51 protein-coding genes and 1 pseudogene (2 of these 52 only partly in view) are annotated in these 56,861 nt (G+C 71.0%); 20 read left to right on the top strand and 32 right to left on the bottom strand.

Annotated features, from left to right (window positions below; translation table 11 throughout):
- From typA to QC385_RS27850, 3 genes are all read right to left on the bottom strand, one after another.
- Window positions 1-1,042: the 5' portion of a translational GTPase TypA gene (gene typA / locus QC385_RS27840; RefSeq protein ID WP_279544127.1), read on the bottom strand. The gene continues 866 nt to the left of window position 1, outside the view; the window shows 1,042 of its 1,908 coding nt (coding positions 1-1,042); it begins with the start codon at window positions 1,040-1,042; the stop codon falls past the left edge of the window.
- A gap of 170 nt (window positions 1,043-1,212) precedes the next feature.
- Window positions 1,213-1,881, bottom strand: coding sequence for a hypothetical protein (locus tag QC385_RS27845; protein WP_279544128.1), 669 nt, complete (start codon window positions 1,879-1,881; stop codon window positions 1,213-1,215).
- A 114-nt stretch (window positions 1,882-1,995) separates the two neighbouring features.
- The gene (locus QC385_RS27850; protein WP_279544129.1) at window positions 1,996-4,179 is read right to left on the bottom strand and encodes an ABC transporter family substrate-binding protein; all 2,184 of its coding nucleotides are present in this window, start codon (window positions 4,177-4,179) and stop codon (window positions 1,996-1,998) included.
- A 288-nt stretch (window positions 4,180-4,467) separates the two neighbouring features.
- On the opposite strand from QC385_RS27850, the gene QC385_RS27855 reads away from it, so the two are divergent.
- Genes QC385_RS27855 through QC385_RS27870 form a run of 4 tightly spaced genes read left to right on the top strand, consistent with a single transcriptional unit; the run spans window position 4,468 to window position 8,376 of the window.
- Window positions 4,468-4,758: a hypothetical protein gene (locus QC385_RS27855; RefSeq protein WP_279544130.1), complete on the top strand. Its 291-nt coding sequence runs from the start codon at window positions 4,468-4,470 to the stop codon at window positions 4,756-4,758.
- A 54-nt stretch (window positions 4,759-4,812) separates the two neighbouring features.
- Window positions 4,813-5,649 (top strand): hypothetical protein, encoded by an 837-nt coding sequence (locus QC385_RS27860; protein WP_279544131.1) that lies wholly within the window; start codon window positions 4,813-4,815, stop codon window positions 5,647-5,649.
- Window positions 5,650-5,665: 16 nt separating this feature from the next.
- Complete coding sequence (locus QC385_RS27865; protein WP_279544132.1) at window positions 5,666-7,603, top strand: fumarate reductase/succinate dehydrogenase flavoprotein subunit; 1,938 nt, start codon at window positions 5,666-5,668, stop codon at window positions 7,601-7,603.
- Entirely contained in the window at window positions 7,600-8,376 is a 777-nt protein-coding gene (locus QC385_RS27870; protein ID WP_279544133.1) for a succinate dehydrogenase/fumarate reductase iron-sulfur subunit, read from the top strand. The genes QC385_RS27865 and QC385_RS27870 overlap by 4 nt, the downstream gene beginning before the upstream one ends.
- On the opposite strand, the gene QC385_RS27875 is transcribed toward QC385_RS27870, so the two are convergent.
- The 8 genes from QC385_RS27875 to QC385_RS27910 all read right to left on the bottom strand — a co-directional run bounded on the left by QC385_RS27875 (window position 8,351) and on the right by QC385_RS27910 (window position 17,118).
- The gene (locus QC385_RS27875; RefSeq protein ID WP_279544134.1) at window positions 8,351-9,346 is read right to left on the bottom strand and encodes a phosphotransferase family protein; all 996 of its coding nucleotides are present in this window, start codon (window positions 9,344-9,346) and stop codon (window positions 8,351-8,353) included. The two genes, QC385_RS27870 and QC385_RS27875, sit on opposite strands and share 26 nt — an antisense overlap.
- Window positions 9,343-10,500 (bottom strand): glycosyl hydrolase family 18 protein, encoded by a 1,158-nt coding sequence (locus QC385_RS27880; protein WP_279544135.1) that lies wholly within the window; start codon window positions 10,498-10,500, stop codon window positions 9,343-9,345. Before QC385_RS27880 ends, QC385_RS27875 begins: the two co-directional genes overlap by 4 nt.
- A 68-nt stretch (window positions 10,501-10,568) precedes the next feature.
- Window positions 10,569-13,205, bottom strand: a complete 2,637-nt coding sequence (locus QC385_RS27885; RefSeq protein WP_279544136.1) for a SpoIIE family protein phosphatase — start codon at window positions 13,203-13,205, stop codon at window positions 10,569-10,571.
- Window positions 13,206-13,457: 252 nt separating this feature from the next.
- Complete coding sequence (locus tag QC385_RS27890) at window positions 13,458-13,901, bottom strand: ATP-binding protein (RefSeq protein ID WP_279544137.1); 444 nt, start codon at window positions 13,899-13,901, stop codon at window positions 13,458-13,460.
- 124 nt (window positions 13,902-14,025) lie between these two features.
- Window positions 14,026-14,466 (bottom strand): (deoxy)nucleoside triphosphate pyrophosphohydrolase, encoded by a 441-nt coding sequence (locus QC385_RS27895; RefSeq protein ID WP_279544138.1) that lies wholly within the window; start codon window positions 14,464-14,466, stop codon window positions 14,026-14,028.
- 59 nt (window positions 14,467-14,525) lie between these two features.
- Window positions 14,526-14,720 carry an SPOR domain-containing protein gene (locus QC385_RS27900; RefSeq protein ID WP_059417982.1) on the bottom strand — a complete coding sequence of 65 codons (195 nt, stop codon included), beginning with the start codon at window positions 14,718-14,720 and terminating at the stop codon, window positions 14,526-14,528.
- 340 nt (window positions 14,721-15,060) lie between these two features.
- Complete coding sequence (locus tag QC385_RS27905) at window positions 15,061-15,813, bottom strand: GntR family transcriptional regulator (protein ID WP_279544139.1); 753 nt, start codon at window positions 15,811-15,813, stop codon at window positions 15,061-15,063.
- 147 nt (window positions 15,814-15,960) lie between these two features.
- Window positions 15,961-17,118, bottom strand: a complete 1,158-nt coding sequence (locus QC385_RS27910) for a DUF4190 domain-containing protein (RefSeq protein ID WP_279544140.1) — start codon at window positions 17,116-17,118, stop codon at window positions 15,961-15,963.
- A 99-nt stretch (window positions 17,119-17,217) separates the two neighbouring features.
- On the opposite strand from QC385_RS27910, the gene QC385_RS27915 reads away from it, so the two are divergent.
- On the top strand, window positions 17,218-18,429 hold the full coding sequence (locus QC385_RS27915; protein WP_279544141.1) for a serpin family protein: 1,212 nt from the start codon (window positions 17,218-17,220) through the stop codon (window positions 18,427-18,429).
- A 20-nt stretch (window positions 18,430-18,449) separates the two neighbouring features.
- Here the strand turns inward: QC385_RS27915 and QC385_RS27920 are convergent, their stop codons facing one another.
- From QC385_RS27920 to QC385_RS27990, 15 genes and pseudogenes are all read right to left on the bottom strand, one after another.
- Complete coding sequence (locus tag QC385_RS27920) at window positions 18,450-20,030, bottom strand: S8 family peptidase (RefSeq protein ID WP_279544142.1); 1,581 nt, start codon at window positions 20,028-20,030, stop codon at window positions 18,450-18,452.
- 468 nt (window positions 20,031-20,498) lie between these two features.
- Window positions 20,499-21,185, bottom strand: a pseudogene (mtnC, locus tag QC385_RS27925) (acireductone synthase); the annotation flags it as partial.
- Window positions 21,176-21,775 carry a 1,2-dihydroxy-3-keto-5-methylthiopentene dioxygenase gene (locus QC385_RS27930; RefSeq protein WP_279544143.1) on the bottom strand — a complete coding sequence of 200 codons (600 nt, stop codon included), beginning with the start codon at window positions 21,773-21,775 and terminating at the stop codon, window positions 21,176-21,178. The pseudogene mtnC and the gene QC385_RS27930, both read right to left, overlap by 10 nt.
- The gene (locus QC385_RS27935; protein ID WP_279544144.1) at window positions 21,772-22,977 is read right to left on the bottom strand and encodes a pyridoxal phosphate-dependent aminotransferase; all 1,206 of its coding nucleotides are present in this window, start codon (window positions 22,975-22,977) and stop codon (window positions 21,772-21,774) included. The genes QC385_RS27930 and QC385_RS27935 overlap by 4 nt, the downstream gene beginning before the upstream one ends.
- The gene (locus tag QC385_RS27940) at window positions 22,974-23,786 is read right to left on the bottom strand and encodes an S-methyl-5'-thioadenosine phosphorylase (protein ID WP_279544145.1); all 813 of its coding nucleotides are present in this window, start codon (window positions 23,784-23,786) and stop codon (window positions 22,974-22,976) included. Before QC385_RS27940 ends, QC385_RS27935 begins: the two co-directional genes overlap by 4 nt.
- A complete protein-coding gene (mtnB, locus tag QC385_RS27945; protein WP_279544146.1) occupies window positions 23,783-24,460 on the bottom strand; it encodes a methylthioribulose 1-phosphate dehydratase in 678 nt (225 codons plus the stop codon). Before mtnB ends, QC385_RS27940 begins: the two co-directional genes overlap by 4 nt.
- Window positions 24,457-26,013 (bottom strand): S-methyl-5-thioribose-1-phosphate isomerase, encoded by a 1,557-nt coding sequence (mtnA, locus tag QC385_RS27950; RefSeq protein WP_279544147.1) that lies wholly within the window; start codon window positions 26,011-26,013, stop codon window positions 24,457-24,459. The genes mtnB and mtnA overlap by 4 nt, the downstream gene beginning before the upstream one ends.
- Complete coding sequence (gene metK / locus QC385_RS27955; protein ID WP_279544148.1) at window positions 26,010-27,176, bottom strand: methionine adenosyltransferase; 1,167 nt, start codon at window positions 27,174-27,176, stop codon at window positions 26,010-26,012. The genes mtnA and metK overlap by 4 nt, the downstream gene beginning before the upstream one ends.
- 55 nt (window positions 27,177-27,231) lie before the next feature.
- Window positions 27,232-28,530, bottom strand: coding sequence for an ATP-grasp domain-containing protein (locus tag QC385_RS27960; protein ID WP_279544149.1), 1,299 nt, complete (start codon window positions 28,528-28,530; stop codon window positions 27,232-27,234).
- A complete protein-coding gene (locus QC385_RS27965) occupies window positions 28,521-29,789 on the bottom strand; it encodes an ATP-grasp domain-containing protein (RefSeq protein WP_279544150.1) in 1,269 nt (422 codons plus the stop codon). The genes QC385_RS27960 and QC385_RS27965 overlap by 10 nt, the downstream gene beginning before the upstream one ends.
- Before the next feature lie 5 nt (window positions 29,790-29,794).
- Window positions 29,795-30,658 carry a proline dehydrogenase family protein gene (locus QC385_RS27970; protein ID WP_279544151.1) on the bottom strand — a complete coding sequence of 288 codons (864 nt, stop codon included), beginning with the start codon at window positions 30,656-30,658 and terminating at the stop codon, window positions 29,795-29,797.
- 16 nt (window positions 30,659-30,674) lie between these two features.
- Window positions 30,675-32,138 carry a radical SAM protein gene (locus QC385_RS27975; protein WP_279544152.1) on the bottom strand — a complete coding sequence of 488 codons (1,464 nt, stop codon included), beginning with the start codon at window positions 32,136-32,138 and terminating at the stop codon, window positions 30,675-30,677.
- Window positions 32,139-32,157: 19 nt separating this feature from the next.
- Entirely contained in the window at window positions 32,158-32,559 is a 402-nt protein-coding gene (gene speD, locus QC385_RS27980; RefSeq protein ID WP_279544153.1) for an adenosylmethionine decarboxylase, read from the bottom strand.
- Complete coding sequence (locus tag QC385_RS27985; protein ID WP_279544154.1) at window positions 32,552-33,766, bottom strand: ATP-grasp domain-containing protein; 1,215 nt, start codon at window positions 33,764-33,766, stop codon at window positions 32,552-32,554. Before QC385_RS27985 ends, speD begins: the two co-directional genes overlap by 8 nt.
- 1 nt (window position 33,767) lies before the next feature.
- Complete coding sequence (locus QC385_RS27990; protein ID WP_279544155.1) at window positions 33,768-35,057, bottom strand: MFS transporter; 1,290 nt, start codon at window positions 35,055-35,057, stop codon at window positions 33,768-33,770.
- A 360-nt stretch (window positions 35,058-35,417) separates the two neighbouring features.
- Between QC385_RS27990 and QC385_RS27995 the strand changes: the two genes are divergently transcribed.
- From QC385_RS27995 to QC385_RS28020, 6 genes are all read left to right on the top strand, one after another.
- Window positions 35,418-38,381 carry an AfsR/SARP family transcriptional regulator gene (locus QC385_RS27995; protein ID WP_279544156.1) on the top strand — a complete coding sequence of 988 codons (2,964 nt, stop codon included), beginning with the start codon at window positions 35,418-35,420 and terminating at the stop codon, window positions 38,379-38,381.
- 79 nt (window positions 38,382-38,460) lie between these two features.
- Window positions 38,461-38,667, top strand: a complete 207-nt coding sequence (locus tag QC385_RS28000) for a hypothetical protein (protein ID WP_279544157.1) — start codon at window positions 38,461-38,463, stop codon at window positions 38,665-38,667.
- A gap of 360 nt (window positions 38,668-39,027) precedes the next feature.
- Window positions 39,028-39,195 (top strand): hypothetical protein, encoded by a 168-nt coding sequence (locus tag QC385_RS28005; RefSeq protein ID WP_279544159.1) that lies wholly within the window; start codon window positions 39,028-39,030, stop codon window positions 39,193-39,195.
- A gap of 10 nt (window positions 39,196-39,205) precedes the next feature.
- Complete coding sequence (locus QC385_RS28010; protein ID WP_279544160.1) at window positions 39,206-40,534, top strand: class II 3-deoxy-7-phosphoheptulonate synthase; 1,329 nt, start codon at window positions 39,206-39,208, stop codon at window positions 40,532-40,534.
- 12 nt (window positions 40,535-40,546) lie between these two features.
- Window positions 40,547-41,251, top strand: coding sequence for a response regulator transcription factor (locus QC385_RS28015; protein ID WP_279544161.1), 705 nt, complete (start codon window positions 40,547-40,549; stop codon window positions 41,249-41,251).
- Window positions 41,252-41,506: 255 nt separating this feature from the next.
- Window positions 41,507-41,707, top strand: coding sequence for a hypothetical protein (locus QC385_RS28020; protein WP_279544162.1), 201 nt, complete (start codon window positions 41,507-41,509; stop codon window positions 41,705-41,707).
- A gap of 131 nt (window positions 41,708-41,838) precedes the next feature.
- Here QC385_RS28020 and ychF read toward each other — a convergent pair whose 3' ends face one another.
- Window positions 41,839-42,927 (bottom strand): redox-regulated ATPase YchF, encoded by a 1,089-nt coding sequence (ychF, locus tag QC385_RS28025; protein WP_279544163.1) that lies wholly within the window; start codon window positions 42,925-42,927, stop codon window positions 41,839-41,841.
- A 170-nt stretch (window positions 42,928-43,097) separates the two neighbouring features.
- On the opposite strand from ychF, the gene QC385_RS28030 reads away from it, so the two are divergent.
- Window positions 43,098-43,685 carry a DUF6542 domain-containing protein gene (locus tag QC385_RS28030; protein WP_279544164.1) on the top strand — a complete coding sequence of 196 codons (588 nt, stop codon included), beginning with the start codon at window positions 43,098-43,100 and terminating at the stop codon, window positions 43,683-43,685.
- Window positions 43,686-43,796: 111 nt separating this feature from the next.
- Here QC385_RS28030 and ppgK read toward each other — a convergent pair whose 3' ends face one another.
- Window positions 43,797-44,543 (bottom strand): polyphosphate--glucose phosphotransferase, encoded by a 747-nt coding sequence (ppgK, locus tag QC385_RS28035; protein ID WP_279544165.1) that lies wholly within the window; start codon window positions 44,541-44,543, stop codon window positions 43,797-43,799.
- Between the two features lie 69 nt (window positions 44,544-44,612).
- Window positions 44,613-45,638 (bottom strand): 4-hydroxy-3-methylbut-2-enyl diphosphate reductase, encoded by a 1,026-nt coding sequence (locus QC385_RS28040; protein ID WP_279544166.1) that lies wholly within the window; start codon window positions 45,636-45,638, stop codon window positions 44,613-44,615.
- Between the two features lie 156 nt (window positions 45,639-45,794).
- Here QC385_RS28040 and xseA point away from each other — a divergent pair, with 156 nt between their 5' ends.
- The 3 genes from xseA to QC385_RS28055 all read left to right on the top strand — a co-directional run bounded on the left by xseA (window position 45,795) and on the right by QC385_RS28055 (window position 47,989).
- Window positions 45,795-47,003 carry an exodeoxyribonuclease VII large subunit gene (gene xseA / locus QC385_RS28045; RefSeq protein ID WP_279544167.1) on the top strand — a complete coding sequence of 403 codons (1,209 nt, stop codon included), beginning with the start codon at window positions 45,795-45,797 and terminating at the stop codon, window positions 47,001-47,003.
- 9 nt (window positions 47,004-47,012) lie between these two features.
- Window positions 47,013-47,258 carry an exodeoxyribonuclease VII small subunit gene (locus tag QC385_RS28050; RefSeq protein WP_279544168.1) on the top strand — a complete coding sequence of 82 codons (246 nt, stop codon included), beginning with the start codon at window positions 47,013-47,015 and terminating at the stop codon, window positions 47,256-47,258.
- Between the two features lie 140 nt (window positions 47,259-47,398).
- Complete coding sequence (locus QC385_RS28055) at window positions 47,399-47,989, top strand: malonic semialdehyde reductase (protein WP_020275875.1); 591 nt, start codon at window positions 47,399-47,401, stop codon at window positions 47,987-47,989.
- A gap of 94 nt (window positions 47,990-48,083) precedes the next feature.
- On the opposite strand, the gene QC385_RS28060 is transcribed toward QC385_RS28055, so the two are convergent.
- Window positions 48,084-48,608 carry a DUF4245 domain-containing protein gene (locus QC385_RS28060; RefSeq protein ID WP_279544169.1) on the bottom strand — a complete coding sequence of 175 codons (525 nt, stop codon included), beginning with the start codon at window positions 48,606-48,608 and terminating at the stop codon, window positions 48,084-48,086.
- A 127-nt stretch (window positions 48,609-48,735) separates the two neighbouring features.
- On the opposite strand from QC385_RS28060, the gene glpX reads away from it, so the two are divergent.
- Window positions 48,736-49,770, top strand: a complete 1,035-nt coding sequence (gene glpX, locus QC385_RS28065; RefSeq protein ID WP_279544170.1) for a class II fructose-bisphosphatase — start codon at window positions 48,736-48,738, stop codon at window positions 49,768-49,770.
- A 91-nt stretch (window positions 49,771-49,861) separates the two neighbouring features.
- On the opposite strand, the gene QC385_RS28070 is transcribed toward glpX, so the two are convergent.
- Window positions 49,862-50,236, bottom strand: coding sequence for a WhiB family transcriptional regulator (locus tag QC385_RS28070; protein ID WP_078945338.1), 375 nt, complete (start codon window positions 50,234-50,236; stop codon window positions 49,862-49,864).
- 174 nt (window positions 50,237-50,410) lie between these two features.
- The gene (locus tag QC385_RS28075; RefSeq protein WP_279544171.1) at window positions 50,411-51,097 is read right to left on the bottom strand and encodes a DUF1707 SHOCT-like domain-containing protein; all 687 of its coding nucleotides are present in this window, start codon (window positions 51,095-51,097) and stop codon (window positions 50,411-50,413) included.
- Between the two features lie 177 nt (window positions 51,098-51,274).
- Here QC385_RS28075 and QC385_RS28080 point away from each other — a divergent pair, with 177 nt between their 5' ends.
- The 4 genes from QC385_RS28080 to QC385_RS28095 form a co-directional block, all read left to right on the top strand.
- Window positions 51,275-52,945, top strand: coding sequence for a fumarate hydratase (locus tag QC385_RS28080; protein ID WP_279544172.1), 1,671 nt, complete (start codon window positions 51,275-51,277; stop codon window positions 52,943-52,945).
- Between the two features lie 625 nt (window positions 52,946-53,570).
- Window positions 53,571-54,959, top strand: coding sequence for a class II fumarate hydratase (locus tag QC385_RS28085; protein WP_279544173.1), 1,389 nt, complete (start codon window positions 53,571-53,573; stop codon window positions 54,957-54,959).
- 82 nt (window positions 54,960-55,041) lie between these two features.
- The gene (gene fomD / locus QC385_RS28090; RefSeq protein ID WP_279544174.1) at window positions 55,042-55,734 is read left to right on the top strand and encodes a cytidylyl-2-hydroxypropylphosphonate hydrolase; all 693 of its coding nucleotides are present in this window, start codon (window positions 55,042-55,044) and stop codon (window positions 55,732-55,734) included.
- A gap of 310 nt (window positions 55,735-56,044) precedes the next feature.
- Window positions 56,045-56,861: the start of a SpoIIE family protein phosphatase gene (locus tag QC385_RS28095; RefSeq protein WP_279544175.1), read on the top strand. The gene runs 1,328 nt beyond the window's last position; the window shows 817 of its 2,145 coding nt (coding positions 1-817); the start codon lies at window positions 56,045-56,047; its stop codon lies off the right edge, out of view.

Genomic DNA, 56,861 nt, shown 5'->3' on the forward strand with positions numbered 1-56,861 from the left:
CCTTGTTGTCGGCGCCCTTGCCGGTGGCGCCACGGCCGACCAGCGGGGAGGTGTTGGTGCCGATGACCATGGAGATCGCGGGCTGGTCGACCGTGATCAGCGGCAGCGCGACCGGGTTCTCCGGGTCGGCCAGGGTCTCGCCGATCATGATGTCCGGGATACCGGCGACCGCGCAGATGTCACCAGGGCCGGCCATCTCGGCCGGCTTGCGGGTCAGCGCCTCGGTCATCATCAGCTCGGTGATGCGGACGCTGCTGACGGAGCCGTCGCGCTTGATCCACGCGACCGTCTGGCCCTTGCGCAGCTCGCCCTGCTCGACGCGGAGCAGCGCGATACGGCCGAGGAAGTTGTCGGCGTCCAGGTTGGTGACGTGGGCCTGGAGCGGGGCGGCCTCGTCGTAGGTCGGGGCCGGGATGTGCTCCAGGATCGTGGAGAAGAACGGCTCCAGGCTGGTGGAGTCGGCCGGGACCGTGCCGTTGTCCGGCTTGGTCAGCGAGGCGATGCCGTCGCGGCCGCAGGCGTAGACGATCGGGAACTCGATCTGCTCCTCGTCGGCGTCCAGGTCGAGGAAGAGGTCGTAGGTCTCGTTGACGACCTCGTCGATCCGGGAGTCCGGGCGGTCCGTCTTGTTGATGCAAAGGATCACGGGCAGCCGCTGCTGGAGCGCCTTGCGCAGCACGAAGCGGGTCTGCGGGAGCGGGCCCTCGGAGGCGTCCACGAGCAGGACGACACCGTCCACCATCGACAGACCGCGCTCCACCTCGCCGCCGAAGTCGGCGTGGCCGGGGGTGTCGATGATGTTGATGGTGATGACGTCCCCCCCGTCCTTCGGGTGGTACTTCACCGCCGTGTTCTTGGCCAGGATCGTGATGCCCTTCTCACGCTCCAGGTCGTTCGAGTCCATCATGCGGTCGTCGACGCCTTCGAGCTGGTGCGCGGCGAAGGCGCCGGCCTGCTTCAGCATGCCGTCGACGATGGTGGTCTTGCCGTGGTCGACGTGGGCGACGATGGCGACGTTGCGGATGTCGTGGCGCGTGGCCATAAGAAGGCGTACTCCCGGAGTGTGAGGAATGCCCTGCGCGTGCATCGGTGGTGCGCGGGCCCTGCCGGGCTCAACATGCCACGGCCTCACCCCATGGTACGGGTCCGCTGCCGCTGGGGTTAGCCAGCCTGGGTCGGCGCAGGTCAGGCCCTATCTCGAAGTCTTTGGCGTCAGTGCCCGGGCCTTCCGGGGGCCGCCGTTCCGCAGGAGTGCCGGGCCGCCTCGCGGGCCAAGGTCGAGTCGGCCTTCTCCTCGCAGTCCATCAGGCCGCCGATGTCGACCGTCCAGTTCCGGGCGTGCCCGGAGACGGTCCTGCCGTCCGGGCACGTGTAGCGGAAGTCCGCCGACACTTCCCTCACCCCGGCGTACTGGACGAACTCGCCCGCCGCTCGGGGCGTGACGCGGTCGTCGTCGAGTTCCGGGGCCGGGAGCCGGACGTCGGTGAACGCCCAGGTGTCCCCGCCGGCCTCCGCCAGGGTGCGCGCGTCGGAGTCGATCTCGCCGGTCTTCTTTCCGAACGAGAAGAGGATCTCGGCGGCGGACGGGGCCGGTCCGTCGGCGCGTACCGAGGGGCGTGGGGTGTACACCCGCCGCATCGGGTTTTGCAGTGGGCCGCCGCCCGCGCCGAGTCGCTCCGGCTCGGAGACCCCGGTCAGCCGGTCTCGCGTGGTGACGTGGGACCAGGTGAAGGTGCCCTTCGAGCAGGCCTTCGCTCCGGCCCTGCCGGTCTCACGCGCCGCGGCGTCACCTTCCGTCTGCCCAGTACATGCGGTCAGTCCGGTCACCAACGCCCCGACGACCAACCCGGCCACGCAGACCCGCCGTGCCGCGCCACGCATCCGCAGGCCCCCCGTCCCCCGTGCACGGCCGCCCGGCGTCCGCACCATGATCACTGCTGATCCCATGGTGCGGACGCCGGGCGGGGACGGCAAGGCGTTTGAGCGTTCCCAGAGCTACGGGGCTGCCGATCCCTTCGCCGACGGGCCCGACGCCGGCTTCGCGCCCTTCTTCAGGAAGCCCATGTCCTCGTAGACCGGGGTGCCGAAGCCGAAGGCGCCGGTGTTCACGAGGTTCTTGCGGGCCGCGATGAGCTGGGGGCGCTGGAAGAGGGGGATGGAGCCGGCCGCGGCCCAGATGCGGGAGTCGGCCTTGCGGATCAGGGAGCGGGACTCGCCCTCGTCGAGGGTGGACACGGCCTCGTCGAAGAGCTGGTCGACCTGGTCGGTGCCGACGCGGGTGTAGTTCTGCTCGACGTTCAGGGAGCCGTCGGCGGCCGGGACGGGCTTGGCGTAGACGGGACGGGCGTCGGTGGCGGGGAAGGCGGTGGCGGGCCAGGAGTAGAGGGCGAGGTCGTACTGGCCGGACGCGATGTGGTCCTTGAAGTAGGACTCGTCGGAGACCTTGGAGATGTTCGTGCCGATGCCGACGCGCTCCAGCATGCGGGAGATGCGGTCGGCGACCGTGCGCAGCGTCTGGGAGCCGGGCCCGGAGGGGAGCACGAAGCGGAGCGTGAGGGCCTTGCCGTTCTTGGCGAGCGGGGCGGCCTCGCGGTTCGCCGGGGCGGCGGTGCCCTTGGGGGCGTACGCGCCGGGGGCGCCGCCCTGGGCCGGCTGCTTGTGCTGCTTGCCGTCCTGGGCGAGTTGGTCGGCGGGGTCCTGCCGGCCGTGCGCCTTGTTGTCCTCGTTTTCCTCGCCGAGGACGTAGGTGCCGTCGTCGTCCGGCTCCTCCTTCGAAGCGCCGGCCTTCTCGCCCTCGGCTCCGGCCGCCTTCTCCCCCTCCTTCTTCTTCTGCTCCTTGACGGGGCCGCCGCGCACCCACCCGGCGTCCGCGAGCAGGGCCTGGGCCTCCTTGGTGTCCTGGCCGCCGAGGGCGCCGCTGTTGTCGGCGTAGTGGGCCTGGCCGGAGAGGGCCAGATGGCTGCCGACCGGGGTGGCGGGCAGGCCGAGGGGCTTGAGAACGGCCTCGGCGAGTTCCTTGCGGTCCAGGGCGCGGGCGACGGCCCTGCGGACGCGTTCGTCGGCGAGCGGGCCCTCGGCGCCGTTCAGGGCGAGCTGGGTGTAGGCGGGTTCCAGGGACTTGCGCACCTCGAAGCCGCGCAGGGCCTGTTGCTGCCGGGCGTGCTTGGCGGCCGCCTTGCGCAGCCTCTTGCGGGCGACGGTCTCCTCGTCGGTGCCGTTGGCGACGGCCCCGGAGCGCAGGGCGTCCGCGGCGGAACGGTCGGCGCCGGGGCCCATCAGGGGGCTGCTGGAGCCGCGGGGCCGGGCGGCGACGGTGATGCGACGGGCCGCGGAGGGGTCGATCTCGGCCACGTCGAGGGTGCCTGCGGCCAGCTCGGCGGCCCGCTTGTCACGCGGCACGGTGCGCAGCACGATCTCGGAGAGCTTGGCCGGCTCGCCCCACCAGCGCGGGTTGCGGGCGAGGGTGATCTCGTCGTCCTCGCGGTCGACCTTCTTCACCGTGAAGGGACCCGCGGTGACCTTGAGCTTCTTGCGTGCCCCGTCGTTGAAGGAGTCCGGGGTGCCCATGACCTCCTTCGGGTACAGCGGCGAGAACAGCGACCGCCAGTCGGCGTAGGGGCGGCCGAAGGTGACCCTGACCTCCAGGGCGTTGTCCCCGCGCTCGATCTTCTGGATGCGGTCGTAACCGGCGTTGCGGGCGGTCCAGTAGGCGGTGTCCTTGCCGGACAGGGCGCGCCACTGGGCGGCGAAGTCGGCGGCGCCGATCTCCCGGCCGTCGCTCCAGACGGCCTGCTGGTTCAGCTTGTACAGGACGACCTGCTTGGGCTCCGTCTCGACGACCTTGGCGGACTCCAGGTAGGCGGGGTTGCGCTCGGGGCGGCCGCCGGCGTTCATCCGGAACATCGACGGCAGGACGGCCTGGGCGACGCGGGTGGTCGTGGCGTCGGCGTCCGACTGGAAGGTGTTCAGGGTGTCGGGCACCGAGTCGACGGCCCAGCGCAGGGTGCCGCCGTCGGCGATCTTGTCGCGGCCCGCGGGCTGGATGTCCGGCGCGGCGAGCGGCTTGCCCGCGGGGTCCTCGGAGCCGCATCCGGCGAGCGCGGGCACCGCGAGGACACCCGCGGTGAGGAAGGCGACCGAGCGCGTGACCGCGCGCGGGCCGACGCCGTGCTGGGACATCTGTGCTACCTCCGGGAAGCCGCGGGCGTTATGATCACTTTTGGCGGTATTTGGAGTTCATCTGATGTATGCCGCCACTGAAGAGGAAAGGGTTCGGCAACACAGAGCGACACGGCGGTCACGGGCGGGAAGTCACCCGTGCGGCGCAGCGCATCGCAGGATGCACCCGCACGCCTCGGCCAATCGATGCACATCCCTTCACAGCACAAGGTGTGACGCGCAACACTCGCAGGCGCATGAACGTTGCCGCCTTGGGCCTCGAAGGACCCGTGGAAGTGAGGGCAAGTCATGTCCGTTCACGACGAACTGACGTCAGTCCAGCGCAGTCTCGACGAGCTGTTCCGCTCGCTGGGACGCCTGGAGAAGCAGCTCGGCACCGGCGGCCTGGAGATGCGCCGCGTCCGTGCCGACGCCAACCACCTGCGTGAGAGCGTCGCCCTGCTGCGCGACGCCGCCGCCACGCCGGCCGCTACGAAGCGCCCCGACCTCGTCACCATCTCGGACGCGCCGTACGACCCCGCGCTGTGGGTCGACTCGGACGACGAGGGGCTCGGCGCCCGGGACCGGCGCGCTCCCTGACCGGGAGGGCGTCGAACGACCGGCACCTCCCCCGAACCGACCGGAGTCGTCACAGTGGCCACTGGTACGGAACCTCCCGCCACAGAACCCCAACCCCGAAGCGGCGGCGTACGGGCGGGTACGCGCGCCGCGATCGACGCCCCGCACCTGCGCACCGACCGCTGGTGGCTGGCCCCGGCCGGCACGGTCGCCGGTCTGCTGGCCTTCATCGTCTACTCGACCTGGCGGGCCTTCGCGAACACCGACTACTACGCGGCGCCGTACGTCTCGCCCTTCTACTCCCCCTGCCTGGCGGAGAACTGCGAGCCGATGAAGGCCGGCCCGAACTGGGAGATCTTCGGCGGCTGGTGGGGGATCTCCCCCGCGATCATCATCCTGATCTTCCCGCTCGGCTTCCGCCTGACCTGCTACTACTACCGCAAGGCCTACTACCGGGGCTTCTGGGCGTCCCCGCCGGCCTGCGCGGTGGCCGAGCCGCACCGGAAGTACTCGGGTGAGACCCGCTTCCCGCTGGTGCTCCAGAACATCCACCGGTACTTCTTCTACGCCGCGCTCCTCGTCGCCGGGATCCTCAGCTACGACACCGTGCTCGCCTTCCGCGACGAGAACTACGAGTGGGGCCACATGGGCCTCGGCACCCTCGTGTTCCTGGTCAACATCGTGCTGATCTGGGCGTACACGCTGTCCTGCCACTCCTGCCGGCACATCGTCGGCGGCAAGCTCAAGCACTTCTCCAAGCATCCCGTGCGCTACCGGATGTGGCAGTGGGTCGGGAAGCTCAACGCCCGGCACATGCTGCTCGCCTGGGCGTCGCTGGTGAGCGTGGCGCTCGCCGACTTCTACGTCTACCTGGTCGCGTCCGGTGCCTTCGACGATCCGCGGTTCTTCTGATGAGGGGTGCGTTCTGATGTCCGTGGTCGACCGGCAGGAGTGGGACGTCGTCGTGGTGGGGGCGGGCGGCGCCGGGCTGCGCGCCGCCATCGAGGCACGCGAGCGGGGCGCCCGTACGGCCGTGATCTGCAAGTCGCTGTTCGGCAAGGCGCACACCGTGATGGCCGAGGGCGGTATCGCGGCGGCGATGGCCAACGCCAACGAGAACGACAACTGGCGGGTCCACTTCCGCGACACCATGCGCGGCGGCAAGTTCCTCAACCAGTGGCGGATGGCCGAGCTGCACGCGCAGGAGGCGCCGCAGCGGGTGTGGGAGCTGGAGACCTGGGGGGCGCTGTTCGACCGCACCAAGGACGGCCGGATCTCCCAGCGCAACTTCGGCGGCCACGAGTACCCGCGCCTGGCGCACGTCGGCGACCGCACGGGCCTGGAGCTGATCCGCACCCTCCAGCAGAAGATCGTCGCGCTCCAGCAGGAGGACTTCAAGGAGACCGGCGACTACGAGTCCCGGCTGAAGGTGTTCCAGGAGTGCACGGTCACCCGCGTCCTGAAAGAGGACGGGCGCGTGTCCGGGGTCTTCGGCTACGAGCGCGAGTCCGGCCGCTTCTTCGTCCTGGAGGCACCGGCCGTCGTCATCGCCACAGGCGGCATCGGCAAGTCCTTCAAGGTGACGTCGAACTCGTGGGAGTACACGGGCGACGGCCACGCGCTGGCGCTCCTCGCGGGCGCTCCCCTGCTGAACATGGAGTTCGTGCAGTTCCACCCGACGGGCATGGTCTGGCCGCCGTCGGTCAAGGGCATCCTCGTCACCGAGTCGGTGCGCGGCGACGGCGGGGTGCTGCGCAACTCCGACGGCAAGCGGTTCATGTTCGACTACATCCCCGACGTCTTCAAGGACAAGTACGCCGAGACCGAGGACGAGGCCGACCGCTGGTACGACGACCCGGACCACAACCGGCGCCCGCCCGAGCTGCTCCCCCGTGACGAGGTCGCGCGGGCGATCAACACCGAGGTGAAGGAGGGGCGCGGCTCGCCGCACGGGGGCGTGTTCCTCGACGTGTCGACCCGGATGCCCGCCGAGGTGATCAAACGCCGGCTGCCGTCGATGTACCACCAGTTCAAGGAGCTGGCCGACGTCGACATCACGGCCGAGGCCATGGAGGTCGGGCCTACCTGTCACTACGTGATGGGCGGTGTCGCGGTCGAGTCCGAAACGGCGGCGGCGCGCGGGGTGCCCGGGCTGTACGCGGCCGGTGAGGTGGCCGGCGGCATGCACGGCTCCAACCGGCTCGGCGGCAACTCGCTGTCCGACCTGCTGGTGTTCGGGCGCCGGGCGGGCTGGCACGCCGCCGAGTACGCGGCGGGGCCGGCCGGGGCGCGGCCCGTGGTGGACGACGGCCAGATCGACTCCGCCGCCGCCGAGGCGCTGCGGCCCTTCTCCGCCGAGTCGGAGATCGAGGAGCCGAAAGGCGGCCCGCCGGAGAACCCGTACACCTTGCACCAGGAACTCCAGCAGACGATGAACGACCTGGTCGGCATCATCCGCCGGGAGTCGGAGATGAAGCAGGCCCTGGAGAAGCTGGCGGAGCTGCGGGTCCGGGCGCGCCGGGCCGGTGTCGAGGGGCACCGGCAGTTCAATCCGGGCTGGCACCTCGCCCTGGACCTCAGGAACATGCTGCTGGTCAGCGAGTGCGTGGCCCGGGCCGCGCTGGAGCGCACCGAGTCGCGCGGCGGGCACACCCGCGAGGACCATCCGGGGATGGACCGCAAGTGGCGCCGGATCAACCTGCTGTGCGCGCTGACCGACCCGACGGGCGGGCTGGCGGCGGATCCGGTCCGCGGCCAGATCGCCCTCACCCGCGAGACCACCGAACCCGTCCGTGCCGACCTGCTCGCCCTCTTCGACAAGGAGGAGCTGGTCAAGTACCTCGCCGAAGAGGAGCTGTACGAATGAGCAGCTACACGGCCCACTTCAAGGTGTGGCGCGGTGACGTGGGAGGCGGCGGCCTGGAGGACTTCGAGGTCGAGGTCAACGACGGCGAGGTGGTGCTCGACATCATCCACCGCCTCCAGGCCACCCAAACCCCCGATCTCGCGGTGCGCTGGAACTGCAAGGCGGGCAAGTGCGGTTCGTGCTCCGCCGAGATCAACGGCCGGCCGCGGCTGTTGTGCATGACGCGCATGTCGGTGTTCGACCGGGAGGAGACGATCACGGTGACGCCGCTGCGGGCGTTCCCGGTCATCCGCGATCTCGTCACCGACGTCGGCTTCAACTACACCAAGGCCAGAGAGGTCCCGGCGTTCGTGCCGCCCGCGGAACTCGGTCCCGGCGAGTACCGGATGATGCAGGAGGACGTGGACCGCCCGCAGGAGTTCCGCAAGTGCATCGAGTGCTTCCTGTGCCAGGACACCTGCCATGTGGTCCGCGACCACGAGGAGAACAAGCAGGCGTTCGCGGGTCCCCGTTTCCTGATGCGGGTGGCGGAGCTGGACATGCACCCGCTGGACGCGGCGGCGGAGTCCGGCCTGGACCGCAAGACCACCGCCCAGGACGAACACGGCCTGGGCTACTGCAACATCACCAAGTGTTGTACGGAGGTCTGCCCGGAGGGCATCAAGATCACGGACAACGCGCTGATCCCCTTGAAGGAACGGGCGATCGACCGCAAGTACGACCCGCTGGTGTGGCTGGGCTCGAAGATCAAACGGCGTTCTTCAGCAGGCTGAGCGCCTGCTGGAGGTTGTGCTCCGCGATCTCCCGCATCCGCTCCGGGTGCGGGAAGTCGCCCTCGATGAGGGTGAGGGGGCCCGAGACCAGGCCGAGGTGCATCGACAGGCGGTACAGGTGCATGCGTGCTTCGTCCAGGCCGGGGGCGCGCAGGGCGTCGTAGTGGGGGCCGAAGCGGAGCTCGAGGAAGACGTGCTCGTGCTCCAGGTCGAAGTACATCAGTCCCTCGATGTCGATGAGCGCCGGCCGCCCGTCGGGCGTGAGCAGGACGTGGTCCGGGCCCAGTTCGGCGTGGACGAGGGTGTGCCGGTCGCGGGGGCGGACCTCGGCGGCCAGGGCGTGGATCGTGTCCTCCAGTTCCCGGCGTACCGCGGCGGCACGCGGTTCGCGGCGGGCCGCTTCCGCGATGCAGCGCAGCGCGCCGTCGGTGACGCGCTGTTCACAGGAGACGCCGTGGGAGGAACCGCCGTTGTCGACGACGGCGACCTTCCCGAAGCGGGGGCCGGTGTGGGAGTGCAGCGTGGCAAGCAGGTCCGCCGTCCGGTCCATGAGCCGGGGCGCCTCGCGGGGGTCCCGGGCGAGGGCGTCCTCCAGGCTGCCGCCGGTCATGTCCTCCACCACGGCCGCGTCGGCCGGGAGGTGGGTGTGCGTGGCGTCCGCGTACATCAGGCGTGGGGTGCGGACGCCGGCGGCGGCCAGGCGGTCGTGGGCCGCCGTGAACAAGCCGAGGCCGGTGCCGTGGGAGAAGACGTCCCGGGGGTCGGGATCCGGCTGGTCCCAGTAGTCCTCGTCGGCCGACCACACGTAGGCGACGGCCGTGGAGTCGTCGTCGAGGGTCAGGCGGTAGACGCCCTTCTTGGTGCCGCCGCGCAGGCGTTCCACACCGGTGAGGGCGCGGCCGGGGCCCAGGGCGGCGCGGGTGAGGGGGGCGAGGTCGGTGCGGGTGAGTTGCCGTCGGGTCTCGGTCACCCCACCCAGTCTTCCTTGTACGCACGCCAGTCCGTCTCGGTCGCGGCGAAGTCGATGTACAGCGCGACGCCGAAGCGGGACCGGTCGGCGTCCGTGCGGGACAGGCCCAGGCGGACGCCCCGGACGGCGGCGGGGACGGTTTCGGCGTGGCCCCAGTGGTCGAAGTTGCTCTCCCAGTAGAAGGGCAGCCCCATCAGCAGGTCGGTGGAGGGCGGGGTGACCTCCAGGGCGAGGGACGTCTGCTGGGCGACGTACCCGCCGTAGGTGCCCTCCAGCGGCTGCGCGGTGTCGTACGACATGACGGCGATCTGGTCGACACGGCGGGCCACCTGGCCGAAGAACTCCTGGGACCACCACTTGGGGTGGTCGGTGAAGAGACCGAAGACGGTGTGAAGGGCCGGGAGCGGGTCGATCTGGTGGGCTGCGACGGAGAGTTGTGCGTCCCGGGATCGGGTCTCGCGGCGCAGGGCGTCGAGGAGGGTGAGGTAGTCGCGGTCGCCGGACGGCATGGGCTCCAGGTCGAGGTGGATGCCCTCGTAGCCGGTGTCCAGGATCTGGCGGGCGGAGCGGACGACTGCGGCTCGGGTGTCCGGGTTCTCCAGGACCATGCCGTCGGCGCCCTCGGAGGCCAGGACGTCGCCCAGGAAGGCCTGCACGCGGATCCCGGGCAGTTTCTCGTGGACGGCGTCGATGAACCAGCGGGCCCTCGGATACACCGACTCGGGGAGCGTGCCGTCGTGTTCCAGCGGGCCGGAGTGGACGTACAGGTCGCGGATGCCGGTGTCTTGCAGGCGGCGGGCCAGGGCGGTGACGTCGGCGTCCTTCTTGCGGCCGTCGACCCAGGCGTGGCCGAGCCAGAGGGCGTCGCGGTTTCTGGTGTGGGTGCCCTGTGCGGGATCGCCCTGGTAGTTGATGTAGAGGGCTGTTTCGGCGGTCAGGAGGGGAAGGAGGGCGATGAGCAGGGCTAAGGCCGCGCGTCTGAACCAGCGGCGGCGGGGGCGTCCGGCCCCGGCTTCGCCTTCGGCCGGGTTGGTCCCACCAGCACCACCCGTGCGGCCATCGTCGTCAGGTGCGGGTGGCCCCTGTGGGGGTTCCTGCCCGTCGGCGGCTGCCGCTGCGGTTTCGTTCGGGGCCGTGCCCTCCACGCGCTCCATGCCGTCTCCCCCCGGTGATGCGGTTGGTGTTGCCGGGGAGGACGAGCCGTACCGGTGTTCGGTTGCGATCAGAACAGGCTCAGCAGTGCCTCCGCCGGATCCGTCAGGCTCGTTTCGCCGCCGGGCAGGGGCAGTTCGAACCAGACCGTCTTGCCCCGGGGGGTGCGGCGGGAGCCCCACGCCGCGCTGAGGAGGCCGACCAGTTGGAGGCCCCGGCCGCCCTCGTCGGTGTCGCGGGCGCGGCGGCGGCGGGGCTGGACCAGGCCGGAGTCCCAGACCTCGCAGACCAGCGTGCGGTCGAGGAGGAGGCGCAGGCGGATCTCACCCTCGCCGTAGCGCAGGGCGTTGGTGACGAGTTCGCTGACCAGGAGCTCCGTGGTGTCGACCAGCGGTTCCATGTCCCAACTGATCAACTGGGCGCGCGCGTACTCGCGGGCCCGGCCCACGCTGCGCGGCTCGCGCGGCAGGGTCCAGTCGCCGACGGATTCGGTGGGCAGGCCCTGTACACGTGCCATCAGCAGCGCGATGTCGTCTTCGCCGTGATGGGTGTCGAGGGTGTTGAGGACGTGGTCGCAGACGTCCTCCAGGGGCTGAGTGGGGTCGGAGAGGGTGCTGACGAAGGCCTGGAGCCCCTCGTCGAGGGGGTGATCGCGGCTTTCGACCAGCCCATCCGTGTAGAGCGCGAGCAGGGCGCCCTCGGGCAGTTCGACCTCGACCTCCTCGAAGGGCTCGCCGCCGACGCCGAGCGGCAGGCCCGGCGGCACGTCGAGCATCAGGGCCGGCTCGCCCGGTTCGACCAGGACGGGCGGCAGATGGCCCGCGTTGGCGAAGGTGCAGCGCCGGGTGACGGAGTCGTAGACGGCGTAGACGCAGGTGGCGAGATACACCTCCGACAGATCCGCCTCCCGGGGGCGGCGGGCCGCCCTGGTCGCCTGCTGGACGCCGCCCGGGGCGCCGAGGCCGCGGGCGATCTCGTCCAACTGGGAGAGCACCTCGGCCGGTTCTATGTCGAGCTGCGCCAGGGTGCGTACCGCCGTACGGAGTTCGCCCATGGCGACGGCGGCGCGCAGGCCGCGGCCCATGACGTCGCCGACGACCAGCGCGGTGCGGTGCCCGGGGAGTTCTATGACGTCGAACCAGTCACCGCCGACCTCGCTGGGCCGGCCGGTGTTGGCGTTGCCGGGCAGGTAGCGGCAGGCGATGTCGAGACCGGAGGCCTCCGGGTCACCGGGCGGGAGCAGGGACCGTTGCAGTATCAACGCGCGTTCGTGCTCGCGCCGGTAGAGCCGGGCGTTGTCGATGCAGACGGCGGCCCGCGCGGCGAGTTCGACGGCCAGGTCCCGGTCGCGGTCGCCGAACGGCTCGCTGCCCTTCGTCCGGGCGAACTGCACGAGCCCGACGACGGTGTCGTGGGCGACCATCGGCACGGCGAGCGTGGACTGCACGAGTCCGCCGTCCTCGCCGGGGACGGTCTGCGGGCGGGCCGTGCGCAGGGCGTCCGCGCAGGGCGAGTTGAACGGGTAGTGGTGGACGGCGCCGACCGCCACCGGCACGCCGGTGCCGGTGAGGGGTGCGTCGGAGACGGCGCTGGCGAAGGCCACCCGGCGCAGTTCGGCGCTGCCGTCGGCGAGCCCGGGCGGGGTCTCGTCGCCGACCAGCAGGCCCTGGTAGAGGTCGACGGTGGCCAGGTCGCAGAAGCCGGGCACGACGACGTCGAGGAGCTGCCGGGCCGTGGTCTCCAGGTCGAGGGAGTTGCCGATGCGGGCGCCGGCCTCGTTCAGCAGGGCGAGGTTGCGCCGGGCGGCGGCGGCCTCGCGTGCGGCGGCGCGGCGCGAGGTGATGTCCGTGCCGAGCCAGGCGATGCCGATGGGCCGGCCCGAACCGCTGTGCACACGATAGAGGTTGACGGACCAGTGGCGGCGCTCGTCGGAGCCCGGCACGAAGCCCGTGACGTGCATGTCCGTGATGGAGTTGCCGGTCTCCAGCACGCGGCGCAGCGTGGCGGCGACCCGCTCGGCCTCGCCGCGCTGGAGGTAGTCGTGGACTCCCTTGCCGCGGTGGTCGTCGGGCGTGCCGCCGAAGATGGACGCGAACCGATGGTTGGCGCGGCGGACCCGCAGGTCGGAGTCGATCAGCAGGAAACCGAACGGGGATTGACTGAAAATGGCCTGCGAAGCGGCCAGGTCGGTCTCGATGCTGCGCAGCGTGCGTACGTCGACGACGATGCAGACGGCGGCCTTCTCGCCGTCCTCGGTGCGCGTCGGCATGACGTACACCTCGGCGAGCCCCTCGCGTCCGCACTCCCCCTCGGCGTCCTTCGGCATCCGGAAGGGCACCACACCGGTCCACTCCCGGCCGTCGAGGATCTCCGCCATCTTGCGCAAGCCCCGCTCACGCAGGCGCGGGTCGATGAACGTCTCGATGGGGTCCATGCCCACGGCGCGTTCGGCGGGTATGCCGAACAGGTGCTCGGCACGCAGGCTCCACTGGTCGACGAGCCCGTCGGGGCCGATGGAGAAGGACGCGACCTTGATGTAGTCGTAGATGGATCCCGGGGGACTGCTCTGCCACATGGCGTCCCCGGGCTGCACCCCGTCAGCCGCGAGCGCACCTCCCACCGCGGAGGCCAGGCCGTCCGCGGCCATCGTCCTAGCGCCCGCCGACGGGTCCTCGGACTCCGTGGCCTTCGCTGGTATCTCGCTCACGCGAACCGTCCCCTCCAGCTCACCGCGTCCGGCACCGGTCACCGGGGGCGGCTGCCCGCAGTATCCAGCACTACGGTGCCGCACAACACGGTGTTCACGATCACAGCACGGTCCCGATGGTTTTCGGTCCGGACCGTGACAACACTTCCAGTCTTCTAACCAGGGGACACGGCGTCGAATCCCGTCCGTCACCAACCGCCACTGGCCTGAACCATTCGCTCGACAGCGGCGAGGTGGACGTACACCGATTTTTCACTCCGGAACCGCGAGTTCGAACCACACGGTCTTGCCCACGCCGCCGGGCCGGGTGCCCCAGCGACGGCAGGAGGAGGCGACCAGTTGGAGCCCGCGGCCGCTCTCGTCCTCGGGCCGGGCGGCGCGCTCGCGGGGCGGGTCCGGGAGCGGGTCGGAGACCTCCACCAGGAGGACGCCGTTCAGTTCGGAGGGGCGGACCAAACGGACGCCGATGGGGCCCGTGGCGTGCCGCAGGGCGTTGGTGACCAACTCGCTGACCAACAACGCCGTGAGGTCGGCGAGACTGTCGAGGCCCCAGCCGCGGAGCCGGCCGCGGACGGCCTGACGGGCGGTGCGCACGGCACCCGGCTCGGCGGGAAAGGTCCACTCGGCGCGGTCACCTTCGGTGTCGATCACGCCGATCACTTCCCCGGCAGCGGACCCGCCCATGTCCTGTTTCATGGGGTTAATGGGCACATACCCGATATCCGGGGCGGAGTACCGCACGGGGCAGCGCACTGTGGCACGAAAGGCGTAAGGGGCGCCCGTACGGCCGCCTTAGGGCATCGTCCGCCCCCGGTTGGCCTCAGGCGCCGGGCACTTCCCCGGTGCCGGGGCCGCCACTGAGGGGCCCCAGGTGCGCGAGAGTCCGCCGTACCGCGGGCACGTCCTGGTCGAGCCAGTCCACGTCCCAGATCTCGTCGGGGCCGAGCCAGCGCAGTTCGTCGTGGTCCTGAAGGGGCTTGGGGGCGGCGGAGCCGGGCCGCAGGCGCGCGGTCCACACGTGCAGGACGTACGGCGACTTCAGCGGCCACTCCCCCGGGACCCGCCCGCCGGCCTCGGCGTCGACCCCGAGTTCCTCGCGCAGTTCCCGCACCAGCGCCGCGTCGGCCGTCTCCCCCGGCTCGACCTTGCCGCCGGGCAGTTCCCAGCGCCCGGCCAACTCGACGGGCGCGCTGCGCCGGGCGGCCAGCAGCCGCCCGTCGTCGACCAGCGCGGCACCCACGACGACGATCCGCTCACTCATGCGGGGAGCCTACGGGAGCACGGCCGGGCACCGGCTCTTCAGCGCAGGCCCGCCCGAGGTCAGTCGTGCGCCCCGCCCTGCCCGTTCTGACCGAGCCGCTCGACCCAGTAGAGCTGCTTGTGGCCGCGGCCGTCGAGGCTGTCCGCGATCTTCTGGGCCTCGGCCCGGGTCGCGTACCGGCCGACCCGGTAGCGGTTGCCGTTGTCGTCCTCGCGTATCACGAGCCAGGGAAGAGTGATCGTGCTGTCGTTCATCGCGCCCCTCCACTTCCCACCCGCGGCCTGTGCCGTGCCCCACCCGATAAGGAAACCGCAATGCGCATATGCCCGAGCCTACGCCTAACCTTCACGCAGCGAATACGGCTTTTCACAAAGAGGTACGCAACCAGCCAGAACAAGGGGGCGCACGACAACGAACGCGCCGTCCGCGCACCTCGGCGCACCCGGTCGGAGGCATACCGCATGCGCCGCCGCCGACCTGCGAGAACGACGGTCGGCCGAGGGAAGCGAACCACCCCGGCCGAGGACGGCTCCCGCGGTGGTCGTGTGAGCGGGGCGCGCGGGGAGCGCGCCACGGGGCGGATGTGAGCGTTCGCTACTTGACCGGAAGGTGGTAGGCGACCCGGTACCGATCAGCCGGGATGACCACGTCGGCCGTCTCCACCGCGCGGCCGGAGGCGTAGAACGTGCGCTGGACGACCAGGACCACGTGGCCGGGGACACCGCCCAGGACGAGCAGTTCCTCCGCGAGCCCGGGGCGGGCGCCGACCTCCTCGGTGACGTTGTCCACGATCACGTCGATCGCGCGCATGCGCTCGACGACGCCCATGCCGCCGAGCGGCCCCTCCTCCGGCAGCATCACCGGCGTACGGCCCGTGACGGCGAGCGGCTCCCAGGACATGGAGAGCATCATCGCCTCGCCGCCCTCGCGGTAGAGGTACCGCGTGCACATCACGCGCTCGCCCGGCTCGATGCCCAGCCGCTCGGCGACCGCGACACCGGCCTCCGACTGCTCGCTGCTGGACTCCCAGGTGCCGCGCCCCTCCCCCTCGGCCTGCTCCTGGCGGAACGGCGTGGCCCCGCCGGTCGGGCGGTATCCGGAGCGGGCGATGCGCCGGGGCACGGGCCGCTCGCGCACGTACGTCCCCGAGCCGGAGCGGCCCTCGACCAGGCCCTCCGCCATGAGCACCTTGCGGGCCTCCAGGGCGACGGTGTCCGAGACGCCGTACTCCTGGCGGATTCTGGCTTGGGAGGGGAGGCGGGTGTGCGGAGGGAGCTGACCGTCGACGATCTTCTTGCGGAGATCACCCGCGACGCGCAGGTACGCCGGTTGCTCACCGAATGTCACTGGCCGCTCCCATCAGGTTGTACAGACAGCAACAGCGTGGCAACCGTAGGTTGTGCGGTGCAAGCAAAGGCCAGAGAATCACTCGATGTGATGACATGGCGGCCCCGAGGGCTTTACGCAGGCACTTTCTCCCCGCTATAGCCGCCGTCACACCTCGGCTTCGGAGTCCCCGCCCTCGGTCTCCTCCGGGGTCGGCAGGGCCGTCGCGAGACCCAGGGCCTTGCGCGCGGTGACGGTCGCCGGGCCGTCGACGTACTCGTACGCCTTGTCGTAGTGCGTGTAGTACGTGTCCGGGTCACCGGCCGTGCTCGCCTTGGACCACTCCTCGCGGGCGTCCTCCATGTCCTTCAGCAGGTCGGCGACGGGCTCGTGGAGGGTGGACTGCCAGTAGTGCCCGCGCAGTGCCTCGATCTGTTCGCCGAGCACGTCGTCCATCCGCCCGGCCCAGGCCCGGTGGCCGGCGAGGTCGTCCTCGGGGGTCTCCTCGGGCTCCTCGTACAGCGCCGCGTCGACGGCGTTGGCCGTGGACAGGAAGGCGACCTGGTCGCTGTCGAGGGTGGTGGGGTCGCCCCGCAGGGAGCCGGTCAGCCGGGCCTTCGCGTCGGTGTTGCCGAAGACGCAGGTGATCGCGCGGTCGCCGTAGCGCCAGCTCTCCCTCGACGGCATGAGGTAGTACACGTCGACGTCGGCCGGCATCGCCCAGGAGTCCATGGCGTACTGGTCCTGGAGCTCGTAGCACCGCTCGTCGGCGATGTCGGTGACCTCGGCGTCGCCCGGGAACGCGCCGCCCGGCAGCGTGACGACCGCGAACACCTCGCCGTCGTGCCCGCCTTCGCAGGACACCCGGTCGACGTCGTAGGTGTCGCCCTCCAGACCGCCGGGCGCGTCGAAGCAGTCGCCCTTCCTCAGCGCCAGGCTCTCGTTGCCCCGCGCCCCGTCCTTGAACTTCTCCCAGGCGTCGGACACGGCACCCGTGGACAGCGTCACCGTCCACAGCACGATCCCGACGGACGACAGCACGGCCCCGCCGATCGCCAGCCCCCGGCCGCTCTGGCCGCTCCGCCTGATCTGCCGCAACGCGACGAGCCCCAGCACGAGCCCCACGGCGGGCACGAAGCAGAGCACGCCGAGCGCGAGCGCGGCGACGGCGAGCGCGTTGACGGAGACCGGCGCGCCGTACGGGCGGCCGGCCGGGCCGTAGTGGCCCCAGGAGCCGTAACCCTGGGCTCCCTGGGGCCAGTTCGCGGGCGGCGGGCCGTACGGGTCCTGGGGCTGCTGGTTCCCGGGGGGCGGGGGTATCGACACGGGTACGGTGCTCCTGGCTGAGGCGGTGGGAGAGAGCGGCCGTGCGGAAACCGACGTACGGCTGGAGCGCATCGTAAGCGGCAGGGTGACGGGGGCGGAATGCGGACGATCGACACGTCGGTGGCAGCGGTGAACCGCCTGACGGCACGCTGGGCGTCGGGGATCCGCGCGGGCACGGTGCTCTCGGCGGCCGGGGCCTGGCCGCTGCTGGCTCTCCTCGCGGACGGGGCGACGGGCTGGGCGCGCGAGGAGCTGGCGGAGGCACTCGGGCTGCCGGCGGACCGGGCGGGCGCGGCCGGGCGGGAGTTGCTCGCGGTGCTGGCGGAGGTGGACGGCCTGGAAGCCGCGCTGGGGCTGTGGACCGAGCGGACCGTGGAACTGCGCGAGGAGTGGGCGGCGGGGCTCCCCCTGGAGGCGCACGGTGTGCTGACGGGGGATCCGGCGGCCGACCGGCGGGCCCTGGACGCGTGGGCCGCGCGGCGGACGGGCGGGGTGATCGAGCACATGCCGGCGGCGCTGCGGCCGGACACCGTCCTGGTGCTGGCCACGGCGCTGGTGCTGCGGACGGACTGGGAGGTGCCGTTCAAGGGGGACCTGATGCCGTGGCGCGGCCATGACCGGGCCGGGCTCACCCGGACTCTTGCCGGGCTGGACGCCGTGGCGGTCGCGCGGCCGCCGGGCGGCGCGGTGACGGTGGCCACGGTGCGCGGCACGAACGGTATCGACGTCCTTCTTCTGCTGGGGGACGAGGCGTTGACGCCCCCGCAGGTCATCGAGGCGGGTGTCGGCGTCGTCTCGGGCGCGCTGCCGGCCGTTCCGGGGAGCAGCCTGCCCTGTGGTCAGGCCGGTCCCGGGCTCCGGCTGGAGAAGGTCCACACCCTGCGTCCCGAGCCACCGGCCCTGACGCTCCGTACCGTCGAATTCGCCCTGACCGCGGGTCACGACCTGCTGGCCGACGCGGAGTCGTTCGGTCTGGCCACGGCAGCCGACGGCGCCCCGGGCCACTTCCCGGGAATCAGCGCCGCACCGCTCGTCCTGGCGTCCGGTCGGCAGTCGGCCACGGCGACCTTCAGCGCGGAGGGATTCCGGGCCGCTGCCGTGACCCTGATGGAGGCGATGTGGCTGGGGTGGGAGGAGCGGCCCGAGCCGCGGTACGAGACGACGCGGGCCGACGCCGTCTTCGACCGCCCCTTCGGCTTCCTGGCCGTGCACCGCGAGACGAGCCTCGTCCTCACGGCGGGCTGGGTCACCGACCCGAAGCTTTTCCCGGAGGACGAGGACGCCTACGTGCCGGCCCCCTCAGGAGACTGACGGCCGGTCACCGAACGAGGTCAGAACTGGAGCGCCCAGGCGTCGATCCGCCCGGTGTCGTAGCGGGCGTTGTCGCTCACGCGCAGCTTCCACGTGCCGTTCGCGGTCTCCGAGGAGGCGTTCACGGTGTACGTGGTGTCGATGTTGTCCGCGCTGCCGCCGGTGCCGTACGCCTTGAGCGTGTACGCCGTGCCGTCGGGGGCGATCAGCTGGACCTGGAGGTCGCCGATGTAGGTGTGGACGACGTGGACCTCGACGGCCAGGGCCGAGGGCGCGTTGCCGGAGACGCCCGAGACGGTCACCGGGGACTCGGCGGTGGCGTTGTCGGCGATGGCCTGGTCGGCGGTGTTCTCGAAGCGCGGGCCGGGCGGGGTGGTCGTACCGCCGCCGACGTTGAGGAGCCGGTTGGGTGAGCCGGTGCCGGGGCTGGTGACGACGCCGGTGGTGGCGGCGGCCGTCAGCGCGGCGGAGACCTGCGCGGGAGTGGCCGCGGGGTTGTCGGCCAGGTGGAGGGCGGCGGCTCCGGCGACGTGCGGGCTCGCCATCGACGTACCGGAGATGGTGTTGGTCGCCGAGTCGCTCGTGCTCCAGGCCGAGGCGATGGACGAGCCGGGCGCGAACAGGTCCAGGACCGAACCGTAGTTGGAGTAGCTCGCCTTGGCGTCGCCGGACGTCGTGGCGCCGACCGTGACGGCCTCGGTGACGCGGGCCGGCGAACGGGTGGAGGCGTTGGTGGACTCGTTGCCGGCCGCGACCACGAAGGTGACGCCGGAGGTGATGGCGTTGCGTACGGCCGTGTCGATGGCGGTGTCGCCCGGACCGCCGAGGGACATGTTGGCGACGGCCGGCTTGACGGCGTTCCGGGCGACCCAGTCGATGCCCGCGACGACCTGGGCGGTGGTGCCCTGGCCGGAGTTGTTGAGCACCCGGACGCCGACGACCTTGGCCTTCTTGGCGACGCCGTAGGCACCGCCGGCGACCGTGCCGGCGACGTGCGTGCCGTGGCCGTGGCCGTCCTGGGCGGTGTTGTCGTTGTCGACGGCGTCGTAGCCGTAGGAGGCACGGCCGCCGAAGTCGCTGTGCGTGATGCGGACGCCGGTGTCGATGACGTACGCGGTGACGCCCTCGCCCGCCTTGTCCGGGTAGGTGTAGGAGCTGTTCAGCGGCAGGTTCTTCTGGTCGATGCGGTCCAGGCCCCAGGACGGCGGGCTGGGTTGCGTCCCGGTGATGCGGAACGTCCTGTTCTGGACGACGGAGGCGACGGCCGGGTCGGCGGCGAGACGTTTCGCCTCGGTCTCGGACGCCTCGACCTCGTAGCCGTTCAGAGCCTTGGTGTACGTCCGCTCGATGTCGGCGCCGTACTTGTGCGCCAGGGCCCGGCCCTCGGCGGAACCGGCCTTCCGCGTCTTCAGGGTCACGATGTAGCTGTCGGTGACGGCGTTCGCCGCGCCCTCGTACCGGATGCGCCCTTCGGACGCGGCCGGGGCCGCGCCGGCGGGGAGGGCGGAGACGAGGCTCGCGACGAGCGCCGCGGTGGCCGTCACGCCGAGCGCGGCCAGTCTTCGCCGGGTGGATCTGCGGGGAGTACGCATCACTGCCATCTGAGGGGTCCTCCTCATCGGTGGTGCGCTGTGGGGTGTGGTGCACGCCCGTCGGTCGCCCGCGAGTCATGGTCATGTCAATCAGCGGGCGACATCTGCGCGTCAGCGAAAGATTGAGCCCTCCACAGGAATTGCACAAGGGTCCTGCGGGAGGCAGTCCTGCCGGCACCGCGACCGTCCCGCCGTTGTGCGTGCCGTGGCCGACGGCGTCCCCCGGTCGTCCGTCGGCCGCGGCTTTCGCGCGGGGAACGCTGTCCGTGCACCGGGCTACCGGCCCTCACGTCCGGCAGCGCCGAACCGTGGCGCTCAGGTACTGCGAGCCGGTTCGTCGTCACGTGCGCGGGTGACGAGGGGTCGGCTCTTCCCGGAGCCGGCCCCGTGCTCCTTCCCGTGCTGGGACGGGACCGGCATCTCGGACCCGGATTCCGCTCCGGCCTCCTCGCGCGGCGGGCCGACGTGGAGGTCCGTGAAGGTGGCCGTCTCGGGGTGAGCGCCGCCGGCTCGGTCGGCGTACGGCTCCCCCGGGCGCCGTACTCGTACCGTGAGCCAGCCCGCCGTGCGGGCGGCGTCCAGTTCGCCGGGGCGGTCGGAGAGAAAGAGCGTGCGCTCCGGGGCGCTGCCCAGGGCGGCGCTGATGACGCGGTAGGAGGCGGCAGACTGCTTGGGGCCCGCGTTCTCGATGTCGTAGCAGCCGTCGAGGAGCGGAAGCAGGTCGCCCGCCGGGCTGTGGGCGAACCAGGCGCGCTGGGCCGCCACCGAGCCGGAGGAGTACACGGACAGCCTGGTTCCGGCCCTGTGCCAGCGGCGCAACGCCGGCGGGACGTCGGCATAGAAGTGGGACACCAGGTCCCCCGCGGCGAAGCCCTCGGACCAGACGATGCCCTGAAGGGTCTTCAGCGGGGCGGCCTTGTGGTCCTCGTCCAGCCAGGCGAGCAGGACCGCCGCCACCCGGGCCGGTCCCGCGTCGGGTTCGCCGATGAGCTGCCGGACCTGTTCCGTGGCGCGCCGGACCGCGGGATCGGCGGCACGTTCGGTGAGCAGCGCGCCGAGCCGTGCCCGGGAGTAGGGATAGAGAACGTCCAGGACGTAACCGGTCGCGCTGGTGGTGCCCTCGATGTCGAGCACCACGTGGTCCGCCGCGATGGTCAGGGGCATACCGCGGGCTCCGTGCCGATCGCGCTGATCGCGTCGAAGTCGGGGAAGCGGGCAGCGATCGGGCTGCCCGTGAAGCTGCCGATCCAGCCGTCCTCCTCGTGGAAGAAGCGGATCGCCGTGAACGACGGCCTGATGCCCATGTCGAACCAGTGAGCGGTGCCCCTGGGGACGCCCAGCAGGTCGCCCTTCTCGCACAGCACCGCGTGCACCTCCCCGTTGACGTGCAGGTAGAAGACGCCGGAGCCACTGACGAAGAAACGGACCTCGTCATCGTCGTCATGGGTGTGCTCGCGCAGGAACTTCTCGCGGGCGGCGGCGGCCCTGGCAGGCCAGTCGGGGTCGTCGGCCGGGTACAGGGACGCCACGTCGACGGTGGTGAACGACTCCTGTGCGGTCAGCCTCTCGATGTCGTCCCGGTAGGCGGCGAGCACTTCGCCGGCCTCCGCGTCCGCCGGCACGTCGTCGCGTACGGGCCACCGCTCGAAGCGCACGCCGACGGGCGCGAGGGCCGCCTGGATCTCGGTGGGGTCCGAGGTGCGCCGCAGTTCGGTCTCCGGGCCGGTGTCGGGCCAGGTGATCAACAGGGTCATGACGGGGTCCTTCCACTGAGCGGCCATGCGCCGAGGCGGCGAACGGCCTCTTCGAGTACGGCGGTCCGCTTGCAGAAGGCGAAGCGGACGTACGGAGCGCCTTCCGTCCGGTGGTCGTAGAAGACGCTGCTGGGAATGGCGACCACCCCGGCGCGCTCGGCCAGCGCGCGGCAGAAGGCCGCACCGTCGCCGCCCGCGGACCGCTCGGCGCCGAGCGGGCGGATGTCCGCAGTCACGAAATACGTGCCCGCGGGGCGGTAGGTCAGGAAGCCCGCCTTCTCGAGACCGTCCGTGAGCAGGTCGCGCCGGATGCGCAGGTTCTCGCGCAGGCCGTCGAAGTAGGACGACGGCAGCCGCAGGGCCTCGGCGACCGCGTACTGAAGGGGGCCGGCGGAGACGTAGGTCAGGTACTGCTTGGCGGACCTGATCGCGGCGACCAGGCGCGCGGGGGCTGTCACCCAGCCGACCTTCCAGCCGGTGAAGGAGAAGGTCTTGCCCGCGGAGCCGATGGTGACCGTGCGCTCGCGCATACCGGGCAGGGCGGCGAGCGGCACGTGACGCCCGTCGAAGACCACGTGCTCGTAGACCTCGTCGCTGACCACGAGCAGGTCCCTCTCCACGGCGAGTTCGCTCAGTGCGGACAGCTCCGCGGCGGACAGGACCGTGCCCGTGGGGTTGTGCGGGGTGTTCACCAGCAGCATCCGGGTGCGGTCGGTGATCGCGGCCCGCAGTTCGTCCGGGTCCAGCCGGAAGGATCCGTCACGGGGGCGCAGCGTCACCGGGACGCGGACGCCGCCGGCCATGGCGACGGCGGCGGCGTACGAGTCGTAGTACGGCTCCAGAACGACCACCTCGTCGCCGGGCTCCACGAGGGCGAGCATCGCGGCCGCGATCGCCTCGGTGGCCCCCGCCGTGACCAGCACCTCCCGGTCCGGGTCGACATCGAGCCCGTACCGCAGGCGCTGGTGGTCGGCGACCGCCCCGCGCAGCTCGGGCACGCCCGTGGCAGGCGGGTACTGGTTGCCCCTGCCGTCGCGCAGGGCACGGACGGCGGCCTCCCGGATGCGGTCCGGGCCGTCGGTGTCCGGGAAGCCCTGTCCGAGGTTGATCGCGCCCGTCCGCGCCGCCAGTTCCGACATCTCGGCGAAGACGGTGGTGCCGAACCCGCGCAGGCGCCGGGCGGGCAGGAGGGCGGTGGTCACGGCAGGGCCCACGGCAGATCGAGACCCTCCAGCGCCTGCCCGCAGGCGCAGGTGCGGTCCTCGGGGAGCAGGCCGACCGTCTCCAGCACGAGCGCCTTCAGCTTGCCGATGTTCTCGGCGAACACCTGGAAGACCTCGTCCTGGGCGACACCCTCCCCGGCGCCGAGGCCGGCGTCGAGGTCGGTCACCAGCGCCACCGAGGTGTAGCACAGGGCCAGTTCGCGGGCGAGGACGGCCTCCGGGTGGCCGGTCATGTTCACCAGCGACCAGCCCTGCGCGGCGTACCACCGGGACTCGGCCCGAGTGGAGAAGCGGGGCCCCTCGATCACGACCGTCGTGCCGCCGTCGTGCGCCTCGGTGCCCGTCGCCGCGGCGGCCTTGAGGACGGCGGTGCGCCCGTGCGCGCAGTAGGGATCGGCGAACGAGACGTGCACCGCTCCCTGGTCGTAGTAGCTCTGCGTCCGGGCGGTGGTGCGGTCCACCAGCTGGTCGGGGACGACGACGGTCCCCGGTCCCAGCTCGGGGCGCAGGGAACCGACGGCGCAGGGGGCCAGGACCTGGCGGACGCCGAGGGAACGCAGGGCCCAGAGGTTCGCCCGGTAGTTGATCTTGTGGGCGGGGACGGCGTGACCGCGTCCGTGCCGGGGCAGGAAGGCCACGCCGCGCTTCCCGACGGCGCCGACGGTGATCGTGTCGGAGGGCTTGCCGTACGGGGTGTCCACCTCGACGGGGCGGGCATCGCTGAGCAGTTCGTAGAAGCCGCTGCCACCGATGACGGCGACGTCCGCGACGGGGGTCGAACGGGTCATGGGAGATGGTCCTCTCGGGATCGGGCGCCGAGCACGAGGAGTTGGCAGATGGCCTCGAAGCACTCCAGGCGGGCCAGTGCCTGGGCGAGATCACGGCCCCATGCGGTGATGCCGTGATCCGCGATGAGCAGTCCGGGCGGTGCCTGAGGCGTGGCGCGCAGCCAGTCGGCCACGTCGTCGGCGATACGGGGGACGTCGGACCAGTTCGGGAAGACCGGTACGCGGGTGGCGGCCGGGTCGGCGAGCCCGAGTCCCTTGAGCAGTTCGAACCGGGTGAGGGGGACCGTCGTGCGCCGCTCGGGGTCACCGGCACGGCAGGCGACGACGGTCGCGTAGGGAGAGTGGACGTGGATGACGGCCTCGGCCCCCGTGGTCCGGTAGACGGCGGCGTGGATGCAGGTCTCCGCCGAGGCGCGCAGCGGCCCGTGGAGGCGGGGCTCACCGGTCTCGGCGTGGACGGTGACCATGTCGTCGCGGGTCAGCTCGCCCTTGTCCCGGCCGCTCGGCGTGATCAGGGCCGTGTCCCCGAGGCCGCCGGTCTGCCGTACCGAGAGATTGCCGGAGGTGCCGGGCATCCAGCCGCGCTCGTACAGGACGCGGGAGAAGCGGGCGAGTTCGGCGGCCGCATCGGTCACCGGCGGTGTGCCGCGGAGGTCTTGAACAGGTGAGGTCATGCCGGCACCTCGCAGAGTGCGGCCAGCCGGTGCGACGCCAGGCGCTCGCGCCCGCCCAGCCCGGCCAGTTCCAGTACGACGGCCATGCCCGCGACCTCGGCCCCGCTGTCCCGCACCAGCTGCGCGGCGGCGGCGAGAGTGCCGCCGGTGGCCAGCACGTCGTCGACGCAGAGCACCCGTTCGCCGGGCGCGATGGCGCTCTTGCGCAACTCCAGCCGGTCCGTGCCGTATTCGAGGGAGTAGTCCGCCGAGTGCACCGGGCCCGGCAGCTTTCCGGGCTTGCGCGCCAGCGTCAGCGGTGTGCCGGTACGGGCCGCCAGAGCGGCACCGAGCACGAAGCCGCGGGATTCCACGGCCAGCACCCGGTCGTACGCGCCGCCGAACTCCTCGTCCACGCGAGCCGCGAGACCGGCCAGCAGGCCCGGTTGCGCGTAGAGGGCCGACAGGTCGCGGAAGACCACGCCGGGCTCCGGGTAGTCGGGAAACTCCTCCAGGAGTCCTTCGATACGGTCGTCCGGCACACCGGCGGTGAGCTGCTGCGGAACGCCGCGCCGCGGCCGGAACACCCGCCGCTCGGTGACGATCGCGGTGATCAGCTCGGCGGGGGTGACGTCGAAGGCCGGGTTGTACGCGCGGGCGTCCCGGGGTGCGCACGCCCGGTCGGCGAGGTGGGTCACCTCGGCCGCCGCACGCTCCTCGATCACGATCCCGGAACCGTCCGCAAGCGAGCTGTCCCAGGTGGACTCGGGTGCGACGACCACGAAGGGGATGCCGTGCCGGGCCGCCGCGACGGCGAGCCCATAGGTGCCGATCTTGTTCGCGGTGTCGCCGTTGGCGGCGATCCGGTCCGCACCCACCAGGACGCAGTCGACCAGACCGTGTGCCATCGCGCCGGCCGCCGCCGAGTCGACGCACAGCCGGTACGGCACACCGGCCTCGCCCAGCTCCCACGCGGTCAGGCGTGCGCCCTGGAGCAGCGGGCGGGTCTCGTCGACCAGGACCTCCCGCACCCGGCCCCGCCCGGCGAGGTGCAGGATCGTGCCGAGCGCCGTGCCCACGGCGCCGGTCGCGAGCCTGCCGGTGTTGCAGTGGGTGAGCAGGCGCAGCGGGCGGTCGGGCGTGAGGGAGTCCACCAGGTCGGCAGCGCGTTCGACGGCGGCGCCGTTCAGCGTGGCGTCCTCGGCAAGCATGGCGGTCGCCTCCGCCAGTACGGCCTGGGCTCCCTCGTCGAGGCGGGTCAGCGTGCGCCGCACGGCCCACTCGAGGTTCACGGCCGTGGGACGGGCCGCGATCAGTCGCTCCGCGTCGGCGTGCACGGCGGCACGGTCGACACCGTCCGGGCCGCTGTGCAGCCGGGCGCTCAGCGCCACGCCCAGTGCGCCGGCCAGACCGATGGCGGGGGCGCCGCGCACGGCCAGGGACTCGATGGCCGCGATCACCGCGTCCACGTCCGTCAGCCGCAGCTCACGGATCTCGTGCGGCAGTGCACGCTGGTCGATGGTGACGACGGCGCCCTCGTCCCAGCTCAGTGAGGTGGCTGTGGCTGTGGTCATGCCGTGGCCACCGCCTTGCGCAGCGCCTCGGCGCGGTCGGTGCGCTCCCAGGTGAATTCGGGGAGTTCGCGGCCGAAGTGGCCGTAGGCGGCCGTCTGCGTGTAGATGGGCCGGAGCAGGTCGAGGTCTCGGACGATGGCGGCCGGGCGCAGGTCGAACACGTCCGTGATGGCCTGCCCGATCCTCCCCTCGTCCACGGTCGCGGTGCCGAAGGTCTCGACGAAGAGGCCGACGGGCTCGGCCTTGCCGATGGCGTAGGCGACCTGGACCTCGCAGCGCCTGGCGAGTCCGGCGGCGACGACGTTCTTGGCGACCCAGCGCATGGCGTACGCCGCCGAGCGGTCGACCTTGGAGGGGTCCTTGCCGGAGAAGGCGCCGCCGCCGTGGCGGGCCATGCCGCCGTACGTGTCGACGATGATCTTCCGGCCGGTCAGGCCCGCGTCGCCCATCGGACCGCCGACCTCGAACCGGCCGGTGGGGTTGACCAGCAGCCGGTAGGAGTCGCTCTCCAGACTCACGCCCTGCTCGGCCAGTGCCTTCAGCTCCGGCTCGACCACGAACTCCCGTATGTCGGGAGCCAGCCGTGACACCAGGTCGATGCCGGGCGCGTGCTGCGCGGAGACCACGACGGTGTCGAGGCGGACCGCCCGGTCTCCGTCGTACTCGACGGTCACCTGCGTCTTGCCGTCCGGGCGCAGGTAGCCGAGGGTGCCGTCCTTGCGGACGTCGGTCAGGCGCCGGGCGAGGCGATGGGCGAGCTGCACGGGCAGCGGCATCAGCTCCGGTGTCTCGTCGGTCGCGTATCCGAACATCAGCCCCTGGTCGCCGGCACCGCCGGTGTCGACGCCCTGTGCGATGTCCGGGGACTGGGCGCCGAGGGACACCGACACCCCGCAGGAGGCTCCGTCGAAGCCCTTCGCGGAGGCGTCGTAGCCGATCTCGACGATCTGTTCGCGCACAAGGGCTGCGATGTCGGCGTACGCGGTGGTCGTCACCTCTCCGGCGATGTGCACCTGGCCGGTGGTGATCAGTGTCTCGACGGCCACACGGGCGGCGGGGTCCGCCGCCAGCAGCGCGTCCAGAACGGTGTCGCTGAGCCGGTCAGCGATCTTGTCGGGGTGGCCCTCGGTCACGGACTCCGAGGTGAACAGGCGTCGAGGCATGGCTCTCCTGCGAGACGTGTGAAGACGAGGCAGTGGGCAAGTGGGGTATGGAAGGTCAGCCGGTGGGATCGGGAACGATCTCGGCCCGCACGGTGCGCCGCACGGAGGCGATCAGGGACTCCAGGGCCTGGCCCGTGGGTGCGGACAGGCGGACCTTGGCGAGTTCGGTGCCGAGGTCGCGGGTCCGGGGCACGGAGTCGCCGGGGCGGAACGGAGTGAGGATCTCCTCCACGCCCGCGTACCCGGCGACCTGGTCGATGCCTTCGAGGAGGCGGAGCACGCCGGGCGGTCCCTCATTGCGGATGAAGCACATGCCGACGGTGGCGTCGAACCGGGGCCGCCGGTCGGCCAGCGTCGGCCGGCGGCCCAGATAGCAGGCGAGCGTGTCGTGGTAGGGGCGCCAGTCGCTGTGCCGCTGCCACTGCAACGGGATGCCCGCGCCGGGCAGCCGGGCCCCGATCTCGATCAGCACCGGGCCCGACGCGTCCAGCTTGATCTCCACGTGGCACGGCCCGATACGGATGCCGAAGGCGTCCAGCACGTCGAGGGCGAAGCGCTCCACCTCGGCCCTGTCCGCCGTGGCCCGGTCCACCTGGACGAAGTCCCAGTAGGGGTTGTCGTAGTCGTCCGTGCCGGGCAGCCGGTACTGCCAGGTGTCCACCACCGTGTGCCGGCCGTCCACGGTGAAGGTGTTCACCGCGTACTCGGTGCCCTGGACGTACTCCTCGACCAGCCACTCGTCGACCACTGAGCCGAACAGGTCGCGACGATCCCCGGCCAGGGCGCCCGCCAGCTTCCGCTCGGTGTCCACCAGGACCACGTTGTGGGAGGCCGCACCGGTGGCGGGCTTGACGATGAGCGGGAAGCCGATACGGCGGGCCGCGGCGCGCAGGTCCGCGGCCTCCCTGACCACCTCGTGGGCGGGGACCCGGATGCCGGTGCGGCGGGCCAGCTCGCGCATCAGCCGTTTGTCGCGGCAGGCCGCCGCGGTGGCGACCGGGTTGGCCGGAAGCCCCCATTGGGCGGCCACTTCGGCCGCGCAGCACACGCCGGGCTCGGTGGCCGGGACGACCGCCGCGACCCTGTCCGTCAGCTCCTTCAGCCGCGCTGTGATGCGGTGCGGGTCGTTGCCGTACAGGCTGACCGCGTCCCCGTCCGCGTGCTGCGGGGACATGGCCTCCAAGGTCTGCCGGTCGAAGGTGTAGACACCGATCACGGGCAGCCCGGCCTCCCGGCACGCCTCCTTGAAAGGCGCCCCGTTCAGCACGCCGTCGACGAGGACCACCGCCTCGCGCAACCGTGGCAGCGGGCCGGGGGCCGCGTGCGGCGCGCGGGGTTCCAGGGTCAGTCGCATGACGCCACCTCCTCGGGCGGATCGCCGGCCACGGTGGTGACCAGCGGTGCCGCGACGACGGCCCGTACGCCTTCGGCCGCGCGGCGTGCCGTGCGCACGGCCTCGTCGGACGTCGCCGCCCGGGCCCGTGCCGCGGCGACGCGTGAGTCGGAGTTGGCCGGGAAGGCGATGTCGTCTCCCGGCTCCAGCAGGGCGTGTACGGTGCCGTCGGCCGGGAGACGGATCTCCAGCAGTTCTCCGCCGCCGTCCGGCAGGGTGAACCAGATGGCCGCGTACCGGTCCGGCGTCCTCGCGGCCGTTTCGGCGCGCAGTTCACCGAGCACCGCCTCGCCGAGGGCCTGACGTGCCGTGTACCGGAGCAGGTCCACTCCGGTGGCCTCGTGGACGAGGTCGGGGATCTCGTCGCCCGCCGGCCGCAGATGGGTCTCGATCATCCGTGGTCCGTCGGCCGTGAGCACGATCTCGGTGTGTGTGGGACCGCGGGTGACGCCGAGCGCGTCCAGCGCGCGCCGGACGAAGTCGGTCACGGCGGCCTCGTCGGCCTCCGGCAGCCCGGCCGGAACGACGTGGCCGAGCTCCACGAAGCCGACCGGCTCGTAGAACTTCCGCACCACGGCGAGCACGTGGTGCTCGCCGTCCTCCGACAGCGCCTCGACGCTGAACTGCGGCCCGTCGTGGAAGCGTTCCACCACGACCCCCGCCCGCGGCACGCCCATGAACTCGGCCGCCGCCGCCTCGTACGCCCGGACGATCTCCGCCGGGCTCGCCGTGTCACGCACCACGGTCACGCCGACGCTGCCCGCACCCTGGACCGGTTTGACGATCAGAGGTCCGCCGTGCCGGTCCAGGAATTCCCGGATCTGCTCCGGTCCCGCCACGGTCGCGGCCGGTGTGGGGTCCACCCCGGTCTCCCGCAGCCGTCGGCGCATGGCCTGCTTGTCCTGGACCCGGTGCACGGTCTCCACGGAGTGCGCGGTCAGTCCGAGCGCCTGGCCGATCGCCGCCGCCCGGTCCTGATCCAGCTCCCCGAACGCCACGACCGACGTGAGAGGACGGACCCTGTCGATCTCCTTGGCCAGCTGGATCCATTCCTCGTCTGACGCGTCCGCACGGCAGCCCAGCACCCGCTCGTACTCGGCGAGGCCCCGTACGTGGGGCAGGAACTCCGGTCGGCACATCAGGGTCGTGGCGGCGCCCAGCGTGCGCAGCAGCTCGGCCCCCGCTCCGCCCGTCCCGACCACGAGTACGTGTGCGGCCATGTTCCTCACTCCCCTCGCTCCTCGTAAGTCGCCGCGTGGCCGGAGACTCCGGCCGCCTCGGCGTCGCTGACCCGCTTGGCGACATAGCCCTGCCAGTCGGTGCCGAAGGGCACGTACAGGCGCACCGGCACCCCCGCCGCGCGCAGCCTGCGCGCCTCGGCGGGGAGCACGCCGAGCAGCATCTCCACCGGTGTCCCGGACAGCGCGGGCAGCAACTGCCGCCACATCCGGGCGTCGTGGGTGGCGAGGGTGAGCGGCACTCCGGCGGCGGCGATGCGCCGCGCGTACCGCAGGTACGCCGTGTCGATGTGCGCCGGATCCTGGAGGGCGGTCGCGGCGGTCTCCCGGAATCCTCCTTTCACCAGCCGTACCGGGGTGCCGGCGTGGATCAGCCGCTCCACGTCCTCTTCGCTGCGGTGCAGGTTCGCCTGCACGGTCGCCCGCACCGGCAGGCCCTGCCGGTGCGCGGCGAGCACCGTGCCGAGTACGGCGTCGGTGCGGGTCGCGTCCTCCGCGCCGATCTGGATGAAGCGCCCGGAGGGCAGGCCCTCCGCGACGATCCGCAGGTTGCGCAGGCACAGCTCGGGCGACACGTCCACACCGAGGTGCGGTGCGTCCGCCTCCAGCCAGGTGGTGGTGGGCAGGTCGCCCAGGAGTGCGGCGAGTTGCTCGTAGCCGGCGGTGTTCGTGGCCGCGGTGGACGCGTCCGCTGCCACACCGGTCAGCCAGCCGATGTTGCAGGCCATCGAGGAGCCGGCCAGTTCCCGGGCCCGGGCCGCGGCGGCGGCCCGGCCGGTTCCGGCGAGGTAGTGACGGCCCTGCTCCCACAGGGCGTCGGCGGGGCGTGTGGTCAGCGCTTTGGCAACCATGGCACGGCCCCCGCCCTCAGCCGGCGACAGCGAGCGGCAGTGGCGTGCCGACCTCGGCCCGCAGGGGGTTCGTGCTGATCGGGGTCATGGCGCGGTCCCCGTCGGTGATGCCGCCGTTCTTCGAACGGGCCTCGACGAACTCGTCGAGGATCTTCCGGTCGGCCGCCGGCGACATGTAGTACATCATGTTCACGTACCAGGTCCAGCCGAGCTCGGTGATGGCGTAACTGTCCGGCCGCTCCTCGAACATGCCGGCTCCGAGCAGCTCCCCGAAGCGGTCCTTGACCTCGCCGGGGATGCGGTCCCACAGGATGCGGTTCTTGTCGATGTGCCCGTGGTAGGGCAGCGCCAGGACGAGACCGCGCTCGTAGGGCACGTGCTCGGCGCGGGTGACCTTCACCTTGAGGTCGTCGTGGTCCAGCAGGTTCTTGATGTAGCTGGTCCGGCTCTCGTCGTTCATGATCGTCCAGTCCAGGCACTGCGTGGTGGAGCTGGCGCCGAAGCCGATCAGGTCGTCGTCCCAGTGGGCCCAGCAGTACTCGTGGTACTTGTTCGAGTAGCTGCGGCTGATGAAGTCCGTGTCCCCCGCGGGGTCGGGGTGGCGCGCATAGCCGTGGCCGTTGTAGAGACGCAGTCCCGAGTTGCGCAGGTAGTGGTTGGCGAAGACGGTGAGGCCCATCTTGTCCACGTAGCTCAGCGCCTTGAGCTTCTTCGACTGGTAGCCGGTGTGCAGGGAGTTCTGGGTGACCAGGTGGTTGATCGGGTAGAATTCGCAGGACTCGGTGCCCAGGTCGATCGCCTTCTGGATGTCCTCGGCGAACTCGGCGGTCGTCTGGCCGTGCATCCCGTACAGGATGTCGAAGCTGCGGTAGTCGAAGTACTCGCCGAGCAGGTCGACCACGCGGTAGGTGTCCTCGAGCGTGGCGGTGATGTTGAACAGCTGGCGGTACTTCGGGTTGAACGTCTGAAGCCCGAGCCGCGCCTTGTTCACGCCGATGTCGCGGAACGCCTCGCACTTCTCCCGGGTGACGCTCTTGACCTCCATCTCGATGGTCCACTCCTCGAGCCGGGAGAGGTCGAAGCACTCGTGGATGACGGCCCCGATACGGCGGATCTGCTCCGCCGTGAGTATGGAGGGGGTGCCTCCGCCGAACCAGATCACGCGCGGCGGAACGTCGGTGATGGACGGCCAGGACGCCTTCATGCGGATTTCCTTGATGAGCGCCTGGACGTACTTCTCGACGACCTCGCTCCCCTCGGCGCCGATGCCGCGGTTGAGCATGCAGAAGGTGCAGATGGTCTCGCAGAAGGGGATGTGGAAGTACAGGGCCCGGCTGCGTATGGAGCTGACGTCCAGCCGTGCGTGCGCGTCCGCGACCGTTTCCTTGTCGGTCTCCTGGCCCTTGAGCGGGTACAGCCAGTTGTACACCGGAAGCTGGCGGTCGAACTTGATGAACCCCTGGTCCGCGTTGAACTTCATGGCTCTTCCTTTCGGCCGGTCAGCCGGCCAGTTGAATGACGCCGAAGTCGGTCCTGATGACGCCGGGTTCCTCGCCCCGGTCCAGGATCTGGACGTGCCGCTCGCAGTCGCCGAGTGCGGCTACGAGTTCTTCGATGATCAGTTCCGGTCGGCAGCTCTCCCCACAGGTGAAGGCGTCGAAGAAAAGGGACCTCTCTTCGGGATACGTGTGAACGGAGACATGAGATTCGGACAGCAGATAGAGCGCGGTGAATCCGCTCGGCTCGAAGTGCTTCACCTGGGACCCGCACACCGTGGCCCCGGACCGCTGGATCCCGGCTTCCAGGCTCCGCATGATGAGTGAAGTGTCGTTGATCGCCTCCGGGGCGATGTCGTACACGTCGGCGACCACATGTCTGCCGGAGAATTGGAACTCAGACATCCGCACCTTCCCATTCGCTGCATTCGGCTGCGACGTCAATACACTTGCGCAGATTTGACTCGACCTCGTGTTCGCTCGCTCCGTCGACGACGAACGCGAGATACGAATCGGTGGATCCGTGCGCGCCGTCGAAGTCACGGGGCACGGCCGTCTTCACGATGAAGTCCTTGATGAATTCCACGGGAGGAGGTTCGGAGACTCCCACCAGCCGGCCTCGGCGCGGCGGGACGAGCAGCCAGCCGTAACGCCGCCCGGTATCGGCGAGCGGTGTTTCCGGGCCGTTCTGCAGTCCGATCTGGTGGCGTATCCACAGCCGGGCCGGATTCACACCGGTGGCATAGGTGAGGGCCTCCATGATGTGCGCCCCGCCGAGCCGGCAGGCGATCTCGCAGAACTCGAGCTCCCCAGCCCCCGGCTTGCGGAACACCTCGAGGTGGAACGGGCTGAAGTCGACCGGCGGCAGGGCGGCGACGACCCGCTCGGCGAACCGGGCGAGCCGCGCGTGCTCCTCGCCGTCCCGGTCCAGCTGGACGCTGCCGAGCGGCAGCGCGTCGTGGAACGACAGGCAGTTGTTCAGGTACCGGGACGCCTGTACGTAGAGCACCTCGCCGTCGTGCATGAATCCGTCGATGTGCAGCACGTCGCCCTGGGTGAAGGACTCCAGCATCACGTCGTCCGGATCCCAGACCTCGGCCGCCCGGCGCAGCTCGTCCGCGTCGCCGACGAGGCCCACACCCATCGACGCGTACCCCAGCCGCGGTTTCACCACGACGGGATAGCCCACCCGCTGGGCGAACCGCTCGGCATCGGCGAACGAGGCCGGCCGCAAGTAGCGCGGCGTCGGCACCCCGTGCCCGCTGACGATCCCCTTCATGATCAGCTTGTCGCGCCAGGGGAGGGCCTGCTCGTACCGCAGCCCCGGCAGCCCGTGGCGGTCCCGCACCCGGGCGCAGCGCAGGATGTCGTCCTCGGTGACGTGCACCAGGGTGCGGACCCCGCCGGCGCCACAGAGGTCGTCGAGCAGGTCCTCGACCTCCGGTCCGGTCGAGTAGCTCGACGTCGCCAGTACGTGCGGCAGTTGACGCCGGTAGCCGGGCTCCGCGTCCTCGCTGGTCACCAGGGTGAGTTCGTCCTTGACCTCGGGGAGCCAGTCCCCGAGCGGAGTGACGGTGTCAGGAATGCGGAGAGGCAGCACGATTGCGCTCACGTCATGTCCTTTCAGCGGGGAGGGAAGCCTGGGACAGCACCGCGGTGTCCGGTGGCTGCGACGGCTCCGGGCCGGCCGGGCCGGAGGCATCCGGCGCCTCGCTCGCTCCGGCGTGCAGGCGCGGTTCACGCAGCAGGATCCAGGTGCCGAAAATGGTGACGGCCATCAGCGCGAAGTACAGCGAGGCGGACGTGCCCAGCAGTGCGCCGCCGGCGGCGGGCCCGGCGAAGAAGCCCAGATAGCGTGTTTCGGCGATGCCGAAATAAGCGCCCTTGCGGGAGTCCGGCGTGATGGTGTGGATGATGGTGTCGGGCATCGGGTAGAGCACCGCTTCCCCGATCGTCCAGAACACCACCCCCAGGTACAGCAGCAGGACGTTCACCTCCAGCCCGCGGAAGAGCACCGCGGACACGGCGAACGCGGCACAGCCCAGCAGGGCCAGCCGCTGTTGTGACATCCGGCGGGAGAGCCATTCGGCCGGCCACTGCATGGCGATGCCCAGGACGGCGTTGCAGGCCAGCAGGGTGGAGAAGTATGTGACGGCGGAACTGCCCTGCACCGACTTCATGTAGAGCGGCACGATCGACTCGAACTGGGAGAAGACGAGGAACAGGACGAACCCGGCCCCGACCACCCTCAGCAGCAGGGTGTCCGAGAGCGCCGCTCGCCATCCCGAACCGTGGTCGCCGGTACCGCCCGACGCGTCCACGGCCCGCAGCTGCCGCGCCCGCGCGGTGACCAGGAGGAGACAGGCCGTGAAGATCACCGCAGGGGTTACGAAGATCATCCAGTAGGCGATGTGGTAAAGCGCCGCGCCGGCCAGCGGGCCCACCGTCGCCCCGATGCACAAGGTGATGTAGCGGATGCGGAAGACCACGGCCCCGGAGCCGCTGGCGCGCAGGGACATCAGCTTCTTCATCGCGGGCTCGGTCAGCAGACGGCCGACCCCCAGGAGGCAGACCAGAGCGATGATGACGGGCAGTTCACGGACCACCGCCAGCGCCGCATACGCGACGGAATTGACCAGCATTCCCGCCTGGATGACCCGGACGCCGCCGATGCGGTCGGTGAGTACGCCACCCAGGGTGCCGCCGAGGGCCTCGATCAGGGCGACGCTTCCCACCACGAATCCGATGGTGGCCGCGGACAGGCTCGAGATGTCGGAGAGATACAGCGTGAGGAACGGCAGGGTCGCGAAGAACGCCAGGCCGTTCAGCAGACTTCCGGCCGCCAGAAGTCGCAGTACCGGATCCCGGTGCCATGGCGATGGCGTCGCGGGGTTCTGCGTCATGGATTTCCCTTCTCCGTGAAGTCGAGCCCAGTTCCACGTCAGGTTTACCGAAGGCGACGCTATGGCTGGGAAGTTCCACGCGGAATGTGGGTCATCCGGAGACCTCGGTGGGGAAAACCCCCCTCACTCGGGGCGGCGTTCCGGTGATGTGTCCGGGGTGATCACGCGGTGCCGAGGGCGACGAGCGGGCGGTCGGTCCGGCGCGCCGGTTCCGGTTCGCCGCGCGAAACCCGGCATGTGTCCTAGACGTTCGGCTTTTCGTGCACCCGCTCGCGTTTCCGCTTCTCGAACGGATGCCCCGACCCTGTAGGCTGCGACGGGCTAGGCACCGCCGTCAGCTGTGGTACGGGGAGAAGTCCGATGGGGGAACGACTCCGATTCTGCGTACTGGGACCACTGCGCGCGTTCGTCGGTTATCGCGCCATCACGGTCGGGGGTGCACGGCAGCGAACCATTCTGGCGCTGCTGCTGCTCAGTCGCGGGCGGGTCGTTCCGGTCGACACCCTGGTGGACGCCGTGTGGAACGGCAGGCCGCCGGCCACCGCCCGCACCCAGGTGGCGATCTGCATCGCCGCGCTGCGCAAGACCTTCAAGGCCGAGGGCGCCGAGGACGAGGTCATCGTCACCGCCCACCCGGGATATCTGCTCCGTGCCGAGGGCACCGACCTGGACCTCGCCGACTTCACCGACCTGGTCGCCCAGGCCGAGGAGGCGGTGCGGGAGCGGAAGTTATCCGAGGCCGCGCACGCCTACACGCGTGCCCTCGCGCTGTGGACCGGGCCCGTGCTCGCCGGGGTGACGGGCCGCCGGGTCGAGGACGAGGCGACCCGGCTGGAGGAGGTCCGGCTCAACACGTACGACGACGCCACCGCCGTACAACTCGAGCTCGGCGCCCACCAGGACATCGTGCCCGAGCTGGCCGCGGTGGTGCGGGAGCATCCACTGCGGGAGCGGACGCGGCGGCACCTGATGCTGGCGCAGTACCGGTCGGGGCGCCGGGCGGAGGCGATGGAGACGTTCCGCGACGCCCGCGAGCACTTCATCGACGAGCTGGGCCTGGAACCCGGCCCGGACCTGCAGTCCCTGCACGACGCGATCCTCAACGACGATCCCGCGCTGGCCGGCCCCGCCGCGCAGACCGTCCCGACCCCCGCCGCTTCGCCGCCCGCGGTGCAGGTCATCCCCTCCGAACTGCCCCCGGACTTACCCGGCTTCACCGGACGCACGGCCGAACTCGCCGCCCTCGACTCCCTCGTGAACACGGTGACCGAAGGGACGTCCGCCGCCGTCGGTCTGATCACCGGCGTCGCGGGGGTCGGCAAGACGGGACTCGCGGTGCACTGGGCGCACCGCGTCTCCGGACTCTTCCCGGACGGGCGGCTCTTCGCCGATCTGCGGGGCTACGGCGACGCCGAGCCGACGGACCCCAGCGATGTGCTCAGCCGCTTCCTGCGCTCACTCGGCGTGCCCAGCGAGCAGATACCGGCCGAGGTCGAGGCGCGCACCGCGCTGTACCGCAGCGTCCTCGCCGGACGCCGGGTACTGATCACCCTGGACAACGTCCGCCGCCCCTCCCAGGTCCTCCCACTGCTGCCCGGCGGCCGGTGCTGCGTCGTCATCACCAGCCGCGAGCAGCAGGAGGAAGTGGACGTCTGGCCGCCGCAGGCCCGGGTCAGGCTCGGTGCGCTGTCCCGCGCGGAGTCCGTCGATTTACTGTCGACCATCGTCGGAGCGCCGCGCATCACCGCCGCGTCCGACACCGAGGCCCTCGTCGGGCTCTGCGACCGGCTGCCGCTGGCCCTGCGCATCGTCGGTGCCCGGCTGGCCTCCAGACCGCACTGGACGGTACGGCACATGGTCACGCGCCTCAGCAACGAGCAGCGCCGCCTTGACGAGCTCAGCCAGGGCGAGTCGAAGGTCCGCGCCGGTTTCGAACTCAGTTACCGCTGCCTTCCCGCCGACGCGGCCCGCCTCTACCGCCGCCTCGGCCTGCTGACCGTCCCCGACTTCGGCGCCTGGGCCGCCGCCGCGCTGCTCGACACCGACGTGCTGGACGCCGAGCTGCTCATCGAGAACCTGGTCGACGCCCACTTTCTGGAGGGCACCGGTCTGGACGCCACGGGCGGGCTGCGTTACCGGCTGCCGAACCTGCTGCGCCTGTTCGCCAGGGAGCGTGCCGCCCACGAGGAGGAGCCGACCGAGCGCCAGGCCGCGCTCGACCGCTTCTTCCGGACCTGTCTGACCCTCGCGGAAGCGGCCCACCGCCGTGAGTACGGCGGGGACTTCACCGTCCTGCACGGCAGTGTGCCGCGCCGTCCGCCCGAGCCGGAGTTGCTGGACGAACTGATCACCTCGCCGCTGGACTGGTTCGAGGCGGAGCGGCTGTCGCTGCGGGCGGTGATCGACCAGGCCGCTGGGCAGGGTGCGGACGAGGTCGCCTGGGACCTGTGCATGTCGATGGTGACGCTCTTCGAGACCCGCAACTACGTGGAGGACTGGCGGTTCTGCGGCGAACGCGCCCTCGCCGCCTGCCGCGAGGCCGGGAACCTGCGTGGCCAGGCCGCCATGCTGCACGACCTCGGCGCCGTCGAGCTGCGGCTGCGCCGTCTGGAGACGGCCGAGGCGTACTTCGACGAGGCGCTGGCACTGCACCGGCGGATCGGCGAGGAGCACGGCCGCGCGCTGACGCTGCGCAACCTGGCCATCATCGCCCGGATGCGCGGCGATCTCACCCTGGCCATGGAGCAGCTGGACGAGGCGCGGAACGTCTTCCGCACAGTGCGGGACCTCTCCTCCGAGGCCCACGCGATGAACAACATGGCGCAGATCGAACTCGACCGCGGGAACACCGACGAGGCGGTACGCCTCAGCCTGGAGGCCGTGAAGATCTCGCAGTCCATCGGGGTCGGCGGTGAGCGCGGCATCGCCCAGGGCACGAACCGGCTGGCGCGGGCCTATCTCGCCCAGGGCCGCCTCGACCAGGCGGAGCAGGCGTTCCTGAAGGTGCTGCACATCGTCAAAGGGAAGTCGGACATGGTGGGCCTCGCGTACGCCCTGCTCGGGCTCGGCGAGACCCGCATGGCCGCGGGGGCCTGGCAGGAGGCGGCGCACACGCTGGACGAGGCGCTGGACATCGCCGCCCGGATCGACAGCCCCGTCGTCGAGGGACAGATCAGTCTCGCACTCGGCGAAGTGTGCCGCAGACAGGGCAGGGACACGGAGGCGCGCAAGCATCTGCTCGCCGCCCAGGAGCGGTTCGAGCAGGTCGGCGTGCGTCCGCTACAGGAGCGTGCGGCCCGGGCACTTGAGGCTTTCCCCACCTGAGGTTCCGGGATTGCCCACATACCCGCCGGCTTCCCGCGTCCGTACCCTCCTCAGTGAGCCCGCGGAGGAGGTGCGAGCGGTGGATGCCACAGCCGGCGTGATCATCGTCAGTTCGGTGATGCTGAGTTGCAGCACGCTGGTGGCCGCAGGGCTGTTGTGGTTATCGGCACGCCTGGCCGGCCATAGCGGAATTGCGGACCGGCAGAAGCGGATGGGTACCGAACTGGCCGAGATCTCCGCTGACGTGAAGGCCATCCGGGCGTTGCTGGAGGATTCGATCGACTGAGAGCCTGAGGGGAAACGAGAGGGGCGGGAACCGCTGGTTCCCGCCCCTCTCGCAGGTCCGCCGGGCGGAGGCCCGTGGCTCGCCGGGCGAAGGCCCGTGGCTCGTCGGGCGGCGTGAAAGGCCTTCGATAACAGGTCGAAACGGCCGGTTCCTAACGTGCTGTCACCAGGCTCTCCGCGGCGAGGGCGCAGCCGCTCCCGGATCCACGGAATGAGAACCCATGACCACAGTGCCCGCACCCCGGCACCCGGCCCACCCCGAGGGGGACGCGGATCCGGCGCACCCCTCCGTCGGCTGCCCGACAAGTCGGGCGTCGTCCGGCACGACGGCAGGGGCTCATCGACCACCCCGGACCCGACCATGACGGTGACCGGCTGTCACTGGCTGATCCCCGAGGAGCCGCTCCCCGTGCCGCTGCCGACCACCGGGGTGCGGTTCCGCCCCGCGAGCGACACCACCGCCGGTGCTCCCGACCCGCCGGCGAACTCCCGCATCAGCGCCCGGACCGTGTCTCCCGCCTGCCCCTGAGGAGCCCCTCGTGCCCCACCCCGACCCGTGGCGGAGCCTGCCCTCCGCGCAACAGCCCGACTGGCCCGACCCCGACGAACTCGACACCGTGCGCGACCGGCTGCGCCGCGCCGTCCCACTGGTGGTCCCCGACGAGTGCGAGCGGCTCAAGCAGCGCCTGGCGGCCGTCTCCCGGGGCGAGGCGTTCCTTCTCCAGGGCGGCGACTGCGCCGAGACGTTCGCGGACACGACGGCCGAGGCCGTACAGGGCAAGGTCCGCACGCTGCTGCAAATGGCACTCGTCCTCACCTACGCGGCCTCAGTACCCGTGGTCAAGGTGGGCAGGATGGCCGGCCAGTACGCCAAGCCGCGCTCCAGCCCCATCGAGACCCGCGACGGTCGCACGCTCCCGGCCTACCGCGGCGACGCCGTCAACGGCTTCCCCTTCACCACCGCCGACCGCACCCCGCAGCCGTCCCGGTTGCTGCGCATGTACGAGGCGGCGGCCGCCACCCTCAACCTGCTCCGCGCCTTCTCCACCGGCGGCTACGCCGACCTGAGCCGGGCCCACAGCTGGAACCGCGACTTCGTCGCGTCCTCCCCGGCCGGCGCTCGCTACGTCGAGATCGCCGACCAGATCGAGCGGGCCCTGGCGTTCATGCGCGCCTGCGGCGCGGACACACCGGCGGCGCACACCACCGAGTTCTTCGTCAGCCACGAGGGGCTGCTGCTCGACTACGAGGACGCCATGACCCGCACCGCCCCCGGCAGCGGACGCTCGTACGTGACGAGTGGCCATCTGCTGTGGATCGGCGAGCGCACCCGGCAACTCGACGGCGCACACATCGAGTTCTTCTCCCGTGTCGCCAACCCCGTCGCCGTCAAGCTGGGGCCGGCCACCGAGGCCGACGACCTCCTCGGGCTGCTCGACCGGCTCGATCCGCACCGCGAGCCCGGCCGGCTGACGTTCATCGCCCGGATGGGCGCCGGCCGGGTACGTGAGCGTCTGCCCGTGCTGGTGGAGAAGGCCGCCGCGGAGGGCTCCACCGCCGCCTGGGTCTGCGACCCCATGCACGGCAACACGTTCAAGGCGCCCTCCGGGCAGAAGACTCGCCGCTTCGACGACATAGTCGAGGAAGTGACGGGATTCTTCGAGGTACACCGTGCCCTCGGCACCCATCCCGGCGGCGTGCACGTGGAGTTCACCGGCGACAACGTCACCGAATGCCTCGGTGGCGGCGGCGGGCTGGACTTCGATGACCTCGGCCGGCGCTATGAATCGACCTGCGACCCCCGTCTGAACCGTACCCAGTCCCTTGATCTCGCCTTCCACATCGCCGAGCTGTACCGGTCCCGCTGAGGATGTGAACCGATGCGTATCGTGATCGCCGAGTGCTCCGCCGTGCTGCGGACCGGGCTCGCGCATGTTCTACGGGACCAGGGCCACAGGGTCCTGGCCACCCTTTCCACCGGGCACGACGTGGCCGACGTCGTCCGCGAGCACCGCCCCGACGCGGTGCTGCTCGCCGCCACCGAGGATGGCGTCCGGGCGGTCCTCACCGCGCGCCGCGTCCGCCCGGCCACCGCCGTCCTGTGCTACACGGCGGTTCCCGATGCCCGGCACGCGGCCCTGCTCTTCGCGGAGGGGGGCGTCGGCGTGGGGTACGTGCACCAGGAGCAGGTGATGCACGACTCCGAGCTGCTGACCACGCTCGGCCGGCTGACGAGCGGTGACACGGTCGTCGACCCGCGCGTCGTCGGGGCGCTGGCACGGGTGGACGAGCCGGGTGACGACACCGGCCTGCGAGCGCTGAGCAACCGGGAGCGTCAGGTACTGGCGCTCATGGCCCGGGGGCGCACGAACAGTGCCATCGCGCAGGAGCTGCATGTCTCGATGGGGACGGTGGAGAAACACGTGGCCGCGGTCTTCGGCAAGCTCGGCCTTCCCGACGGCACCCGGGACAATCGCCGCGTCCTGGCGGTCCTGCGCTTTCTGATGCACGGCGTCGGCGGACGGCACGGCTCCTGGCCGACGCCCGGCGGAGAGGCCCCGCCGGTGCTGGCGAGTGTGGCGTAGCCGGCTCGCCGGCGGGTGAACGGCAAGGCTCCCGGCAGCGGGCACGCGCTGCCGGGAGCCGGTGTGCCGAAAATCGGAATCCCCTTTGTCAGAAAGCCTCTGGACTGGGGCTTATCGCTTTCCCTGGGTGGCCGAAGTCCGGACGATAAGGGCTTGAAGCGGCGCCTCCCTAACGTCATTGGCGCACCGGGCAAGCCCGGCAGGAAACAGCGGTTCACATCATCTGTTTCAGACGTGATGTACACGGGAGACGCTATGACGACGCAGTTCACCGGTGGCGCCGGCATCAAGCGAATCGTTGTCGCATTGATCGTCGCCATCCCTCTTCTCGCCGCACCGCACGCCGCCGCACACGCATTTGACGCACCGTCCGCTTCCGCCTCCTCCGCCTTCTCCGCCTCCCCGAGCAACGAGGACTGGGGCTCGCCCGCGCCGGACAACGAGGACTGGGGATGAACGTGACCCGTCGGCTGCACTGATTCGGGGCGCAGACCGCCGACCAGACGGTGGCCGCCGGCCCCGAGGTGCCCTGCGGCACTTCGGGGCCGGCGGCATGAGGCTGAACCAGCCCGGGGCCTATGCGCCGATCACACGTTGAAGCGGAACTCCACCACGTCCCCGTCCTGCATCACATAGTCCTTGCCCTCCATGCGCGCCTTGCCCTTCGCGCGGGCCTCCGCCACCGAGCCCGTCTCCACCAGGTCGTCGAAGGAGATGACCTCCGCCTTGATGAAGCCCTTCTGGAAATCGGTGTGGATGACGCCGGCGGCCTCGGGGGCCGTGGCGCCCTTCTTGATGGTCCAGGCGCGGGATTCCTTGGGGCCGGCCGTGAGGTAGGTCTGGAGGCCGAGGGTGCGGAAACCGACGTGCGCGAGGGTGGCGAGGCCGGGCTCCTCCTGGCCGACGGACTGGAGGAGTTCGAGGGCCTCGTCCTCGTCGAGCTCGGCGAGGTCCGCCTCCAGCTTGGCGTTGAGGAAGATCGCCTCGGCGGGGGCGACCAGGGCGCGCTGCTCGTTCTTGAAGTCCTCGTCGACCAGCTCGTCCTCGTCGACGTTGAAGACGTAGAGGAAGGGCTTGGTCGTGAGCAGGTGCAGGTCGTGGAGGAGCTCGTTTCGCTCGCCGCCCTGGACGATGCCGTGCGCGAAGAGCGTGTCGCCCTTCTCCAGGATCTCCTTGGCCTCTTCGACGGCCTTGACCTTGGCTTGGATGTCCTTCTTGATCCGCGACTCCTTCTGGAGACGCGGCAGGACCTTCTCGATGGTCTGGAGGTCCGCGAGGATCAGCTCGGTGTTGATCGTCTCGATGTCGTCCTTGGGCGAGACCTTGCCGTCGACGTGCACGACGTTCTCGTCCTTGAAGGCGCGGATGACCTGGCAGATCGCGTCGGACTCGCGGATGTTCGCGAGGAACTTGTTGCCCAGGCCCTCGCCCTCGGACGCGCCGCGCACGATGCCCGCGATGTCGACGAAGTCGACCGTGGCCGGGAGGATCCGCTCCGACTTGAAGATCTCGGCCAGCTTGCCGAGCCGCGGGTCGGGGACGCCGACGACGCCCACGTTCGGCTCGATGGTGGCGAACGGGTAGTTGGCCGCCAGCACGTCGTTCTTGGTCAGGGCGTTGAACAGGGTCGACTTGCCGACATTCGGCAGACCGACGATTCCGATCGTGAGCGACACGTTGCGACTTCCCGTGAGTGGAGAGGGCCAGGGGGCCAGGGGACCGGCCGATCCACCAGTCTACGGCGTACCCGGAACCCTGCCGGCGGCGTATCGAACGCTTGGCCAAGCCTCGGTCACCGGCGTGTCTGAAGGGCTATTCGGCATATTGAACGACCTAAGTTGGTGCAGTGGAGCAATACAGGACGCGACCTGCCCAGTACGGACCGCGACGTGACCGGCCGAAATCGTCCCTGCCGCCGCAGGCGGGACGAGGAGCGGGCGGCGCAGCGGTACGAGCGCCCCGGCAGCCGGGGCCCCAGCGCCGTCCGGCGGCCGTACGGCGGCCGGTCCCCGCGCCGGCACCCGCCGCGGCGAGGATGCCGAACCCCCGGCTGACCGGACTGGGCAGCGGGTTGTTCTGTGCGCTGGTGATGTTCCTGATCGGCGGGCTCTGCGCGGTGCTGTTCGGGGCGTCGCTGACGGCGTACGGGGTGCTGTTCCTGCCGGTGTGCGTCCTGACCGCCGTCTGGGTGCGCCGCGGGGATCTGATGACCGCGCCCGTCGTCGTGCCCATCGCGTTCGCCGTGGGGCTGCTGCCCGTGGCGGACGGCGACGGCGGGACCGGCGGCACGCTGATGGGGCTGGTGACGGCGCTCGCCACGCAGGCCGGGTGGCTGTACGGCGGCACGCTCGTCGCCGGTCTGATCGTGATCGTCCGGCGGATCCGGCTGGTACACCGGCGACGTGCGGCGGCCGGGGCCCGTCCGCCGGTGTGACAGCGGGGCTTTCCTGTCGGTGTCACGGCCGCCGGGCCCGTCCGCCGGTGTGACGCCCGGGCCCGTCCGCCAGTGCGACGCCGGGCCCGTCCGCCGGTGTGACGCCCGGCTCTAATGCCCGGCCGCCCGCATCGCCGCGCCCACGATCCCCGCGTTGTTCTGCAACTGCGCCGGAACGATCTCCGCCTTGATGCCCTCGATGTGGGGCAGGAACTTGTGTGACTTGCGGCTGACGCCGCCGCCGATGATGAACAGCTCCGGCGAGAACAGCATCTCGACGTGGGCGAGGTACCTGCGCACGCGGTGCACCGCCCAGTGCTCCCAGGTCATGTCGTGGTCCTCGCGGGCCTTACTGGAGGCCCGCTTCTCCGCGTCGTGCCCGTCGAGCTCCAGGTGACCCAGCTCGGTGTTGGGGACCAGGACGCCGTCGACGAAGACCGCGCTGCCGATGCCCGTGCCGAACGTGAGCACGATCACCGTGCCGCGGCGGCCGCGGCCGGCGCCGAAGTTCATCTCGGCGACGCCCGCCGCGTCCGCGTCGTTCACCACCGTCACCGGCAGTCCGCCCAGCCGCTCGCCGAGCAGCAGGCGCGCGTCGGTGTCGATCCAGCTGTCGTCGACGTTGGCCGCCGTCCGGATCGTGGCTCCGCCGGTGACCACGCCCGGGAACGTCACCCCGACCGGGCCCGTCCAGCCGAAGTGGTCGACGACCTGCTTGACGCCGTCGGCCACCCCGTCGGGCGTGGCCGGCTGCGGCGTGAGAACCTTGTGGCGCTCCTGCGCCAGGTCGCCCCTGTCCAGGTCCACCGGGGCACCCTTGATCCCGGAACCGCCGATGTCCACACCGAAGATCTGCATGGCCCTACGTTACGTCGAGGGACAGACAGTCACCGGCCGTACAGCGATCCCCGCCCAGCGGCTCCCCGATCACTCCCCGGAATCCTCACCGGTTCCGGCGCCGCGGCGCTCGGCGACGAGCGCCGTCGCCTCCTCGCGCAGGTCGCGGCGCAGCTCCTTGGGCAGCGAGAAGGTGATGGACTCCTCGGCCGCCTTGACGATCTCGACGTCCTCGAAGCCGCGCTGGGACAGCCACTCCAGGACCTGCTCGACCAGGACCTCCGGGACGGAGGCGCCCGAGGTGACGCCGACGGTGGAGACACCCTCCAGCCAGGCCTCGTCGATCTCGTCGGCGAAGTCCACGAGGTACGCCTCGCGCGCTCCCGCGATCTTGGCGACCTCCACCAGCCGCTTGGAGTTGGAGGAGTTGCGCGAGCCGACCACGATCACCAGGTCCGACTCGGCGCCCATCTGCTTCACGGCCAGCTGGCGGTTCTGCGTGGCGTAGCAGATGTCGTCGCTGGGCGGGGAGATGAGCTGCGGGAACTTGTCCTTCAGGGCGTCGACGGTCTCCATGGTCTCGTCGACGGACAGCGTGGTCTGGGAGAGCCAGACGACCTTCGACGGGTCGCGGACCTCGACCTTCGCCACGTCGCCCGGGCCGTCGACGAGCTGGATGTGGTCGGGGGCCTCGCCCGAGGTGCCGATGACCTCCTCGTGGCCCTCGTGGCCGATCAGGAGGATGTCGTAGTCCTCGCCGGCGAAGCGGACGGCTTCCTTGTGGACCTTGGTGACCAGCGGGCAGGTGGCGTCGATGGTCGCGAGGCGGCCGCGCTCGGCCTCCTCGTGGACGACGGGGGCCACGCCGTGCGCCGAGAACATGACGATGTTCCCGGGGGGCACCTCCTCCGTCTGCTCGACGAAGATCGCGCCCTTCTTCTCCAGGGTCTGCACGACGTACTTGTTGTGGACGATCTCGTGCCGGACGTAGACCGGAGCGCCGTACTGCTCCAGCGCTTTCTCGACGGCGATCACGGCGCGGTCCACACCCGCGCAGTAGCCACGGGGGGCGGCGAGCAGGACACGGCGGCCAGGCGAAGCAGACATGCGTCCCATCGTAAGGCCGCGTCGGGCGCGTCGAAGATCGCATCCGTGCGGAGTCCCCGGGAAGGCTGACGGGGCGCGGTGTGAGTGACGGATGGGAAGGCGCCGGGACCCGCGTCGCCGGGCGGGTGGGCCGGGTTGTCAGCGGTGGCCACTACTCTCGCGGGCATGGCTGTGAACACGTCTCCGGAATCCCCGCTCCCCGTCGGTGAGGTGTCGCGGCTCATCGGGGGGTGGATCGACCGGCTCGGGGCGGTGTGGGTCGAGGGGCAGATCACGCAGTTGTCGCGGCGGCCGGGTGCCGGCGTGGTGTTCCTGACGCTGCGGGATCCCTCCTACGACATCTCCGTCAGCGTCACCTGCTACCGGCAGGTGTTCGACGCCGTCGCGGATGTGGTGAGCGAGGGCGCCCGGGTCGTCGTGCTGGCGAAGCCCGAGTGGTACGCCCCGCGGGGGCAGCTGTCGCTGCGGGCCGCCGAGATACGGCCCGTCGGTGTCGGTGAGCTGCTCGCCCGCCTGGAGCAGCTGAAGAAGGCCCTCACGCGCGAGGGCCTGTTCGCGCCGGAGCGGAAGAAGCCGCTGCCCTTCCTGCCGCAGCTCGTCGGGCTGGTGTGCGGACGGGCCTCGGCCGCCGAGCGGGACGTGCTGGAGAACGCCAGGCACCGCTGGCCGGCCGTGCGCTTCGAGGTGCGCAACGTCGCCGTGCAGGGCGTGCACGCCGTGCCGCAGGTCGTGCAGGCCGTGAAGGAGCTGGACGCGATCGAGGACGTGGACGTGATCATCGTCGCGCGCGGCGGCGGCAGCGTGGAGGACCTGCTGCCGTTCTCCGACGAGCAGCTGATCCGGACGGTGGCCGAGTGCCGTACGCCCGTGGTGTCCGCGATCGGGCACGAGCCCGACAACCCGCTCCTCGACCACGTCGCCGACCTGCGCGCCTCGACCCCGACCGACGCCGCGAAGAAGGTCGTGCCGGACGTCGGCGAGGAGTACGAGCGCGTGCGGCTGCTGCGGGACCGGGCGCGGCGGTGCGTGGCGGCGCTGGTGGATCGGGAGGAGCGCGGGCTGGCCCACGCCCTGGCGCGCCCGTCGATAGAGGATCCGCACCGGATGATCGACGAGCGCGCCGACCATGTGGCGGACCTGCTCGACCGGGGCCGGCGCTGTCTGCGGCACCAGCTCGACCGGGCGGACTCGGAGCTGGCGCACACGCACGCGCGCGTGGTGGCCCTCTCCCCCGCCGCGACCCTGAAGCGCGGGTACGCCGTGCTCCAGAAGGCGGACGGGCACGCCGTCCGCGATCCCGGCGAGGTGGAGGCCGGTGAGGCCCTGCGCGCGCGGGTCTCCGAGGGTGAGTTCTCCGTACGAGTGGACACATAGGGTGGGTGGATGACCAGCGAGGTTGATGAGACACCGGGCATGACCGAGGCGCTCGGATACGAGCAGGCGCGGGACGAGCTGATCGAGGTCGTGCGCCGCCTGGAGGCGGGCGGTACGACGCTGGAGGAGTCCCTCGCGCTCTGGGAGCGCGGCGAGGAGCTGGCCAAGGTGTGCCGGCGCTGGCTGGACGGGGCGCGGGCGCGGCTGGACGCGGCGCTGGCGGAGGAGACCTCGGACGAAGCGGGCGCGGAGTAGCGAAGCGGACGCGGAGCGATACGGGCGGTTCACTGTGAGGTGACTCACGACACCCCAGATTTGGTTGAACGTTGAACTTCACTGTCGTACGGTCGGGGACGTCCGACGTACCCGCTCGAGAAGGTTCAGAAGGTTCATCCATGTCTCTCGCCCTTGACCCCGCCGCGCAGGACCTGCTGTTCCGCGAGGCCCGCACCGCCAACACCTTCACCGACGAGCCGGTGACCGACGAGCAGGTGCAGGCGATCTACGACCTGGTCAAGTACGGCCCGACCGCCTTCAACCAGACCCCGCTGCGCATCACCCTGGTCCGCTCCCCCGAGGCCCGCGAGCGTCTGGTGCGGCACATGGCCGAGGGCAACCAGCCCAAGACCGCCGCCGCCCCGCTGGTCGCGATCCTCTCCGCGGACAACGAGTTCCACGAGGAGCTGCCGCACCTCTTCCCGGCCATGCCGCAGGTGAAGGACCTCTTCTTCGCCGAGCGCCCGGTCCGCGAGAACGCCGCCACGCTGAACGCCGCCCTCCAGGCCGCGTACTTCATCGTCGGTGTCCGTGCCGCCGGTCTCGCCGCCGGCCCGATGACCGGCTTCGACTTCGAGGGCGTGCGCAAGGAGTTCCTCGACGACGACCACACCCCGCTGATGGTCGTCAACATCGGCCGGCCGGGCCCGGACGCCTGGTACCCGCGCTCCCCGCGCCTGGAGTTCGACCAGGTCGTCACGACCGTCTGACCGAAGGACACGAGAAAGGCCCCCGGTGCTCGCCGGGGGCCTTCTCCATGCGCACCGCGCGCGTACGGAGTCTCATTCCGTCGCGTACGTGGTCTCACTCCGTCTTCAGCGCGTCCGCCATCTTCGTCAGCTGCGCGAACGACGCGGTGCCCGTCACGACCGTCGTCGAGCCCTTGGCGCCTTCGAGGACCAGCGCGTCGTACCGGCCGCCCTCGTAGCGTGTCCAGGTCCGGCCGTCGATCTTCTCGGTCTTCCCGGTCTCCCGCGCGCCCTGGGTCGCCTCGTCGATGAAGACGGGGCGCCGCTGAGTGGACTGCTCGACGGCCACGTACTCCCCTTCGGGGTCGTGGAAACCGAGGTGCCAGGCGTCGAACTCGTCGCCCTGGAAACGGACGGAGGTGGCCTTCCATGTGTCGGGCAGGCCCTGGGGCGCGGCCACGGGGTACGAGGCGGCGCGGCGTGCCGTGAGCAGTTCGACCCGGTAGTCGACGCGCTTGAGGTCGGGCGCGCTGTCGTCGTGCGGGATGAAGAGGTATATGACGCCCGCCACGAGGACGATGACTCCCATGGAGAGGATCATGTCCCGCGCAGTCTTCTGCTTGCCGTTCGTGCCTGCCACGCCCCCTATCGTCGCAGGTCTCCGGTGCGCTCATCCGTGGGGGCCCCTGCTCATTTTGCGGTCTCGGAGATAGAGTCGGTCGACAACACCCTCATCCGGCCGTCGTCGTACAGAAAGGTGCGCTCCGATGACCGAGCATCATCACTTGCCGTCCGAACTCGATGTGCCCTCCGAGGCCCCCGACCGCAACCTCGCCCTGGAGCTCGTCCGGGTGACCGAGGCAGCGGCGATGGCCGCGGGCCGCTGGGTCGGGCGGGGTGACAAGAACGGCGCCGACGGTGCCGCGGTGCGCGCCATGCGGACCCTCGTCTCCACCGTCTCGATGAACGGCGTCGTCGTCATCGGCGAGGGCGAGAAGGACGAAGCCCCCATGCTGTTCAACGGGGAGCGCGTGGGCGACGGGACGGGACCCGAGTGCGACATCGCCGTCGACCCGATCGACGGCACCACGCTGACCGCGAAGGGCATGACCAACGCGATCGCGGTGCTGGCCGCCGCCGAGCGCGGGTCCATGTTCGACCCGTCCGCCGTCTTCTACATGGACAAGCTCGTCACCGGGCCGGAGGCCGCCGACTTCGTCGACATCAACGCGCCGGTGTCGGTGAACATCCGCCGGGTCGCCAAGGCCAAGCGGTCCGCGCCCGAGGACGTGACGGTGGTGATCCTCGACCGGCCCCGGCACGAGGGCATCATCAACGAGATCCGGGACAGCGGTGCGCGGATCAAGCTGATCTCCGACGGCGATGTGGCCGGCTCGATCCTGGCGCTGCGGGAGGGCACCGGGGTCGATCTGCTGCTCGGCATCGGCGGCACGCCGGAGGGCATCATCTCGGCGTGTGCGGTGAAGTGCCTGGGCGGCACGATCCAGGGCAAGCTGTGGCCCAAGGACGACGAGGAGCAGCAGCGGGCGATCGACGCGGGCCATGATCTGGACCGGGTGCTGACGACCGAGGACCTGGTCACCGGGGAGAACGTGTTCTTCGTGGCGACCGGGATCACCGATGGGGAGCTGCTGCGGGGGGTGCGGTACCGGGCCGAGACCGCCACGACCGACTCCATCGTGATGCGGTCGCGGTCGGGCACGGTGCGCAGGATCAGTTCGGAGCACCGGCTGAGCAAGCTGCGGGCCTACAGCGCGATCGACTTCGACAAGGGCAAGTAGCGCGTAGAGGGGTGGGGCTCGGACAGCTCACCCCGTGACGAAAGGGCGCCCCCGGTGCGGTGGGGGCGCCCTTTGTCGTCGTGCGTGCCGGTCAGCCTGCCGCGGCTATCGTGCTCGCCGAGCGGGCCGCCTTCTTCAGTTCCAGGTCGCGGCGGCGGCGCCGGGCCAGCACCACGCGGCGTTCGGCGGCGGTGAGGCCGCCCCAGACGCCGTAGGGCTCGGGCTGGAGGAGGGCGTGCTCGCGGCACTCGACCATCACCGGGCAGCGGGCGCAGACCCGCTTCGCCGCCTCCTCCCGGGAGAGCCGCGCGGCCGTGGGCTCCTTGGAGGGGGCGAAGAACAGGCCGGCCTCGTCGCGCCGGCACACCGCCTCGGTGTGCCACGGGGCGTCTTGATCCCTGTCTCGCGCTGGCACCCGCGGGGCCGGAACGGCAGCTACCAGGGACGAATGCGGCGGTTGCAGCACGGTCTACTCCTGACGACGGCTTCGCGAGCGAGAGACGATGCAGCAAGGCCTACCCGCTGTGCGCGCGCCTATGCACTGAGTTCCGAAGCGCTGGTTTCGCCCCCGTTTTCGGGTTCCGTGGAGCGGCGTCACCGGTGGACCGATTTGCTCCGGATCCCGGTGCATTCGCGACCGTCAATGGTTCAGGTGTTTGCGCAAACCCTTGTCGACCTTGCGCTGCACCCGGTCGAGGATGTCGGCGACGACCTTGCCGCGCCGGGGCCGTGCTTCGACGCTGCCCAGGACGGCCCAGCCGTCGACGTAGACGATCGGCGCCTCCGGTTCGCCCGAGTCGAGCGTGTCCACCTCGAAGCTGCCGAGCACGCCGCCGCCCATGCCGCGCAGCGACACGTTCTCCGGGACCCGGATCTCGACGCTGCCGAAGACCGAGAACGACTTGATCATGACCTGCTGGTGGTCGAAGAGCGCCTCGCTGAGGTCTATCTCGACACTGCCGAAGATCGCGTACGCGTGGATACGGCGGCCCGCGCGCCAGCGGCCCTTGCGGACGGCGCCGCTGAAGATCGCGACCACGGTGTCGTCCGGGTCGATCGGGATGGCGCCGACGGTGGGGCGGTACGGGGCCGGGGCCGGCGAGGGGCCGGGGCCCTGACGGTGGGCTGCGGGCAAATCCCGTATGAAGACGTCCAGTTCGCCGACCGTCTTGGCGCGCAGCACCCCCTCGACGCGCTCCGCGTGCTCGTCCGCGGTGAGACGGCCCTCGGCGAGGGCGTCGTGCAGGATGTCGGCGATGCGGTCGCGCTCGGCGTCGGAGGCGCGGAGTTCGGAGACGGCGGGCGCGGTCTGCTTCTGAAGGTCCACGGCAGCAGCGTACCGAAACACGATAGATCGCGACAGTCCCCGTGAGGGGTTGCGTAGGGGCCGAGTGTGACGAACTGAGCCTTACCTCACAGGCTCGCCGTCGGAGGCAGGTTCTACGCTGGTGGGCGCTCGCCAACGGAGGCGGGCCGCCGTCCGTCGAGTGAGGAATGGGCTGAGATGCCTGAGTTCGCGTACACCGATCTGCTCCCCCAGGGAGAGGACACCACGCCGTACCGGCTGGTGACCTCCGAGGGTGTCTCCACGGTCGAGGGGCCGGACGGGCGGACCTTCCTCAAGGTGGAGCCGGAGGCGCTGCGCAAGCTCGCCGAGGAGGCCATCCACGACATCCAGCACTACCTGCGCCCGGCCCACCTCGCACAGCTGCGCCGCATCATCGACGACCCCGAGGCGTCCGGCAACGACAAGTTCGTGGCGCTGGACCTGCTGAAGAACGCGAACATCGCGGCGGCGGGTGTGCTGCCGATGTGCCAGGACACGGGCACGGCGATCGTGATGGGCAAGCGCGGTCAGAACGTGCTGACGGAAGGGCGCGACGAGGAAGCCCTGTCCCGCGGCATCTACGACGCCTACCAGAACCTCAACCTGCGCTACTCGCAGATGGCTCCGCTCACCATGTGGGAGGAGAAGAACACCGGCTCGAACCTTCCCGCGCAGATCGAGCTGTACGCGGCCGACGGCGGCGCCTACAAGTTCCTGTTCATGGCGAAGGGCGGGGGTTCGGCCAACAAGTCGTTCCTGTACCAGGAGACCAAGGCCGTCCTGAACGAGTCCTCCATGATGAAGTTCCTGGAGGAGAAGATCCGTTCGCTGGGTACGGCGGCCTGCCCGCCGTACCACCTGGCGATCGTGGTCGGCGGTACGAGCGCCGAGTACGCGCTGAAGACCGCGAAGTACGCGTCCGCGCACTACCTGGACGAGATCCCGGCGGAGGGGTCGGAGCTCGGGCACGGCTTCCGGGACCAGGAGCTGGAGCAGAAGGTCTTCGAGCTGACGCAGAAGATCGGGATCGGGGCGCAGTTCGGCGGGAAGTACTTCTGCCACGACGTGCGGGTGGTGCGGCTGCCGCGGCACGGGGCGTCCTGCCCGGTCGCCATCGCGGTGTCCTGCTCCGCCGACCGTCAGGCCGTCGCGAAGATCACGGCCGAGGGTGTCTTCCTGGAGCAGCTCGAGACGGACCCGGCGCGGTTCCTGCCGGAGACGACGGACGAGCACCTGGACGAGGCCGGTGACGTCGTCAAGATCGACCTGAACCAGCCCATGGAGACGATCCTGGCGGAGCTCACCAAGTACCCGGTGAAGACCCGGCTCTCCCTGACCGGCCCGCTCGTCGTCGCCCGTGACATCGCGCACGCCAAGATCAAGGAGCGGCTGGACGCGGGCGAGGAGATGCCGCAGTACCTGAAGGACCACCCGGTGTACTACGCCGGTCCGGCCAAGACGCCCGAGGGGTACGCCTCCGGGTCCTTCGGTCCGACGACGGCCGGCCGTATGGACTCCTACGTCGAGCAGTTCCAGGCGGCGGGAGGGTCCAGGGTGATGCTGGCGAAGGGCAACCGCAGCAAGCAGGTCACGGACGCGTGCGCCTCGCACGGCGGCTTCTACCTCGGCTCCATCGGCGGCCCGGCGGCCCGTCTCGCCCAGGACTGCATCAAGAAGGTCGAGGTCGTCGAGTACGAGGAGCTCGGCATGGAGGCGGTCTGGAAGATCGAGGTCGAGGACTTCCCGGCGTTCATCGTCGTCGACGACAAGGGCAACGACTTCTTCCAGGACCCGGCGCCGGCGCCCACGTTCACGAGCATTCCGGTGCGGGGGCCGGGGCTGGCGTAGCGCCCCGGGGTGCGGCGGGGGTGTTTCTCGCCCCCGCCGCCCCTACCCGTCCCATCCCCAGGGGCTCCGCCCCTTCGCCCCGCCAGGGGCTCCGCCCCCTGGACCCCCGGCCATCACCGACCGGGCCGGACTTGAGACCCGGGCACCAGCGGGGACTGCGTCCCCTGCGCCCCAAGGGTCTCGTCCATGGCCCCTCTCGGGTCTCGGCTACTTGCCCCCTTATGACTTCGGGCACCCGGCATTCGCCCGCCCACCGCCCGACACGGTCGGGCAAGAGGCCCGGCCACCGGCGGCGGCTGCGCCCCCTGCACCCCTCAGAGGTCTCGGGCCCCGGGCCCTTTTGGGCGTCGGCTACTTCCGCCGCGGCCCTCGCCCTCTCATGGCCTCGGGGCCGCCACCCCCCTGGCGCCTCTTCACGCCATAGCCCCCGGCCCCCACGATCCTTCCGCTCCCGCCCCTTATGGGCCGTCAGCTCCCCGCCCGCCCTTCTTCAGGCCGCTCCCGCCCCTCATGGGCCTCGAATCCCCGCCCCCTCATGAACCTCAGTCGCAGCCCTTCACCTGTCTTCAGCCCCCCATTCGCCCCACCCAGGAACATCACCGCCCCCTCGATCGCTATAGCCGGTATGAGCGACGAATACCGCATCGAGCACGACTCCATGGGCGAAGTACGTGTCCCGGCCGACGCCAAGTGGCGGGCTCAGACGCAGCGTGCTGTCGAGAACTTTCCGATTTCCGGGCAGCGGATCGAGCGGGCGCACATCGAGGCGCTGGCCCGTATCAAGGGCGCCGCGGCGAAGGTGAACGCGCGGCTCGGGGTGCTCGACGAGGACGTCGCCGGGGCGATCCAGGAGGCCGCCGGCGAGGTCGCCGAGGGGAAGTGGGACGCGCACTTCCCCGTCGACGTGTTCCAGACCGGGTCCGGGACGTCGTCCAACATGAACACCAACGAGGTCATCGCCACCCTCGCCACCGAGCGGCTGGGCAAGGGTGTTCACCCGAACGACCACGTCAACGCCTCCCAGTCGTCCAACGACGTGTTTCCGTCCTCCATTCACATCGCCGCCACCGCCGCCGTCACCCGTGACCTGATCCCCGCCCTGGACCACCTCGCCGGCTCCCTGGAGCGCAAGGCCGAGGAGTTCTCCGATGTCGTGAAGTCGGGGCGGACCCATCTCATGGACGCCACGCCCGTGACGCTGGGGCAGGAGTTCGGCGGGTACGCCGCACAGGTGCGATACGGGATCGAGCGGCTGGAGGCGTCCCTTCCCCGGCTCGCCGAACTGCCGCTGGGGGGTACGGCCGTCGGCACGGGGATCAACACCCCGCCCGGTTTCTCCGCCGCCGTGATCGAGGAGGTCGCCCGTACGACCGGGCTGCCCCTCACCGAGGCCCGGAACCATTTCGAGGCGCAGGGCGCCCGGGACGGCATCGTCGAGACCAGCGGGCAGCTGCGGACCATCGCGGTCGGGCTGACGAAGATCGCCAACGACCTGCGGTGGATGTCCTCCGGGCCGCGCACCGGCCTCGCCGAGATCGCCCTGCCCGACCTCCAGCCCGGCTCCTCGATCATGCCGGGCAAGGTGAATCCGGTCATTCCGGAGGCCGTGCTCATGGTGTGCGCGCAGGTCGTCGGCAATGACGCCACCGTCGCCACCGCCGGCGCCGCCGGGAACTTCGAGCTCAACGTCATGCTGCCCGTCATCGCGAAGAACGTGCTGGAGTCCGTGCGGCTGCTCGCGGGCGCCACGCGGCTGCTCGCCGACCGGACCGTCGACGGCATCACCGCCGACCGCGAGCGGGCGCGGGAGTACGCCGAGTCCTCCCCGTCCGTCGTCACGCCGCTCAACAAGTACATCGGCTACGAGGAGGCCGCCAAGGTCGCCAAGAAGGCGCTGGCCGAGCGGAAGACGATCCGTCAGGTCGTCCTGGACAGCGGGTACGTGGAGCGCGGAGACCTGACCCTGGAGCAGCTCGACGAGGCGCTGGATGTCCTGCGGATGACGCACCCGTGACAGTTCGCCGAGCGAGGCGCCCGGCGCGTGAACCGTGACACGCGCCGCAGCGTCGTATGCCTATGGCACCTAATATCTGTGCATGGCAGACGGTGGAGCGGTGAGACGCGTGGAAACGGGTGGTGCGGCAGGCTTCTGGGAGCCCGGGAGCGAGATCCTGTGGCGGTACCGGGAGAACGGCGGCGCGCGTTTCCACATCGCGCGTCCCGTCACGGTCGTACGGGACGACGCGGAGCTGCTCGCCGTGTGGCTGGCGCCCGGCACGGAGTGCATGCGGCCCGTGCTCGCCGACGGCACCCCCGTGCACCTGGAACCGCTGGAGTCCCGCTACACCAAGCCGCGGACCGTGCAGCGCGACCGCTGGTTCGGCACGGGCGTGCTGAAGCTGGCGCGGCCCGGCGATCCCTGGTCGGTGTGGCTGTTCTGGGAGCCGGGCTGGCGGTTCAAGAACTGGTACGTGAACCTGGAGGAGCCGCTGGCCCGTTGGGAGGGCGGTGTGGACTCCGTCGACCACTTCCTGGACATCTCCGTGCACCCGGACCGCACGTGGCACTGGCGCGACGAGGACGAGTTCGCCCAGGCCATGCGGGACGGGCTGATGGACGACCAGCAGGCCGAAAAGGTACGGGCGGCCGGTCGCGCGGCCGTGGAGGTGATCCGCGCCTGGGGGCCGCCGTTCTCGGAAGGCTGGCAGCACTGGCGCCCGGATCCGTCCTGGACGGTACCGTCACTGCCGGAGGACTGGGATCGTACGCCCGCGCATGTGTCCTCATGAGACCCTTGCTGCGCCCCCGGGCAAGAAACGTAGGATCGTCCTCCGCAAGGGTGCGCGGCGGCAACTGACGGAGCACGCGCTGGGCTTGACCGATCGTCACCGAGGGGCGGCAGGATGTGAGCGAGGGGTACGAGGGCAACACCGGCAAGGCCTGCGCCACAGGCCGGAGGGCCCCTGAGGGCCGCAGACGGTCCGCCGGTGGCACAGCAACAACCTCTGACCACGCGGAAATTCCGTTCCTGGGGCACGTATTCCGGGTATCGGAGTTTCGGCGGGACCACCTGCACCTCTGGCGTGCAGCCCCGGACGGATGGATTCGACACGCGTGACGGAGCAGCCGACCTCCTTCGAACGCCCCCAGCCGGGCGTCGACCCCGCGGACCCCCGCGGGGCGCTCGTGCACACCTCGACACCGGCGCGTGCGCCCGGCGCGGGCCCCTTACCGGTACAGGGCCGCTGCGGCGGCGACGTCAGCGCTCCGCTCACGACGGCGCACACCACGCCGGGCACGTCGGAGCCGGGCACCTCCACGCCGTTCGGCAAGGGCAAGGACACCGTGAGCGACCCCGCCTCCGAGCATTCCCAGCCGGGCACCGAGCAGACCGCCGAGCGCGACACTCCTCGGCCGCGGCCCGCCCCCGAGGGCATTCCGGTCCAGCCGGCCGACGAACAGGATCGGCCGACGCCCGGCCCGGACGGGCAGGAGCGCCGCAGCGGCCAGAGCCTGCCGCCCGGCCGGCCCACGCCGATGCGGCGGGACGGCGACCGGCTGCGCTTCGTGGGTGCCGCCACCCGGCGGATCGCCCGCGGCATCGATCTCGACGAGATCGTGATGGGGCTGTGCCGGGCCACCGTGCCCACGTTCTCCGACGCGATCCTGGTCTATCTGCGCGACCCGCTGCCCGTCGGCGACGAGCGGCCCACCGGCCCGCTGGTGCTGCGGCTGCGCCGCACCGACCGGATACCGGCGGAGCGCGACACGGAGAACGGCTTCCTGCCGGCCACGCAGCCCGAGCCGAACGAACTGGACACGGTCGGCGCCGAGCTGTGCGAGGTGCGGCCCGGCAGCGCGCTGGCCGAGGTGCTGCGGGGCGTGCGACCGGTGTTCACCGACGCGCCCGCCGCCC

Origin of the sequence: Streptomyces sp. DH10, assembly GCF_029813805.1 — a bacterium.
Classification (GTDB): Bacteria; Actinomycetota; Actinomycetes; order Streptomycetales; family Streptomycetaceae; genus Streptomyces; species Streptomyces coeruleofuscus.

Bases quoted from the DNA above. Each gene is read 5' to 3' on its own strand.
- metK (WP_279544148.1), bottom strand. From the start codon at position 27,176: ATGCCTCGACGCCTGTTCACCTCGGAGTCCGTGACCGAGGGCCACCCC.
- QC385_RS27920 (WP_279544142.1), bottom strand. From the start codon at position 20,030: ATGGCAGTGATGCGTACTCCCCGCAGATCCACCCGGCGAAGACTGGCC.
- QC385_RS28085 (WP_279544173.1), top strand. From the start codon at position 53,571: ATGAGCGACGAATACCGCATCGAGCACGACTCCATGGGCGAAGTACGT.
- QC385_RS27855 (WP_279544130.1), top strand. From the start codon at position 4,468: ATGTCCGTTCACGACGAACTGACGTCAGTCCAGCGCAGTCTCGACGAG.
- QC385_RS27915 (WP_279544141.1), top strand. From the start codon at position 17,218: ATGCGGACGATCGACACGTCGGTGGCAGCGGTGAACCGCCTGACGGCA.
- QC385_RS27845 (WP_279544128.1), bottom strand. From the start codon at position 1,881: ATGCGTGGCGCGGCACGGCGGGTCTGCGTGGCCGGGTTGGTCGTCGGG.
- QC385_RS27990 (WP_279544155.1), bottom strand. From the start codon at position 35,057: ATGACGCAGAACCCCGCGACGCCATCGCCATGGCACCGGGATCCGGTA.
- QC385_RS28020 (WP_279544162.1), top strand. From the start codon at position 41,507: ATGACGACGCAGTTCACCGGTGGCGCCGGCATCAAGCGAATCGTTGTC.
- mtnA (WP_279544147.1), bottom strand. From the start codon at position 26,013: ATGACCACAGCCACAGCCACCTCACTGAGCTGGGACGAGGGCGCCGTC.
- QC385_RS28055 (WP_020275875.1), top strand. From the start codon at position 47,399: ATGTCTCTCGCCCTTGACCCCGCCGCGCAGGACCTGCTGTTCCGCGAG.
- QC385_RS27960 (WP_279544149.1), bottom strand. From the start codon at position 28,530: ATGCGACTGACCCTGGAACCCCGCGCGCCGCACGCGGCCCCCGGCCCG.
- QC385_RS27895 (WP_279544138.1), bottom strand. From the start codon at position 14,466: ATGAGTGAGCGGATCGTCGTCGTGGGTGCCGCGCTGGTCGACGACGGG.
- QC385_RS27870 (WP_279544133.1), top strand. From the start codon at position 7,600: ATGAGCAGCTACACGGCCCACTTCAAGGTGTGGCGCGGTGACGTGGGA.
- glpX (WP_279544170.1), top strand. From the start codon at position 48,736: ATGACCGAGCATCATCACTTGCCGTCCGAACTCGATGTGCCCTCCGAG.
- mtnB (WP_279544146.1), bottom strand. From the start codon at position 24,460: ATGACCTCACCTGTTCAAGACCTCCGCGGCACACCGCCGGTGACCGAT.
- QC385_RS27995 (WP_279544156.1), top strand. From the start codon at position 35,418: ATGGGGGAACGACTCCGATTCTGCGTACTGGGACCACTGCGCGCGTTC.
- xseA (WP_279544167.1), top strand. From the start codon at position 45,795: ATGGCTGTGAACACGTCTCCGGAATCCCCGCTCCCCGTCGGTGAGGTG.
- QC385_RS28050 (WP_279544168.1), top strand. From the start codon at position 47,013: ATGACCAGCGAGGTTGATGAGACACCGGGCATGACCGAGGCGCTCGGA.
- ppgK (WP_279544165.1), bottom strand. From the start codon at position 44,543: ATGCAGATCTTCGGTGTGGACATCGGCGGTTCCGGGATCAAGGGTGCC.
- QC385_RS27970 (WP_279544151.1), bottom strand. From the start codon at position 30,658: ATGGTTGCCAAAGCGCTGACCACACGCCCCGCCGACGCCCTGTGGGAG.
- QC385_RS27930 (WP_279544143.1), bottom strand. From the start codon at position 21,775: ATGACCCTGTTGATCACCTGGCCCGACACCGGCCCGGAGACCGAACTG.
- QC385_RS28040 (WP_279544166.1), bottom strand. From the start codon at position 45,638: ATGGGACGCATGTCTGCTTCGCCTGGCCGCCGTGTCCTGCTCGCCGCC.
- QC385_RS27865 (WP_279544132.1), top strand. From the start codon at position 5,666: ATGTCCGTGGTCGACCGGCAGGAGTGGGACGTCGTCGTGGTGGGGGCG.
- QC385_RS27965 (WP_279544150.1), bottom strand. From the start codon at position 29,789: ATGGCCGCACACGTACTCGTGGTCGGGACGGGCGGAGCGGGGGCCGAG.
- QC385_RS28080 (WP_279544172.1), top strand. From the start codon at position 51,275: ATGCCTGAGTTCGCGTACACCGATCTGCTCCCCCAGGGAGAGGACACC.
- QC385_RS28005 (WP_279544159.1), top strand. From the start codon at position 39,028: ATGACGGTGACCGGCTGTCACTGGCTGATCCCCGAGGAGCCGCTCCCC.
- QC385_RS27900 (WP_059417982.1), bottom strand. From the start codon at position 14,720: ATGAACGACAGCACGATCACTCTTCCCTGGCTCGTGATACGCGAGGAC.
- QC385_RS27890 (WP_279544137.1), bottom strand. From the start codon at position 13,901: ATGAAACAGGACATGGGCGGGTCCGCTGCCGGGGAAGTGATCGGCGTG.
- QC385_RS27850 (WP_279544129.1), bottom strand. From the start codon at position 4,179: ATGTCCCAGCACGGCGTCGGCCCGCGCGCGGTCACGCGCTCGGTCGCC.
- QC385_RS27975 (WP_279544152.1), bottom strand. From the start codon at position 32,138: ATGAAGTTCAACGCGGACCAGGGGTTCATCAAGTTCGACCGCCAGCTT.
- QC385_RS27940 (WP_279544145.1), bottom strand. From the start codon at position 23,786: ATGACCCGTTCGACCCCCGTCGCGGACGTCGCCGTCATCGGTGGCAGC.
- QC385_RS28015 (WP_279544161.1), top strand. From the start codon at position 40,547: ATGCGTATCGTGATCGCCGAGTGCTCCGCCGTGCTGCGGACCGGGCTC.
- speD (WP_279544153.1), bottom strand. From the start codon at position 32,559: ATGTCTGAGTTCCAATTCTCCGGCAGACATGTGGTCGCCGACGTGTAC.
- QC385_RS27880 (WP_279544135.1), bottom strand. From the start codon at position 10,500: ATGGAGCGCGTGGAGGGCACGGCCCCGAACGAAACCGCAGCGGCAGCC.
- fomD (WP_279544174.1), top strand. From the start codon at position 55,042: ATGGCAGACGGTGGAGCGGTGAGACGCGTGGAAACGGGTGGTGCGGCA.